Raw genomic sequence first — 57671 nt, 5'->3', positions numbered from 1 at the left:
TGTTTAATGGCGGTCTGCTCGGCGATCTCGACAATACTCTGCGTGATTCCCAGTTCGTGCAAAAAAATTCCCTTTACAGAAACAACAAAAAATGTCTTTTTAAAAAAAGCGAGCGAGACAAAATGTTACATTTTTTCGCTAAATGCTCACTATAGGCAAATTCACTAAAAAAGCAAGTCACCCCCCAGCGGTATACGGTATCCCCTTCGCGATATACGGTAACCGCCCTATCAAGGCGATACGGTACAGCTATGCACAGCGGAAAAATCTATATCTGCGATGCGGAACAAAACTCCCGCCAGCTTCTGGAAAAAAACCTTAAGCTTCAGGGCCACCAGATCGTCAGCTATACCCAGGGGAACAGCCTCTTGCAGGTACTGGAGGAACAGGACGAGGTCGCCCCCGATCTGATTCTTATCGATATGCACCTGCCGGACATTTCCGGACCCGACCTGTTGCGGCGGATCAAGCGCTTGCGGCCGCAGCAACCGGTGGTCACCATGAATGCCTTCGGCACGGTTCGCGGTGCCGTCGAAGCGATGAAGCAGGGGGCCTACGATTATCTGCTCAAACCATTTACGCCGAGCGAACTGAACACCCTGATCGACAAACTGATTGAGCATAACCGGCTGGTCTCGGAAAACCGCTCCTTAAAAGCGGAGATCCGCCGCCGCTTCGATCCCGAGCAGGTGGTTTTTAAGAGCCCCTCCTTCGGCCAAGTCTTCAAACTGGCGCAAAAGGTCGCTCCTTCGGAAGCCAACATCCTGATCATGGGCGAAAGCGGCACCGGCAAAGAGATTATCGCTTCAACCATCCACTACAGCAGCAGGCGCAGTGAGCAGCGTTTTCTCACCATCAACTGTGCCGCCTTGACCGACACCCTGTTGGAAAGCCAGCTGTTCGGCTACGTCAAAGGCGCCTTCACCGGTGCCGTCGGCAGTCAGCGCGGCTTGATCGAGGAGGCCGAGCAGGGCACTCTATTTCTGGACGAAATTGGCGATATCAGCCCGGGGCTGCAAGCCAAACTGCTGCGCGTGCTGCAGGAGAGAGAGTTTATTCCGGTCGGATCGACCAAAGTACGCCACGCCAATGTTCGCTTTATTGCCGCCACCAACAAGGACCTAGAGGAAGAAGTCAAAGCCGGACGCTTCCGTGAAGATCTCTACTACCGCCTCAATGTGGTCATTCTTCAGGTTCCACCGTTGCGTGAACGCCCCGAAGACATCGAGCCCCTGGCCAGGCTGTTCGTCGAGAAATTCGCCGGACGCGACAAACTGCTACTGACCTCCGACGCCATAAACCTGCTGCAGAGCTACAGCTGGCCGGGCAACGTCCGTGAGCTGGAAAACATTATCGAGATGGCCGTCATCCTCGCCGATGAAGGCGAGATAGATATCGCCCAGCTACCTGCTAAACTGACTGCCGACCAAGTCACGCCGATGGCCATGCCCGAGGCGGGGATGCCGCTGGAAGAAGTAGAAAAGCTCTATATTGAGCAGATCTACCACGAAACCGGCTATCACAAATTACGCACCTCGCAGATACTTAATATTGCCCGCCGCACCCTCGACCGCAAACTGCAGCAGTACAATATCAACAAGGACAATCTCCTCGACGAGACAAAATGACGCACCCTGTTTACTTTTGTCCGTATACACTTTGACCAACCAGACCCTTCCTGCCGTATACCTCTAATTGTTTCGCTGCTTTAGCACTCCCTAGACACTTTTGGGCACAGTACTTGCGTATCCGCTCCCCCTGGTGTGTTCTGTGGTCCCAAGAGACCCTTCACGCACTTCGCAGTGCCACCTGCTATTCGGTTGCTCGGTCTATGCATTACCCGGCGCCCGATAATTTCTAAAAGGGTCCCACCAGGGCCGCAAAAAAGGAGAGAAGTGAACCATGGCAAAAATCGTCATTGATCCAATCTCGCGCGTCGAAGGCCACATGAAGGTCGAAGCCGTCGTTGAGAACGGAGTCGTCAAAGAAGCAAAAAGTTCCGGCATGATGTACCGGGGCCTGGAGAACATCCTCATCGGTCGCGACCCACGCGACGCAGCCCGTATCGTGCAGCGCATCTGCGGCGTCTGTCCGACCTCTCACGGGCTGGCTGCCGCATTCGCCCTCGATGAAGCCTACGGCGTCAACGGTGCCATCACCGACAATGGCCGAATTCTGCGCAACCTGATTCAGGGTGCCAACTTCGTTCAATCACACATCCTGCATTTCTACCAGTTGGCCGCGCTCGATTATGTCGACGTGGCTGCCTGTGCCGATTATACCGGCGGTGATCCCGACCTGACCAAGGTCAAAAAGTTCATCGGTCGTGGCCATCTTGGTCCTTTTGTGCCGCGCTACGAAGGCGACTACCGCCTGACTAAAGAAGAAAACATCGCGGCGACCGGTCACTACGTCAAGGCCCTCAACATGCGCCGCCTGGCCCATGAAGCGGTTTCGGTGTTCGGCGGAAAAATGCCGCACAACATGTCGATCGTTGCCGGTGGTGTTACTGCTGCGCCGACTATCGATAAGATCGCCGGTTTCATCTGGCGCATGGAGCAGTTGATCGACTTCATCGACGCCTACTATCTGCCGGACGTCATGATGGTGGCAAATCGCTACAGCGACTACTTCGGTATCGGTGCCGGCTGCAAGCAGTTCATGTCCTTCGGCTGTTTCGATCTCGACAGCGATCCCGATCTGACCAAGCGCCAGCGCTGGCTGCCACAGGGAATCGTCACCTCCGACCTGAAACTGCGCCGCCTCGATCCGAACAAGATCACCGAAGAAGTGCAAAGCAGCTACTTTGCCGACCACGGCGCCCAGCACCCCTACGACGGAAACACCATCCCCGAGCGCGACAAAGCCGGCGCTTACAGCTGGATCAAGTCGCCACGTTACGACGGTGAAGTCCTCGAAGTCGGCCCGCTGGCACGGATGCTGGCCAGCTATGTCTCCGGCGATAAAGCCGTGCAAGGCTTGGTCAACGGTGTGCTCGGCAAGTTCAATGCCGGTCCGGAAGCGCTGTTCTCGGTGCTCGGCCGTCACGCCGCCCGCGCTATCGAAACCAAACTGGTCGCCGAAAAGCTCAAAGAGTGGGCGCTGCAACTGCAGCCGGGCCAGCCGACCTTCACCGACTTCAACCTCGACGTCAACAGCCGCGGCATGGGCTTGCACGAAGCTCCGCGCGGTGCCCTGGGGCACTGGATCGTCGTCGAAGGCGGCAAGACCAAGAACTACCAGGCCGTGGTCCCGACCACCTGGAACGCTGGTCCGATGGACGCCAAGGGTCAGCCCGGTCCAATCGAGCAGTCACTGATCGGCACCAAGGTCAAAGATGCCAACAACCCCTTTGAACTGGTCCGCATCGTCCGCTCTTACGATCCCTGCCTGTCCTGCGCGGTGCACGTCGTCACCCCCAAAGGTGAAGACCTCGGCCGCTTCGTCGTCGGAGCGCAGTAATGGAAGCCGCAGCCCAGTATCGCGAACCCTACGCTCCGCTGCTGGTGATGGCGGTCGGCAACATCCTGCGTATGGATGACGGCTTCGCCGATGCCGTTCTCGGTCGTTTGGCGAAACTCGATCTGCCGGAGGATGTCGAGCTGTTCGACGCCGGGACCAGCGCCATCGACCTGATGGAAGTATTTAATGGGCGCGAAAAGATGATCGTTCTCGATGCGGTTCGCGGTGGCCAGGAAGCAGGCACCCTCTACCGTTTCAGCCCGCAAGAGGTTGAAGATGGGGCGCTGCCGATGAACTCACTGCATCAGGTCGGCCTGCTGGAAACCCTCAAGCTGGGGGAACTGGTCGACTGCAAGCCGAAAGAGACCGTCGTCATCGGCTGCCAGCCGCTGGAAACCGGTCTCGGCATCGGCCTCAGCGAGCCGGTCAAGGCGCAGATCGAGCGGGCCAGCGAATTGGTGCTGCAGGAAATCAACAGTTATTTAAATTCAAATATTTAGGAGATATACAATGGCTCTTTCACGACGTTCTTTTCTGAAAACGTCCGCAGCAGGGACCGCCGCGCTCGGCGTCAGCCTACTTGACAACCCGACCCTGCGCAGCGCTTTCGCTGCTGCCGTCCAGGAAACCCCGGTGGTCTGGCTGGCGTCCGGCTGCTGTAGCGGTTGCTCGGTGTCACTGCTGAACAGTTTGGCACCACGGATTCAGGATGTGCTGCTCGATCAGGTATTGCCTGGCCATCACATCTCGCTCAACTTCCACCCGACCATCATGGCCGCCAGTGGCGACCTGGCGATGCAGGCAATGTACGACACCGAAGAGAAGCCGTTCATTCTGGTCGTTGAAGGTTCGGTGATGCTGGCCGACGACGGCATCATGTGCGAAATCGGTGAGAAAAACGGTCACGGCATCCACGGCAAAGAGCACATCAAGCGGATGGGCAGCAAAGCCAAGGCGGTTCTCGCCGTCGGCTCTTGTGCCTCTTACGGTGGCGTCAACAAGGCCAACATGAACCCGAGCGGCTCGGTCGGCGTCAAAGAATTCTTCGCCCAAGAAGGCATCACCACCCCGACCATCAACCTCCCGGGCTGCGCCATCCACCCCGACTGGTTCGTCGGCACCCTGGCAGCGCTGCTGCTGCACGGCCCGGAAGCGATCAAGCTCGATAAAATCGGCCGCCCGGAAATGCACTATAAAAAACTGATTCACGACAACTGTCCGCTGCGCGGCCTGTTTGACAAGGGCGAGTTCGCCGAGAAGTTCGGCGATGCCGGCTGTCTCTACAAGCTCGGCTGTAAAGGACCGATGGCCCACGCCAACTGCCCGGAAAAGAAATTCAACTCCGGCACCAACTGGTGCATCGAAAACGGCCATCCCTGTAACGGCTGTACCGAACCGGAATACCCCTTTGAGGGCAGCATGTGGGACACCGTGCCGCTGAGCACAGCCACGCCGCCAGCGACCTATCCTCCCATCATGACCGACAACAAGAAGTCGATCGATGTCACGCCCGGCTACGCCGCACTGGCTGGTCTGGCCGCCGGCGCTGTTGGCGCCAAAGTGATGGGAAAGAAGAGCGATTCTGATAGTGAATAATGTTCGTAGGCTAAGCAAAAAACGCCAAATGCAAGGCGCGCGATTTTTGAGCAATGAGGCGTACCCAGGTACGTCGAAGCAGCTCAGAAATTGTAGTAACGCCGCAGTTGGTGAGTTTTTGCGACGCCCCGGAATAGGGAGTAGACAATGGAACTCGATCGCAGAAAATTTTTAAAGATCGGCGCAGTCGCCGGGGGGACCGCTGCCTGCAGCGTTGCTTCTCCGGCCATGGCGCGCGACCAGCGGGAGCCGGATCCGAACTGGTACGGCATGCTCAACGACAGCACCCGCTGTATCGGCTGTAAAGCCTGTCAGGTGGCCTGCAAAACAGAAAACAAGCTGCCAACCGAAAGTACCCTGGGCGATGAAAAAGCCTTCGGCACGCCGCTCTACGATTCGCCGCGCGAACTGTCGGAGCACACCTACACCCTGATCAAAATGCATCAGGATGAAGCCAGCAAAGAGAGCACTTTCGTCAAGCAGCAGTGCATGCACTGTGTTGATCCAGCCTGTCAATCGGCCTGTATCGTTGGTGCGCTGAAAAAACAGCCGAACGGCTCGGTGGAATACGATGCCGGTCTGTGCATGGGCTGCCGCTATTGCATGGTTGCCTGCCCATACAGCATTCCGCAGTTTGAATGGTTCAAAGCGATTCCGTCGATCAAAAAATGCACCCTGTGCAGCGAAACTCGTTTGCAGAAAGGCCAGCCGACCGCCTGTTCAAGCGCCTGTCCGGCCGATGCTATCACCTTCGGTAAGCGCGAAGAGCTGCTGAAAATCGCTCGCAAGCGGCTTGAAGATGAGCCAGAGCGTTACCTCAATCATATCTACGGAGAAAAGGAAGTCGGCGGCACCAACGTCTTCTACCTGACCAAGCCGAAGGTAGCTTTTGCCAGCCTCGGTTTGGGTGATTTTGAATACAAGGCGGTTTCCGGGCTGACCGAAAGCATCCAGCACCGGATCTTCCAGTATTTTATTCCGCCAATCGCCGTTTACAGTATCCTCGGCGGCATCATGGCTTACAATCAGCGGCGTAAAAAAGAAGCCGGCAAATTAGGAGGTGACGATGAGTATTAAAGCGGCGCCGCTGCATCACAAATTTATCACCCCCAACTTCTGGTTTCTGATCTTCTTGATGGTCAGCGGGGCGGGATTCGCTTATTTCCGTTTTTTCGAAGGCTTTGGCTCGGTCACCAACATGAGCAAGGCCTACCCCTTCGGCCTGTGGATCGCTTTTGACGTCGCTTGCGGGGTTGCCCTGGCGGCCGGTGGTTTTACTACCGCGGCAATCGTCGAGATTTTCGGTCGCGAGAAGTATCATGCACTGGTGCGACCAGCAATCCTGACCGCCTTCATCGGTTACTTTCTGGTCGGCCTGGCGGTCTTTTTTGACCTCGGCAAGTACTACAACATCTGGCACGCGCTGGTTTATTGGAACGGCACCTCAGTGCTGTTCGAGGTGGCCTGGTGCGTCATGCTCTACCTGACCGTGCTCGGCATCGAAAACCTGCCGAACATCATCGAGCAGTTCAAGGGCAATGTTAGGCTGCCCGGTGCCCTGTCGTCACTGAACAAGCCGACCGACTGGGCCCTTGGCAAAGCCGACTGGTTCTGCCGCAAAACCATGGCCTTTTTCGTCATCGCCGGTGTGGTGCTCTCCTTTGGTCACCAATCATCGCTCGGCACCATGATGTTGATCGCCCCCTACAAGCTGCACACCCTCTGGTACACGCCGCTGTCACCGCTGCTGTTTTTGACTTCGGCAGTTTCCGTCGGTATCCCGATGGTCATCTTTGAGGGCACATTGGCAACCAAGTTCTTCGGCCGCAAACCGGAGACCGAACTTCTGGGCAGCTTTTCAAAATACATCCCACTGCTGCTCGGTACCTACCTGCTGCTGCGGATTGGTGATCTCGCTTACCGTGGCGTATTGGCCCAGGCCTTCGACGGCAGCGTCGCCGGCAATTCCTTCCTGCTCGAATTCGCGCTGTTCGCCATCCCGTACTTCATGTTTAAACAGCAGTCGGTGCGCAAGAGTGGCAGCAAGTTGTTCCTCTGCTCGTTGTCGGTGATCTGCGCTGTGGTGCTGAATCGTTTCAACGTCTTTTTGATCGGTGTTGATATGGGAGAAAACTGGAACTACTTTCCGTCGGTTGGCGAGTTCGCCGTGACCTTCGCCTTTTTGGCCCTCGGCGTGATGATGTACAAGATCGGTGTTAACTATCTGCCGATTATGGAAAAAGAGCACTAGCACGAAACGACATCTGTGCAGCGTAATAAAAAGCGGGCCCCCGTTGATCGGGAGCCCGCTTTTTTACCTTAACGGTATAAACCATCAAGCTTAAAAGGAGATCGGGAATCGCGGTTTAAAGCTTCGATTAGTGATCTCAACATCTATAATGGTCGTCAAATCGACATTCAGACAAGAGCAGCTTTCTACTTCCAGGCAGAAAAATGAAATTTTTCCCGCCATCTCGCGAGAGCTGTAGGGCTCAAACTCCACAGACTGCGCCGGCACATCATCTTGTTTCGCTTTCAGTTTTAATTTGACAATTTTACGCTGGCGACCGGCCTGTGAAATCAATTCTTTAAAAGACATGAAACTTCCCCCAAGCGGTTAATCTGCTATTATTTATTAAAACTAGTCGCACTCATTTACCACAGCTAACATTGTCACGCAACATACAGAAGTATAAATAATGAAATATTAACAACATTCTGATTTTCTTTTTTATGCCGAGCAAAAACAGCAACCGGTCAAATGTATACAAAATGGTTAAACTTGACCAAAAGCTGCATTCCAGACTAAAGTTTCTTTGTTTACAAGTCAGCTTTCACAAGTCCTCTGCCTGCACGTGATCGGCTATAACCACTGATGTTGCCAAAACCTTCACCACTATCAGAGTCCGATGAATTTTCGAACCGACCCCAGTGGCGGGCGATAGAGACAACCGAAATTTTGCGCTTTGTCCGCTCTTTGCTGCTGGCCTACGATGTGGTCGGCGTACAGAAAAAACGCGGCCGACTGGTGCTGGACAACCTGCAGGACGCCGCCGACCTGATGCTGGAATTCCCTCCCGGCGTGCATTCGCCAAAGAAATTTTTGTTTCCCAATTGGGATCAGCTGTTCCGTTTCAAGATGGATGAAAACATTCTGCTGCAACCGGAGAGCGCCGCGCCACCGCGGATCATTTTCGGCATGCATCCTTGCGACCTGCACGCGGTCAAAATTCTTGATGACTGCCTGTTCGAAGGTGAAACCGACAGCTCCTATCGCGCCAAACGGGAAACCACACTACTGATCGGCGTTGACTGCACCCCGGATGAATATTGTTTCTGCACCAGTCTCGGCACCGACCGGATTGCCGATGGTTTCGACCTGTTCCTGCATCGCCGCGACGGTCATTACCTAATCCAGATCGGCAGCGAACGGGGCCAGAAACTGCTGCAGACCCACGCGCCCGAAACCTTTGACGGGGCCGAAGAATCGCCGTTGCCACTACAGCTCAAGCAGTGCAGCAACCAGATCCAGTTTCCGGTCGAGTCGCTGCCTAGCCTGCTGGAAGAAGCCTACGAAAACAGCATCTGGCAGGAACTCGGCGACGACTGTCTCGGTTGCGGCTCCTGCACCCTGCTCTGCCCCAGTTGCTACTGCTTTAACGTCCAGGACAAACTGGAAATCAATCTACAAGAAGGCCAGCGGGTGCGTACTTGGGATTCCTGTCAATTCGACCAGTTCGCCCAGGTTGCCGACGGCAAAAATTTCCGCTCCAGCCAGGCCGACCGGCAACGTCACCGTTTTTACCGTAAATACAAATACCTGTGGGAAAAGCACCAGCGTACTGCCTGTGTCGGCTGTGGCCGCTGTCGCCGCGAGTGCCTATCGACTATTGACCCGGTCGAGGTGCTCAACCGGCTGTTTGCCGCTTCACCGCCACCAGTCAGCAGTAATCCGGGCAGCGAATATCAACCACAGATGGCACTTATCAGCGAAATTCAACAACTCTCCGAGCAAGATCGCTTATTCCGCCTGCGCTTGCCGCAGGAGATCAATTTCACCCCCGGCAGTTTTGTCCAACTTTCGGTTTTCGGCCTCGGCGAAGCCCCCTTTTCCATCGCTTCCGCCCCGGATAATGGGCGCGAGATCGAACTGGTGGTACGCAAGGCCGGAGCCTTGACGCAAGCCCTGCACCGCACCCGTCAAGGCGACAGCATCGGCGTTCGCGGTCCTTTCGGCAGCGGCTATCCGCTGGAGAAAATGCACGGCAAAGACCTGTTGCTGGTCGCCGGTGGCCGCGGACTGCTGGCACTGCGTTCGCTGCTGCTGGCAACGCTGACACAACGGCACAAATTCGGTCGTATCTTTCTGCTCTGCGGTGCCCGCGATATCGAATCGCTGATGTTTCCAGACGACCTGCTTGCCTGGCATCAATCGACTCAGCTAGACTGCCGGATTGCCGTTCAGGACCAGCAAAACCCCTGGGGAATACCAGCGGTGGACGTCAGCTACCTGTTCAAAGACCTGGACATCGATCCGCAACGCACCATTGCCGCCGTTTCCGGGCCACCGGAAATGTACCGTCAGGTTAACCCGCTGCTGTTCCGTATGGGACTGGATGACGACAGCATTTACCTAAACCTGGAACGGCACATGAAGTGCGGTCTGGGCAAATGCGGAAAATGCCGGATCAACAATATCTGCGTCTGCGAATGCGGACCGATCTTCCCCTACAGCAGCATCAAACACTTGGCCGAAGCGATCGAACGATGAAAGCACGTATCGGATTTTTTGATTTTGCCGGCTGCGAAGGCTGCCAGTTGACGGTCATGAACCTCGAAGAAGAACTGCTGCAGGTACTGCAACTGGTCGAATTCGTCGAATTCCGTGAACTGATGAGTGAAACGTCTGCGCAACTGGATATTGCTTTCGTCGAAGGAAGCATCTGCCGTCCCGGCGACCGGGAACGCTTGCGGCAAATCCGCCAGCGCAGCGAGATTCTGGTGGCGCTCGGCTCCTGTGCCGACAATGGCGGCGTCAACGCCTTGGGCAGCGATCGGACCCCGGAAGTGCTCCGTCAGCAGGTTTATGGCGCCGACTTACCGCACCTCTACACCGAAACACCACAACCATTGTCAGCGGTGGTTGCGGTCGACTACCGGATTCCCGGCTGTCCCATCGACGGTCAGGAATTTCTCTCGATTCTGCAGGCGCTGCTGCTCAAACAACATCCCGAATTGCCCAGCTTTGCTGTTTGCGTCGAGTGCAAACTGGCGGAGTATCCCTGCAGTTTTGATTACGGACAAATCTGCCTCGGACCGATTACCCGGGCCGGTTGCCGGGCGATCTGTATCGATGGCGGTGGTTACTGTCGTGGCTGTCGCGGTCTGATCGACAACCCACGCACCTCCCCCTATCATCGGATCCTGGAACAGCATGGTTTGAGTGTCGATGAGATTCTCGACCAATACCGCATGTTCAACGTCGGCGAGAAACAACCATGAAAATCGAACTCGATTATCTGACCCGTATCGAAGGGCATGCCCATCTGGTGGTCGATCAGAGCAAAGGGGAAATTACCGCCTGCCATCTGGAGGTGGTCGAAACACCACGTTTTTTTGAGGCGATGCTGCAGGGGCGCCATTACAGCGATGTCGCCACCATCGTCGCGCGGGTCTGTGGTGTCTGCTCAATCTCGCACAGCCTGGTCTCGCTGATGGCTACGGAAGCCGCCTTGAAAATCGAGGTTCCACCCCAGGCGCAATTGCTGCGGCGGCTGCTCAGTTATGGCGAGATCATCCAGAGTCATCTGTTGCAGCTGTATTTTATGGCCCTGCCTGACTATCTGGGTGTTCCCAGCCTCTTCCATCTGCTGGAAGAGCGCCAGGAACTAGTCTCCCGCGCGCTGCGACTGAAGCGCACTGCCAATCGTATTTGTCAGGTGGTCGGTGGCCGACCGATCCACCCAGTGACCACCTGTCTGGGCGGATTTTCGGCGCGACCGGAAGCGAGTGAGCTGAAAAAGCTTCGGCAGGAACTGGTAGCGGCGCTCCCGGATCTAGAAGCGACCGTTGAATTGTTTAGCGATTTCATTTACCCACAATTCAGCCGCCAGCGCGAAGCACTCTGCCTGCAGGCGGACAATCAATACCCGTTGCACGGTCAGCAAGTATGCAGCAGCAGTGGTGACACCTCAGCGGTCAGTGATTACCGCGAGCAGATCGAAGAGTACCTGTCACCGAACTCAACCGCCAAACTGGCGCGGACCGAACGAGGCAGTTACATGGTTGGTGCCCAGGCACGGTTGCGTAACGGCAGCAAACAATTGTCACCGATGGGCAGCAAGGTTTGCAGTGCGCTGCAATTAAATCCAGCCGGTCTCAATCCTTTCGAAAATATTAAAGCGCGACTGGTGGAGGTGGTCCACTATACAGAGGAAGCCTTGCATGCCATTGATGACCTGTTGCTCTCCGGTATGCACAAGATTCTCAGTAAAGAGACACCGACAGCAGGGGGACAAGCGACTGCGGCCATTGAAGCGCCACGCGGCCTGCTGTTTCACAGCTATCAGTACAACCATCAGGGTTTGCTTGAAACGGCCGACTGTGTGATCCCAACGGCGCAAAACCTGGCGGCGATAGAAGAAGACCTACAACTGTTGCTGCCAGACCTGCTTGATCAACCGGAAGAGCAGCTGCGCAAACGGTTGGAAATGCTGATCCGTGCTTACGACCCCTGCCTGAGTTGCTCAACCCACCTGCTAAAAATTGACTTGGTTTAGCACCATGCCCAGCGTGTTAACCCGGATTATCGGCGTCGGCAACCCATTGATGGGGGATGACGGCATCGGCATCAGAGCCATCGAGCTGTTACAGAATGAAGCCCTGCCTCAATCGGTGGAATTGATTGACGGCGGTTGCGGCGGGCTTAACCTGCTGCCACTGTTTACCGACTGCAGGCAACTGATCATTATCGATGCCGCTGATTTCGGTGCCGATGCGGGCCGCATCAGAGTCCTCAAAAACTGCGATCTACACCGCATACCGATTCTTCCACCCCGGCAAAGTGGTCATCAATTCGGTCTGGCGGAAATTCTCCGGCTCGCTCAAAAATTAACATCAATGCCCCCCCTTAACCTCTACCTGATGCAAATCAAAAGCTGTCAGCCGAACAGCGGATTATCTTCGCAAGTAACGGCAGTATTGCCCGATCTGATCCAGAAGGTTACCAGTTCGACGATCAATAATCACACCTTAAATAGTCCACTTTTTACGACAAACTACCGTATTTAATTTGTGCGAGATTTCAGTAACTTAAAAGCAAAAATGTTTACTACTATTTAAGTCCTCTATTAAGATATTACTATTGTAATAAATCAATGTTTCTGCTAGCCTTAACATTCACTAAGAAATTGCATTTGTTTCGTCGTCTGAGGGGGGTACAAAAGGAGTATTGGCATGGCACAACCGGCGCAGAGCACGTTTAAACTAAAAATCTTCCACAAGATGGGACTGATCGCCCTGCTCGGACTCATCGGCATGTTAGCTCTTGGCGGTATTGGCTATTTATCTACCAGCAAAATCGACTCCACTGCAGTGCAAGCGCTGGACAGAAATGATGACATTCGAAACAACCTGGTGTCGAGCTACGATCAAGCACTAAACAGTGAAAGTATCGCCCGCGAGCTGGGCAACCTGAACCGTCGCTTGATTGAACTGATGGACATGGTTATCAGCGGCCCGAACAGGGGCGTCTCTGAACAGCAAATCTTGGCCGAGGCACAACATCTGGTCCAGGAAGCGGAACTGATCTACAAGGTTCCAGGCAGCGAGCGGATAATCGAAGGAACAAAAAACAGTATCGGCAAAGTCACCGTCAACAATTTTGTCGATGTTGCAACCCTGCTGGAATTTGAACTTCCTGACCTCTACAGCCTTAAGGGCAACAGAAGTAAATTCAGGGCTCGCCAGGGTGACATCGCCTTGTCAATGGCCAAGATGTACTATTTCATCTCCAAGAATTTGCAGGAGTTGGCAGGCAACAGCCTGGCGGAAGTAAAAGTCGCTAAACAAACTCTGGATCAAGCGTTGCAAAGTGCCGATGCCGAAATGGCAAAAACCCGGCAAAACCTGCATGCCTCTTCAAATCAGGCAGCTATCAGCCTGATAATCGTCTTTGTTCTCACCCTGACCGTTGTCGGCATCGTCTTTGGCCTGTTCGCGCGCAGCATCACCAAGCCGCTACAAGCCACCGTCGAAATGACCCGCTCCCTACGCGAAGGACGGGTTTCTGCCCGGTTAAACCTGGGCCAACGAGGCGACGAGTTCGGCTCCATGGCCAGAGGGCTGAATGATTTTGCTGATACTCTTGAGCATGAAGTTGTCGATGCCATGCAAAAGCTGGCTGCGGGCGATTTCAATATCAATATCCATCCGAAGGATCAACAAGACCTGGTCCGCACCGCGTTGAAGCAGACGGCCGACAAACTCAGCGAAGTCATGGCGGAAATTCTCAACGGCAGTTACCAGATTTCCAGCGGCAGCCAACAGGTTTCCGACAGTGCCCAGACCCTTTCTGATGGCGCCAGCTCCTCCGCTGCGTCACTGGAAGAAATCAGCGCATCAATGAATGAGATGTCCGGGCAGATCCAGCTGAGTGCGGACAATGCCGACCAGGCAAATCAATTGTCCACCGAAGCGAAAGTAACGGCCGAGTCCGGCAACCAGAAAATGCAGCAGATGGTTACAGCGATGATTGAAATCAGGGATTCCGGCCAGGGGATCAGTAAAATCATCAAAGCCATCGACGAGATTGCCTTCCAAACCAACCTGCTGGCTTTAAATGCCGCCGTCGAGGCCGCTCGCGCCGGACAACACGGCAAAGGTTTTGCCGTCGTCGCCGAAGAGGTCCGTAACTTGGCGGCGCGCAGCGCCAAAGCGGCCAGTGAGACCACTGACCTGATTCAGGAATCTGTTACCAAAACCGAAAATGGCGTACAAATCGCCGACGAAACAGCCAACGCCCTGGCAGAAATCGTCAACGGTATTACCAAGGTTTCTGATCTGGTCGAAGAGATCGCTACCGCCAGCAAGGAACAGGCTCACGGTATTGCACAGGCCAACCTTGGGCTGACCCAGATCGATCAAGTCATCCAGACCAACACCGCGACTTCGGAAGAAAGCGCGGCGACCAGCGAGGAGCTGTCGGCCCAGGCTCAGCGGCTCCAGCAACTGCTCTCCCATTTTCAACTGCAGCAAAAAGATCTGGCGCCCACCGAGCAGGGAAACTACAACAACAACCCCCACGCCAAGACGATCGGCTGGAATAATAGCTAAGATTCATGGGCCCCACCCCTTGCTTGGGAGTGGGGCCCATGAACAGCTTCTCCGCCAGCCGTAATCACATGCAATTTTCCGTATACGATTGGAACATTGATTGTTTTTTTCCGCTGTCCAGTGTATCTTTACCTGTCCTAACAAAACACACTAAACAGATAACTCATTTCTAAATTGAAGCTATAAAGGAGAACGCGCATGTTCGGATTAGGAACTCAGGAACTGTTGATCATCTTGGTACTGGTAATGATCGTCTTCGGTGCAGGTAAATTGCCTCAGGTTGGAAGTTCTCTTGGCAAGGGACTGCGCAACTTCAAAAAAGGGGTCAGCGAAGTCAGCGAAGATGATGATGAAATTGAAGAAGCAAAAGTGGAAGAAATCACCGAGAAAAAAGACGGGGACAAAGACGCCTGATCGGCCGCGCGATAAACTGCTAAAAAGGGGCGTTCCCAACCGGAACGCCCCTTTTTTATTAACCGCCAATCCCCTGCATGCGCCTTTGCCCAGGGCTGTGATCCTCGCCGATACCATGGCGCTCTGGCTTAGCGGCAACCGACTTCTGCAGCAGCTCACCCAAGACATCATCATCAATTCCCGAGCGTAAAATCGAACGCAGATCAATTTCGTGCGAAGAGAGCAGACAGGGCCGCAGTTGCCCATCCGCCGTCAACCGCAAGCGATTACACTCACCGCAGAAATGCTCAGAAACCGCGGGAATAATACCCACCGTGCCGATAGCCCCAGCCAGCCGATAGATCCGCGCCGGGCCGACCACCCCGGATCGCTCTTCCTTGCTGAGTGTTGCCAACTGCTGCAGATCGGCCTGAATCCGCGCCGCCGGATAAAGCTGCTCCGGGGTATATTCAAGACCGTCACTGACCGGCATAAATTCGATAAAACGCACTTGCCAGGGATGGGAAAATGTCAGCCGTCCAAAATCGACAACCTCATCCTCGTTAACCCCGAGGATCGGCACCATATTGATTTTAATTGGCCCCAACCCGGCGGCCTCAGCCGCTTTCAATCCCTCAAGCACCCGCGGCAGAGCATCGCGCCGTGCGATCTGGGCGAAACGCTCTGGCTTGAGGCTGTCCAAACTGACATTGACCCGCGATAAACCGACCTGCTTGAGCTGCTTAGCGCAATCAGCCAGCAGCAAGCCATTAGTGGTCAACGTCACCTCAGGAGCCTGCGGCAGCTTGACCAGAGATTCGATAAAAGCGACAATCCCTTTGCGCACCAACGGTTCACCACCGGTGAGCCTTATTTTTCGCACGCCCATAGCAACGGCAATGCGGGCCACCCGATAGAGTTCCTCGTAACTGAGTACCGAGCCGTGACCGACCGAGGGGACACCCTCTTCCGGCATGCAGTAACGGCAGCGTAAATTGCAACGGTCAGTGACCGAAATACGTAAATAATCGATGGTCCGACAATAGGAATCTTGCACAGCTATCTTCACCTCAAAAAAGAACAGCTGCCCGAAATAGCAGCTGTCCCAGTATAACCTGATCGGCAGGAAGCAAACAACTCTGTTTACTTCTCAGCGCCTTCCGGCAGCAGGGCTTCAAAGTTGCGTTTTTCAACGCAACAGCGATAGGCCTCTTCAATGCTGATTTTTTCCGCGTCAAGCAGCTCCTTCAAGTGGCTATCCATCAACTGCATGCCATCTTTGCGCGCAGTCTGGATAATCGATGGAATCTGAAAGGTTTTGCCTTCGCGGATCAAATTTCCAACCGCCGCATTGCCGAGCATAATCTCCAGCGCCGCGATCCGTCCCTTGCCGTCGGCGGTCTTCAACAGCTGTTGACAGACCACCCCTTTAAGGCTGTCGCCGAGCATTGAACGGACTTGCTCCTGGGCATCCGTCGGAAAGACATCGATAATCCGATCGATGGTTTTCGGCGCTGAATTAGTGTGCAAAGTGCCGAACACCAAATGCCCGGTTTCGGCGGCGCTCATTGCCATTTCAATGGTTTCCAGATCACGCATCTCACCGACCAGGATAATATCCGGATCTTCCCGCAACGCCGCCCGCAGGGCACTGGCAAAGGACTGGCTGTGGGTGCCGATCTGCCGCTGGTTCATCAGCGACATCTTGTTCTGATGAATAAATTCCAGCGGGTCTTCCAGGGTGAGGATATGCTCTTTGCGGGTACTGTTGATCAGATCGATCATTGCTGCCAAGGTGGTCGACTTGCCACTACCGGTCGGGCCGGTCACCAGCACCAGACCTTTTTTGAAGCGGGTCATCTTGCGCACCCCTTCCGGCAACTTTAACTGGTCGGCGGTCAAAATCTCACTGGGGATAATGCGGAAGACGGCCGCGATACCGCGATAGGTATCGAGCATATTGCCACGAAAACGGGCCAATCCAGGGATTTCATAGGCAAAGTCGAGATCACGAGTTTCCTCAAACTTCTGCCGCTGTTCATCATCAAGGATTTCGTAGAGTAGCGCCTGGGATTGCTCATTGGTCAGGTCAGGCGACTTAATCCGCACCATATCGCCATGCAGGCGCAAAAGTGGCGGTGCTCCGGTAGAAATATGCAGGTCACTGGCACCCTGCTGCTGCATCATCTTGAAAAGTGCATCAATTTTTGCCATCAATTGACTCCTGGCGGACAAGTTTATTAACGATTTTTTATTTTGCCAGTCCCATCAGCCCCTGTCAAGCAAACAGAGCGAAGAAGACTTGCTCAGAGAATCGGTGCTATGCTATCTTTCGCGGCTCGTAAAAAATAACCGTTTTTGGAGGAGTTAGATGAGTAAAGCACTGGGACTTATGTCGGGCGGACTGGACAGCACCTTGGCGGCAATGGCGCTGTTGCGCCAGGGCATCGAGGTGACCGGCATCTCTTTTGTTACCCCCTTTTTCGGCGCGACCAAAGCGCAGATCGCCGCCAACAAGATCGGCTACCCGCTGATCATTCAGGAGATCAGTGACGTTCATCTGCAGATGGTCAAGCAGCCGAAATACGGCTACGGCCGCAACATGAACCCCTGCATCGACTGCCATGCGATGATGTTTCGCCTGGCCGGTGAGCTGATGGAAAAAGAAGGCTTTGACTTTCTCTTTTCCGGCGAAGTCCTCGGCCAGCGGCCAATGAGTCAGAATGCCAATGCCCTCTGTTCAGTCGCCAAGCACTCCGGTTACTCCGACCGGGTTTTGCGCCCGCTCTCCGCTAAACTCCTGCCGATCACACCGATGGAAGAAAACGGTCTGGTTAACCGAGAACAACTACTCGACTTCCATGGCCGCTCACGCAAACCACAACAGGCCTTAGCCCGCCAATGGGATTATCCCGACTTTCCGGGCAGCGGCGGTGGCTGCCTGCTGACCGAAGCAGGCTTTTCCAGTCAACTACGCGACTTGCTGCAGCACGACCCAGAAGCGACATCCGCCGATGTTGAACTGCTCAAGGTCGGCCGGCAATTCCGTCTCTCGCCGAGCGCCAAACTGGTTCTGGGGCGCCAGCAAGCCGACAACGAAAGCTTACAGGAGCAGGCCAACGCGCAACACCTGAAACTACGCTGTACAAATTTCAGCGGCCCCCTCGGACTGTTCTGCGGCGAACAAACCGAGCAGGACATGACAACCGCTGCGGCCATTCTCGCCTCCTACGGTAAAGGAAAAAATGAAGCCGAAGTCGACGTCCTGTTTATCAACGATGAGCGCGAGTTTGAACTGCGCGTCAAACCGATGCCCCGCGAAGAATCCCGCGCCTTGCTCATCTCATAAATAATGGAAGACGGGCGACCCAGCGGGTCGCCCCTACAAAAACAAAAAAACGCCCCGCCAGATTTCTCTGACGGGGCGTTTTCATTTTACAACTTACAGCTTAAATGGCTGGACTACATCATGCCGCCCATGCCACCCATGCCGCCCATGCCACCAGGCATGCCGCCGCCCATACCGCCACCATCGTCAGCAGATGGCTTGTCAGCGATCATTGCTTCGGTGGTCAACATCAGACCGGCAACCGAAGCAGCGTTTTGCAGCGCGCTACGGGTAACCTTGGTCGGATCGAGGATACCGGCTTCGAGCATGTCACAGTAAATGTCAGCAGCAGCGTTGAAGCCGAAAGAGCCTTCGCCGTTACGAACCTTGTCAGCCACGATAGCACCTTCGCAACCAGCGTTGATGGCGATCTGACGCAGCGGAGCTTCGAGAGCGCGCAGCACCAGGTCACGACCGAACACCTGCTCGCCGTCCAATTCGAGGGCAGCAACAACCTTAAGGACACGCAAGTAAGCAACGCCGCCTCCAGGAACGATACCTTCTTCAACAGCAGCGCGGGTTGCGTGCAGAGCATCTTCAACGCGGGCTTTCTTTTCCTTCATTTCGGTCTCAGTGGCAGCACCGACTTTAACAACAGCTACGCCACCGACCAGCTTGGCGAGACGCTCCTGCAGTTTTTCACGATCGTAATCGCTGCTGGTCTCTTCGATCTGCGCGCGAATCACCTTGACGCGACCTTCGATAGCAACTTCGTCACCAGCACCATCAATGATGGTGGTGTTGTCTTTGTCAACCACGATACGCTTGGCGGTACCGAGCATGTCGAGGGTGGCGTTCTCCAGCTTGAAGCCGACTTCTTCGGAGATCAGCTGACCACCGGTCAGAGTAGCGATATCTTCGAGCATCGCCTTACGACGATCGCCAAAGCCTGGAGCCTTAACAGCACAGACATTGATGGTGCCGCGCAGCTTGTTGACCACCAGAGTCGCCAGCGCTTCGCCATCGAGGTCTTCGGAGATGATCATCAGTGGACGACCAGCCTTGGCAACCGGCTCAAGGACGGGGAGAAGATCCTTCATGGTGCTGATTTTCTTGTCGTAAATCAGGATCAGAGCGTCTTCCAGAACCGCTTCCATGCGCTCGGCATCGGACACGAAGTAAGGAGAAAGGTAACCGCGATCGAACTGCATCCCTTCGACGGTCTCGAGGCTGGTATCCATCGACTTGGCTTCTTCGACGGTGATAACGCCTTCTTTACCGACTTTTTCCATTGCTTCAGCGATGATGTTACCGATGGTCTCGTCGCTATTGGCCGAGATGGTGCCGACCTGAGCGATTTCCTTGTGATCAGCAACCGGCTTGGAGAGTTTGGCCAGCGCTTCAACAGCGACAACAACCGCCTTGTCGATACCGCGCTTGATTTCCATCGGGTTGTGACCGGCAGTAACCAGCTTGACGCCGTCCTTATAGATAGCTTGAGCAAGCACGGTCGCAGTGGTGGTGCCGTCACCGGCAACGTCAGAAGTCTTGGAAGCAACTTCTTTAACCAGCTGAGCGCCCATGTTTTCGAACTTGTCTTCCAGCTCGATCTCTTTGGCGACGGTAACGCCGTCCTTGGTGATCAGTGGAGCGCCGAACGACTTGTCGATAACAACGTTACGGCCTTTAGGACCGAGGGTAACCTTAACAGCGTCGGCCAGGGCGTTAACGCCGGCAAGAATGCTGCCACGTGCTTCTGTGCCAAATTTGATCTCTTTAGCCATGATACTTATATCCTCCGTAAAATATTTATTTAGACAGTACGATAATCTAAAAGCTGTTTCGATTTTGTGTTCCAGCAAGGCGCGAGCAGCGCAGACGCGCAGCATAGCTTAATGCTATGTGAGCATTTGAGCAGCACAGCAACGCCGCTGGAGCGCAAAAGCGAAATCAGCCTACGACACCCAGGATGTCGTCTTCGCGCATGATCAGGTACTCAACGCCGTCAACCTTGATCTCGCTACCGGCATACTTGCCGAACAGCACCAGGTCGCCCTCTTTAACGTCGAGAGGCAGCACTTTACCTTCAGGGGTCACTTTGCCTTTACCGGCAGCAACAACTTTACCTTCTTGAGGCTTTTCCTTAGAGACGGTATCAGGGATGATGATGCCACCTGCGGTGGTGGTTTCTTCTTCGACACGCTCAACGATGATGCGGTCCTGCAATGGTCTGATGTTCATTGTGGATCTCCTTTCACTTCAATTAAATACGTGGGCCCAAAGGCCGGTGCGGTTTTTATACCAAAAGACAAATAAGAGACTAAGTCGCTACGATAACGGTGACTCGCTCTTATTAAGTGGTTACGTCTCTCATCCGACTGTTAGCACTCGACACTGAGGAGTGCTAACAGCGAACAATAATAGTCTGACAATGATTATTGTCAAGTGATTTTTTTCGTCGAGAAAGGGCTATCTATCGCCGTTAGCGGTCGGAAACAGCAGCGAGAAATTGATCGGCAAGAGAGGTTGCGATTTTTTCGGCCAACTTGCGCCGTTCAGCTCCAAGCGATGAGTAATCATTTTGAAAAAAAGATTCCGTCGGAAAAGTCAATTGCAGGGCCGGCTCAGAACGTCCGAATTGATAGAGGCGGATGCGACTACGAGCCTTGATATCGGTCATGGTGCTGCCGATTTCCTCAATATAGGCAAAGATTTCTCCGGTCAGATAGTCCCTCTCAGCCAGCCAGTCGGCATCGATCTGCGTCAGTCCCTGCTTTAAAATGATAAATTCGACCCCCTGCTGTGCTCCCTGATTGCTAAGCCGATCAACAAAAAAGTCGAACAACTCTGCAGAAACCTCTTCGGGGACCATGATCGTTTCAAAAGGAACAATATAGAGTTGCCCAGACTGCAGTTCAACAGAGGACACGGAACGCTCCACCTGCTGCGCAGACCCAAAACAGGAGCAAAGAAAAAAACAGAGACAGAAGATAAATAAACGCGACATTTCGAACCTCGGAATCAATAAGAGAATGACAACTCAGCCACGGCAGCCATTGTCGGTAGATAGCATCATCCCCTTAAGGGAGCCTAAAGGAGTCATTGTCCGCAAATAATGACCTGAAAAACCGTAGTAGCAAGGATTAACAACCATAAAACGGACAGTTAATGCAATTTTAACGACAATGAAATCCGTTCATTATGGCTAAATCTTTTTACCGGCAATAAATATTAGTATTGACATTTTCTACCACGTTCGCTATACGGACAGGAGATAAAACCCTTTTCTATTTCTGCATGGCAAATAAATACTATGATTGAATTTGATATTGGCAAAAAAATAAAGGCTTTGCGCAAGGAAAGAAAACTGACCTTGCAAGATGTTGCCACCGAAACCGGTTTCTCCCCTGCGCTCATCTCGCAGATTGAGAATAACAATGTCTCTCCACCAATCGCAACCCTTTCTAAGATCGCGCGATTTTTCGATGTGAAAATGAGCTTCTTCTTCGAGGAGGGCGAAGGGGCCACCCGTTACGAAATTGTCCGCAAAGACGACCGGCGCATCGTCAGTCGTGTCATTTCCAAAGACGGGACCGGGCATGGCTATACCTACGAGACCCTCTCCTATCGCAAAAAAAATAAAAAAATGGAGCCCTTCCTGCTCACCGTCAACGAACGGGCGCAAGAAGAAACCCTCTATAATCATGAAGGGGAAGAGTTTCTGCTGATTCTCAGTGGCAGCGCCGAACTGATTCTGGACGATGAACGTTTTATGCTGGAAGCTGGTGACGCCGCCTACTTTGACTCGACCGTTAAGCACCGCCTACTATCAAAAGACGGCGCAACAGTCCAAGTTCTTGCAGTGGTCACCCGCTAACCCCGAGAACTCCCCGACAACGACCCCGATATAACTTAAATCGCCTTGAACTAGAGCGAAAACGCAGCTTCAGCGACTGAAAGCAACTATCAAGCACAACAAAAACAGTAACGAAGGGACCAGCTTATGAGCAGCTTTGAAAAGAAGACCATCGCCGACTGGGAGACCCAGGCGAAGAAGGAGAAAAAGACCGACGACCTCTCCAACTTCAAATGGGACACCGCCGAAGGGATTACCGTCAAGCCACTCTACACCGCAGCCGACACTGCCGACCTGGAAACGGCCGACACCCTGCCCGGTCTGGCCCCCTTTGTCCGTGGCCCAATGGCAACCATGTACGCTGGCCGCCCCTGGACGGTACGCCAGTACGCCGGATTTTCTACTGCCGAAGAATCGAATGCCTTCTACAAGCGCAACCTGGCTGCTGGCCAACAAGGGCTTTCGGTCGCCTTCGATCTGGCCACCCACCGTGGCTACGATTCGGACCATCCCCGGGTGGAAGGTGACGTCGGTAAGGCCGGAGTCGCCATCGACTCGGTTGAGGACATGAAAATCCTCTTTGGCGACATCCCCCTCGACAAGGTCTCCGTGTCGATGACCATGAACGGTGCGGTCCTGCCGATCCTCGCCAACTACATCGTTGCCGCCGAAGAACAGGGCGTCAGCGAAGATAAGTTGGCCGGAACCATCCAGAACGACATCCTCAAAGAGTTCATGGTTCGCAACACCTATATCTACCCGCCAGCCCCCTCGATGCGCATTATCGGTGATATCATCGAGTACACTAGCCAGAAGATGCCGAAATTCAACTCCATTTCGATTTCCGGCTACCACATCCAGGAAGCTGGCGCCAACAACGCCCTGGAGCTGGCCTTCACCCTGGCTGACGGCCTGGAATATGTGCGCGCCGCCATCGATAAAGGCCTGGACGTCGATTCCTTCGCGCCGCGCCTGTCGTTTTTCTTCGCCATCGGCATGAACTTCTTCATGGAAGCCTCCAAGCTGCGCGCCGCCCGTTTCCTCTGGGCCAAGCTGATGAAGCAGTTCAATCCGCAGAATCCGAAATCCTCAATGCTGCGCACCCACTGCCAGACTTCCGGTTGGTCGCTGACCGAGCAGGACCCATACAACAACGTCATTCGCACCACCATGGAAGCGATGGCAGCCGTACTCGGCGGCACTCAGTCGCTGCACACCAACGCCCTGGACGAAGCGATCGCCCTGCCGACCGATCACAGTGCGCGGATTGCCCGTAACACTCAGTTGGTCATTCAGGAAGAATCGGGCATCTGCAACGTTGTCGATCCTCTCGGCGGCTCCTACTATGTTGAGTCTTTAACCAACTCGCTGATCGAAGAAGCCAGCAAAATCATTGACGAGATCAACGACCTCGGCGGCATGACCAAAGCGATCGAATCGGGCATGCCGAAATTGCGCATCGAAGAATCGGCCGCCAAGAAGCAGGCCGCCATCGATTCCGGCCGCGACGTTATTGTCGGTGTCAATAAGTATCAACTGGCCGAAGAAGATCCCATTGAGGTTCTCGACGTCGATAACGCAGCAGTGCGCCTGTCGCAAATTGCCCGTCTTGAAAAAATGCGTAGCGAGCGTGACACTGCCGCCTGCCAGCAGGCCCTTGACGCCATCACCGCAGCCTGCGAAAGTGGTCAGGAAAACCTGCTCGACCTCAGCGTCAAGGCCGCCCGCTTGCGCGCCTCGGTCGGTGAAATTTCCGATGCCATGGAAAAAGTCTACGGCCGTCACAAAGCCGAAATCAGATTGGTCTCGGGTGCTTACGGATCGATTGTGGAAGCAGATAAAAACTTCACTGAGTTGCAAGAACGCGTCGAGACCTTCGCCGCAAAAGAGGGGCGCCGGCCACGAATTCTGGTCGCCAAGATGGGCCAGGACGGTCACGATCGCGGCGCCAAAGTGGTCGCCACCGCCTACGCCGATGTCGGTTTCGACGTTGACGTCGGACCTCTCTTCCAAACCCCGGAAGAGGCCGCCAAGATGGCGGTCGAAAACGATGTCCATGTGGTTGGTGTCTCCAGTCTTGCGGCTGGCCACAAGACCCTGGTGCCACAGCTGGTCGCTGAACTGAAAAAACTCGGTGCTGATGACATCGTCGTCGTTTGCGGCGGCGTCATTCCACGTCAGGACTATGATGCCCTGTTTGCCGCAGGTGCCGCCAGAATCTTCGGACCCGGCACGCCGATCACCGTCTCAGCCAACCAGACGCTGGATGCGATCGAAGGGAAGTAAAAACACTTAAATCATCTCGCACAGAGCCACAGAGGCACGGAGTAAAAGCAATAAATTCATTGTTTTCTTCGTGTCTTTGTGGCTTGAGTGAGCGAAAGCGAACGGGTGCGAGCTCAAGGTCAAGAATTTGCCAAATATCGATATACTTTCCAGCGGCGTCCGCTCCGGTAATATCCGCTCTCTCGCCAAAGCGATCACCCTGATCGAAAGCCGCAACCTCGATCACGCAAAAGATGCGGCTGAGCTGCTCGACAGCTTGCTGCCCGATTCCGGCAACTCGATCCGCGTCGGCATCTCCGGAGTCCCCGGGGTCGGCAAAAGCACCTTTATCGAAGCGCTCGGCATGCACCTGATTGAGGCAGGGCACAAAGTCGCCATCCTCGCCGTCGACCCAACCTCGCAACTCTCCGGCGGCTCGATTCTCGGCGACAAAACCCGCATGGAAGAGCTCTCCCGCGAAAAACATGCCTTCATCCGCCCCTCACCCTCCAGCGGAACACTTGGCGGCGTGGCGCGCAAAACCCGCGAGACCATGCTGCTCTGCGAGGCCGCCGGCTACGATGTCATCATTGTTGAAACGGTCGGCGTCGGCCAATCGGAAGTGACCGTCGCCTCGATGGTTGATTTCTTTTTGCTGCTGCAACTGCCGAATGCCGGTGACGAACTACAGGGGATCAAAAAAGGTGTGATGGAGATCGCCGACGCCATCCTGGTCAATAAAGCCGAAGGCGACAACCGCCCCAAAGCCGAACTGGCCCGCCAGCAGTACGCCAATTCCCTGCACCTGCTAAAGCCGAAAAGCGCCAACTGGCAAGTTCCGGCGCTGCTCTGCAGTGCCCTGCACAATCAGGGAATTACGGAAATCTGGCAGACCATTGTCGAATTTGCCGACACAATGAAGCAGCACGATGAGTTTGAAACCAAGCGCCGCCTGCAGGCCAACGACTGGATGTGGTCACTGGTGATGGAAGAACTCAAGGATCTGTTCATGCGCAACAAGAACGTTGCCGCCCTTCTCGAGCAAGTCCAAACCGGGGTCAACCAGGGGATCACCACCCCGGGAGTGGCAGCCCGTCGACTGATAGACACGTTCAGACGCAGCCACTAAATCAACCGCAGTATAAACAGTTACAAAACAGCTGGCAGGAGATCAGAAATATGACCGAAAAAATCAACCACATCGGCATCGCGGTAAAGAATCTGGAAGCGGCCATTCCGCTCTATCGCGACCAACTCGGCATGGAGTTCGAGGGCAGCGAAGAAGTCTCCGAGCAAAAAGTGCGGGTCGCCTTTTTAAAGATCGGCGACAGTCGCATCGAATTACTGGAACCGACATCGCCCGATTCTCCGGTTGCCAAATTTCTGGAAAAGAACGGCGAGGGGATTCATCACATGGCCTATGAAGTTAAGGACATAGAAGCTGCCCTTGCCGAACTGAAGCAAAAAGGGGTACGCTTAATAGATGAGACGCCCCGCAACGGCGCTCACGGCAGCCGGATTGCTTTTTTGCATCCGAAGTCAACAGGTGGCATACTCACTGAAATTTGCCAATCAGCGCACTGATTCAGAACGCTGTTATGCTCGGCAAGGGCGCTGCCAGTGGCTACTTAAGCAGATTGTACTTTTTTCCATTGACTTTAGTCTGCAGAAAATTATACTCGGTTCTAATTTGAAGCACAGACGCGGAAGTTAAGGCGCTGCCAAATTGGCAACCGGGTCCACAATGGAGATGGGCCGATGACCAAAACACTGCTAGCAATTCTTTTGCTCTTCGCCGCGACAGCGCTACTGCCACTACCAGCACAGGCCCTGCTGCAAAAGGGCAAGCCGCTCCCCGAAATAACCGGCGAGACCATCGACGGAGAGCAGTTTGCCCTCAGCAGCCTCAAGGGCACGCCGTTCATCCTTAAGCTTGGGACAACCTGGTGTGGCACCTGCGGCATGCAGTCAAAAGCGATCAACGAACTACAGGACTTTCTAAACGAGAACCAGATCCAGTTTGTCGAGGTTTTCATTCAAGAGAGCGCAAAAAAGGTCCGCAAATATTTTGACAAAAAAGGTTTTCAACTGCCCGACACCATCATCCTGGATAATGGCGAGATCACCAAGCAACTTAACGTATATGGTATTCCCAGGATCATACTGATTGACAAAAACCACCAAGTTTACCGCGACGGTGAAACCATCTCGAAGCGCAACCTGAAGAAAAAACTGGAACAAATGCTGACAGTTGATTAGGATGTTACCGCGCTGCGCTCTGTGGTAAAGAACCAACAGTCCCCTGTTGCAGTAAAGCTACAAAACACTAATACGCGTACAAAGAAAATGAGACCAGCCCAATAAACAAGCACCATTTTTATCGCCAGAACAGCCAGTTACAAAAAATAAAAACCTGTTAAATATTTTGGCATTGTTGCTGCATATTTTGAAATTGTATTTTCAGTCCCGTGGCGAATTAGCCGCACTGACTGAAATGATGATTGTGACCATCTACGGAGGCTCCTGCATGAAGAAGTTCGTCGCCCTTTCTCTCGCCACCCTACTAATTATCAGTCTGACTGCTTGTGCCGGCGCCGGCAAAGCGGACGTGCGGGTTAAATGCCCCGCCTGTGGCTACGAATTTGAGCCGTCCTAAATAATCAACAGCAACTTAATCACTGCCGAATGGTTCGGCAATTCCACAATCCCTTTTAGGAGGAAACACCCAATGAGCAGATTCACGAAAATCATGGTCGCCCTGCTGGCGATCACCCTGATTGCTGCCCCGGCTTTCGCCGAGGACCGCCTCTCACTTTCCGGTTCCTTTGACATGTACGGCCTGTACACCAACAACGTTGATCTTGACGATGCTGCCCAAGATTCTGAGTCCTTGTTCGACCAGCGTTTCCGTATCGGCGGCACCATCGCCGTTGCTGAAGGCGTCGCTATCAAATTCCGTGCCGACATTGCCGAAGGCAACTTCGGTGATGGCGCCGATGCTGGCAACAACGCATGGAACTTTGACGATGCCTACGTCCAGTTTGACACCGACATGGCCACCATCAAAGGCGGCATGCACTACCTGTCCCTGGGTAAAGGAATTGCTTTCGAAGATCGCGCTTCCGGCTTCTCCCTCACCACTAAAGGCGCCGCGCCGGTCATGATCGGCTATCACAAAGAAACTGAAGACGCAGAAGGCACCTACAACGACAGCACCGACGACATCGAAGTCTACCTGCTGCAAGCTTCCCACAAGACCGACCTGTACAGTGGCAAGGTATTCGCTGCTTACGAGAACAATGAGTCCGTTATTGACATGAACCAGTACGTGGTTGGTTTTTCCGCTGACTTCGATCTCGGCGCCGCCTTCCTGACCGGTGAATTCAACTACTTCGGTGGTGATGCCGGTGCCGGCGTCGACGCTAAGGGTCTGCAACTGTTCCTCGACGCTTCTGCTCCAGTATCCGAATCCTTCACCGTTGGCGCTATGTTCCTGTACGCCAAAGGCTACGCAGATGCTGACGAAGATCAGCTGACCCACATCAGCGACCGCAATGCTGGCTGGGCACCGCAAGAATTCGGCGCAAACAGCACCGACTTCGGCTTCATCGCCAACATCTTTGATTACGCTGGCGATGTTGCTGCCAACGCAGGCGTTACTGGCGCTACCACAGATGGCGCTAATGCCGGTATCATTGCTGGTGCCCTCTACGCATCAGCCAAGGTCTCTGACGACCTGACCCTGACCGGTAACGTCATGTACGCTACCCCAGAAGAAGACGAGAACCTGGGTGGCACTGATTTCGACACCACTTTCGTTACCCTGGGTTCACAGTACGCCCTGTTCGCCAACACCACCCTCAACTCCTCCCTCCACTACATGGACGTTGCTGACGGTGATGATCCGACTATCGGCGCCATCACCTACCTGTCGGTCAAGTTCTAATACTCGACTCACAGCTAGATCTAAAAAGCCCGCTGCGCATGCAGCGGGCTTTTTTATTTTCAGCGCCTGTTCGGCCTTTTCATTTTTGTTGAAAATCGCTAAGATACCGTTCGGAAATTGTTCTGACATACCCACCAACAGGATAGGGCTGATTATGAGATCGTTCGCCACACTTATTCTTTTACTGCTTCTGCTGCTCCCAGTTATCGCCGCCGCGGAAATCCCCAAGGGAATGGTAACTGACTTTGCTCCCCTGAACGGCTATATCATTATGCCGATCGGCGATGAATTTTTGGTCGACCTGGATGCCTCTGCCAGCCTGCAAGAAGGCGACATCCTCACCCTGGTCATGCCGGGCGAAAAAGTTATTCATCCGGTCACCAAGGAGGTCCTCGGCAGCCTTGACACCCCTAGAGGCTTTCTCCAGGTCATCCGCATTAAATCGGGCTATTCCTACGCCAAACTGCTTTATTCCGACAGCCCACCGGAAAAAGGCGACCAGATCAAACGCTTTGAACAGGTTCCGGCATTCTTCAGTGCGACCCCGAGCAACAATAAACTATTTACTGATCTTAAAACCGGTTTACCGCAACTTGACTGGCTGGACGAGGCCAACGCTGCCCAAGCGCTGGTTAGTTTCAATTTGAACAACAACATCTTAACGGTTAAGAATTCGAACGGGACAATACTGAGAAGCTACCAACTCTCCAATGACGAGTGGATCGCGACACAGCCGACGCTGACGAGGCCAACTGTTTTCAGGGTTGATGAAGATCCAAGCAAAAGCAGGAGTCCGCTGAATAAAACCGTCAACAGCCTTATCAACTCCGTTGGCCTGGGATCATCGAAAGCCATGGTCGGTGGGCCAGGAATTGTCCGTAACCAGCAAACCGCGCAGAACCAGGGAGTCTGGATGTCCCCGAACCTGCAAGGCAGCCCGGTCGGAATCAGCGTTGCCGATCTGGATAATGACGGGCAGCAGGAGACGGCCATCGCCATGAAAAACCTAGTGTTGATCAACCAGATCAGCCAGGGCGAATTGAACGAAGAAGCGATTATCGAACTGCCCGTCGGGACGAAACTGCTCAGTATCGACAGTTTTGATCTGGACGGTAACGGAACCCCTGAAATCTACCTGACGGCAACCAGAGATCACAAACTGACATCTATGGTGATTGAATACCTGGATGCGAGCTACCAGATCAGCATCAAAAACGTTCCCTGGTTCCTGCGGGTCGCAGAACTTCCCGGCAAAGGCCAGCGACTGATCGGTCAGAGAACCGGCGACCACGACCGTCCCTTTTACGGCTCTCCTTTTCAAGTACAGAAGAACGGCAACACCCTGCAAGAAGGGGAAAGTATCTCTCTGCCGCTGCATGTCACCCCCTTCAGTTTTCTTCCACTGCCCGGGGATACCGGGGAGCAACTTATCGCCTATGTTACCAAAGGTGACTACCTAAAGGTTGTCAGCTCAACCGGGGACGAATTTTGGGAATCCGGGGACTATTACGGCGGATCTGAAACCAGCTTTTACAATACTCCCCCGAATGACGAGACAGATATAATCAGCCCGATCTACATTCAAAAAAGGATTATAAGCGGCCCTTCCGGAGAAATCCTAGTTGCCCAAAACGATGGGCTGCGGTCCCTGGAGCGCTTCCGCATGTTTAAAGACAGCCGCATCATCGCTTTGACCTGGAATGGCTTTGCCCTGCAAGAAAGCTGGCGTACTTCCGGTCAAAATGGCTACTTAGCTGATTTCTCCCTGGCCGACGCTGATAACGATGGGAGCGACGAACTGGTCATGGCCGTAAAGTTCAAGCACAAAAGTTTATTACAGGATCCCCGATCGGCCATAGTGATCTATGAACTGCATTAAAGCTAAAACGTGTTACTGAGAAGTTCGCACCTAAGCACCTTGACTCAATCGTGCCAAGCAAAAAGCCGTATCAACAATGCACTCAGCCTGCCGACAAAGTCCTCGCCTCCGGGCGTGGACTTTGTCGTTTTTCTGGGTTAATTTCATGTGAGATGTTCGCAGGTAAAGGGAACACGACAACAGGTAAAGACCGTCACTAGGCCTGCTTGATAAGAGTATCGACAAAAGGTCGTCACCGTAAAACCAAAGAAGGAAAAGCCCTCTACAAACGGCGCAAAGAAACCATCGACCGCAGCGTTGCTGAGGAGAAACAGCTCCAAGGACATCGCGCTATGTCCAGATGCGCGGATTGCTCTGTGCACAATGAGCTGTGTTTGCTGTCGGCCAACTGTCAAAAAACAAACTATTGCGTCGCTGTTGGACAATTCAGAGGGGAAGAACAAATAAAAGGCTCTGCACGAGCATTTTGGATGCTGTTCAGACGCAATATTGAGTTTATGGGACTTAGCTACCGATACATTTGGGCATGACGTTCTGAATCCTCTAGGCTGCCCGCAAAAAGAACAAAACAAAGCCCCACACTCGAAAATGTGGGACTTGTGGTAAACTGTACGCATCGACGATGCGTACTTTTTTCTTCCTAAAGTATGAGTTAGATCAAGTCTTATGCTGAGTATCGAACTCATAGCCACAGGAAGGACACTTAATCTTGATACTCTCGCCGCCCATGGTGCTTCCGGCACAGGCCATTAAGCTGAGAGCAAACGCCGAAATAATGGCCCAATAAACTAGTTTTTTCATATCTTCCTCCGTTACGGTTTTGTACCCTCGCTGGGCTGCAACAACTACTATCGGAAGTCTCTCTTCACTTCAGATTAGCATAGACCGATATCTTTACAAACCGACTGGCATTATTTTTAATTAATTCTACAGCTATAAGCTTTCACAACTTTGTGCAGAGAAATATTCAAAAGTATGCTATGACATTTCGCCATGAGTCTCATCAGCCTAAATAATCTATCCCTCGCCTTCGGCGGCCCAAAACTGCTTAACGCTGCCAACCTGCAAATTGAACAGGGCGACCGCGTTTGTCTGCTCGGCCGTAACGGTGCCGGAAAATCCTCGCTACTGCGGATCATCAATGGCGATCTGCCCACCGATGAGGGAGAAATTCTCCGCAGCCAAGGGACCAAAACCGCCTTAGTGCCACAAGAGTTTCCCAATGATTGGTCAGGTCCGATCCGTGACTATCTGCAACAGAGCAACCCGGACCCGGTCACCCTTGAACAGGTCATCAGCCAATTGGAGCTGGATGCCGAGGCGAAAATAGAGTCCCTTTCCGGCGGCATAAAGCGCCGCGTGCTGCTGGCCGCAGCCCTGAGCCACGATCCCGATCTGCTGCTGCTCGACGAGCCGACCAACCACCTGGATATCGCCGCCATCCAATGGCTGGAAGATTTTCTGCTGCGCTTGCGCAAAACGCTGATCTTTATCAGTCACGACCGCACATTCATCGCCAAACTGGCAACCCGCGTGGTTGAGGTCGATCGCGGTCGGCTACAAGACTATCGCTGTAGCTATACGCAGTTTCTGCAGCGCCGCGAAGACGTCCTAAACGCTGAAGACAAGGCCTGGGCGCGCTTTGATCAAAAACTGGCGGAAGAAGAAATCTGGATTCGTAAAGGGATCAAAGCGCGGCGCACGCGCAATATGGGCCGGGTTCGTGATCTGCAAAAGCTGCGCGAAGACCGCAGCCAACGCCGCGACCGAACCGGTCAGGTCAAACTGCAACTGGAAACCGGCCAGCGAAGCGGCCAGATGGTGGTCGAAGCCGAACAGGTCTGCTTTGCCTATGCGGATAAAACCATCATCAGCAACCTCGACCTGCGCCTTATGCGCGGTGACCGCATCGGCCTGATCGGACCCAATGGCAGCGGAAAAACCACGCTACTCAAGCTGCTGACCGAAGAATTGCAGCCAACCGACGGGAAACTGCGCCTTGGCACCAATCTACAGATCGCTTACTTCGACCAGCTGCGTGATCAACTGGATGAAGACCGCACCGTCAAACAGAATATCGCCGACGATCACGATCAGGTCCTGATCAATGGCCAATCGCGCCACATCTACGGCTACCTGCAGGATTTCCTTTTCACCCCCGACCGCGCCCGCACCCCGGTCAAGGTTCTGTCCGGCGGCGAAAAAAACCGCCTGTTATTGGCCAAACTATTTACCCGCCCGGCCAACCTGCTGATTCTTGATGAGCCGACCAACGACCTGGACATGGAAACCCTCGATCTGTTGGAGGAACTGTTGCTCGACTATCCCGGCACCGTACTGCTGGTCAGTCACGACCGGAGCTTCCTCAACAACGTCGTCACCAGTTCTTTGATTTTTGACGGCAGCGGGGCCATCCAGGAGATCATTGGCGGCTACGACGATTGGCAGTTCCAACAGAAAGAAAAGATAACCACAGCCCAAAAGGAAAAGTCCAAACCAGCAGCCAAAAAAGAACGGGCACGGCGGTTAAACTTTAAGGAAAAACAGCTGCTGGTTGAGCTACCGAAGAAGATCGAAGAGCTGGAAACCGAACAGGCCGCGCTACACGAAACCATGGCCGATCCGAGTCTCTATCAGCAAGGGGATGGGGCAAAGATAACCGTGATGCAGGAGCGGTTGCAGGCGATCGAAACAGAGCTGCTACAGGCCTACCAACGCTGGGAAGAATTGGAACAGATCGCGGAATAACCTATTTTGTAGGAGCGACCCGCTGGGTCGCCCGCGTCCTGTCCCACAAATAATAAGGGCGAGCCATCGGCTCGCCCCTACGATATCATCTGTTACGGTCGTGTTTTTCTAATCCGGCAACGCCTCAACCAACAAATCCAGAATATGCAGCGCCCGCTGCTTGCCATCGGCATGATTGATACTGTCCTGCAACTGCATGATACAGCCGGGACAATCGGTCGCCACCAACTCAGCACCAGACTCGTCAATAAATCCGGCCTTTTTCGCACCGATCTTTTTACTGGTATCGTAATGATAAACTGAATAAGTCCCGCCCAGTCCACAACAGGTGCCGGCTGCTTCCATCTCAACAAACTCAACCTGCGGCAAGGCTTTAAGAATTTGCCGTGGCTGCTGAGTGATCCCGCGGGTGCGCAAGTGACAGGGGTCGTGATAGGTCACCCGCTGTCGCTTTTCGGCCTTCGGCAAGGCCTCAAGCTTGGCGGTTAAACCCTGCTCGACCAAAAAAACAAAGATGTCCTTGACCTTGCTCTGCAAATCGGCAAACTCCGCACCCATCTCCGGATAGATCTTGCCCAGTCCGGCGTTGCAAGACGCGCAGGCGGTGACGATCCAATCGTAGTTGTGGCGACCAAAAGAGGCGAGGTTCTTCTCCGCCAGACCTTCGACCGTCTCGGCAGCCCCGGCAGAAACCGCCGGCAATCCGCAACAAGCCTGATCCTTGGGAATAATGACACTGACACCGAGAAACTTCAGCGCTTTGAGCATCGCGTCACCGGTTTCGGGGTACATGTAGTTGATGCCGCAACCGGTAAAAAACAACACGGTCGGCTGACCTTTTTCCCCTTGAATAAATTCCGGGTGCCGCTCGCGAAACGGTTTGCCGGTTAATGGCGGCAGGGTCCGATCGGAACTGATGAAGGGCGCCGGGAAACGTAAGCGCAGGCCACTGTTCTCGGGAAGCTTTTTAAACAAGACACTGGACAGCGCTCCCCCCCCTTTGGCCAGAAGATTCATCAGCCCCTGGTTTTTCAGCACCGTTGCCACCCCTTTAGCAAAGGTCGACAAGCCTTTTTTCTTGGCGATTTCGCGCCGGGTCGCAGCAACAATCTCCTCGGTCGGCACCTTATTGGGGCATTGGGCGTAGCAACTACCGCAAAGCAGGCACTGGGACATATCGAGCAGGAAACGTTCCTCCATCTCGACATCACCCTTGAGCAACGCATCGGCGAGAGCTATTTTGCCACGCGCTACGCGCCCCTCATGCTTTTCGGCACCAAAGGCCGGGCAGTGGGCACGACAAGCGCCACACTTGACGCACTGGTCGATTTCTTCGCGGAAATCTTCGAGTTTTTTTAATTTTGCCATTGTTTATACCTGTGACGAGTAACAAGTGACGGGTGACGAGCTATTTTCCTTACTCGTCACTAGTCACCCGTCTCTCGTTACTTATCAGAAGGGAAAATCTTCCCCGGATTAAGGATATTGTTCGGATCGAGCGCCCGCTTGATGGTTTTCATGTAATCGATCGCCACATTGCTCAATTCCAGAGGAATATAGGCTGACTTCATGATACCTACACCGTGCTCGCCGCTCATCGTCCCACCCAACTCAAGCGCGCCCTTGAAGACCTCTTCGATGGCCAGGTCAGCCTTTTCCTGCTCGCCCGGCACCTTGCTGTCGATCATTATGTTGACGTGAATATTGCCGTCACCAGCGTGGCCAAAATTGACGATCGGAACATCATGCTTATCGGCAATGGCGTCGATCTTGCGGATCATTTCCGGCACCTTGGAACGTGGCACACAGATGTCTTCGTTGAACTTGTCAGGATTGACGTTACGCAGCGAGGCCGAAACCGAGCGGCGGATCTGCCACAGCGCTTCGCTTTCTTCCGCGGTTGCGGCAATACGGTTTTCAACCACGCCGAGGGGTTGAATAATGTCGACGATCTTGGCCACCTGCTTATCCAGAAATTCACGATCGCCATCAACCTCGATAATCAACACCGCCTGAGCGGCATCCGGTACCTGCAGGTCGGTCGACTGGCGGACACAAGCGATGGTTCGGCCGTCCATAAATTCCAGCGTGGTCGGGATGATCTTGTTGCCGATAATCGCCGAGACCGCCTTGGCCGCACCGTCGATGGAATCGAACAGCACCAGCATGGTCTTTTTCGCTTCCGGCAACGGCAACAGCTTGATGATGATCTTGGTGATCACCGCCAGAGTGCCCTCGCTGCCGCACATCAATTTGGTCAGGTCGTAACCGACCACGCCCTTCATCGTTGGGCCACCGGTCTTGATGATATCGCCGGTCGGTGTCACCACCTCGAGCCCTAAAATGTAATCCTTGGTGACGCCATACTTGACGCAGCGCGGACCACCGGCACACTCGGCGACATTGCCCCCGAGGGTGGAAAATTTCAGTGAGGCGGGATCGGGTGGATAGAACAGGCCGACTTTTTCCACCGCCTTCTGGAAATGCTCGGTCACCACTCCCGGTTCGACGGTCGCGACCAGGTTTTCCTCGTCGATCTCGAGGATCTTGTCGAGACGGGTGGTCACCAGAACAATGCCACCGGCGGTCGGCAAGCTGCCGCCGGTAAAGCCACTGCCGGCCCCACGCGGATAAACCGGAATTCTGGTCTCGTTAGCCAAGCGCATAATCCGACTGATTTCATCCGCGCTAGCGGGATGAACAACAACGTCGGGCATATATTGCCGCTGGGTGGCATCATAGGAATAACAGATCAGGTCAGCTTGGTCGGTAGAAACATACTTCTTGCCGACAATCTGCTGCAACTTGGCGATAAACTCTGTGTTCAGCATCGGTCTCAACCTTGGGCAAAAATAAGCAATGAGAAGGCACGGAGATGACCACAAAGGGAGATTCTCCGTGCCTGGGAATTCAAATTTGATTTTCGGAAAAGCTATTATTCAATAAATGACTGAAAAAGTCTACTTTGGCCGACCAAACCAGCCGCTTTTTTCGACATAAGGTTCGACCCGATTGCGGCCCTTCTTCTTGGCGCTGTAGAGCGCCTTATCGGCCCGCTCGATCAATTCAGACTTTTTCATCTGCGGCTTACCGTCCGTTTCAAAACCAGCGACGCCAAAACTACAGGTCACCCGATAATCATCATCAGCAAAAGTAAAATGGTGCTGCTCAATCGCCGCCCTGACCTTCTCCGCCACGATGAGTGCTTCTTCCAGGTCGGTTTCCGGCAACACAAAGACAAATTCCTCGCCGCCGTAGCGGGCGATCAGATCATATTCGCGAATCAATTCACTGCAGAGCGTGGCGACCTCGCGCAACACATAATCGCCGGCCTGATGTCCGTGAAAATCGTTGAATTTTTTAAAGGCATCGATATCAGCCAGAATCAAGCTTAAATCGGTCTCGCGACGCACCGAACGGCTAATTTCTTTATTGAGAGCTTCCTGAAAATAACGGTGATTGTAGATTTCCGTCAAGCCGTCAAGGTTGGCAATCCCCTCAAGGTAACTGTTTTTTTCCTCCAAATCAGAGGTCAGGGTTTCGAGCTTCAACTTGGCCTGGACCAACTCCCGGTTCATCTGCTCATAACTCATATTGAGCAGACTCAGCTCAATGTTTGCCTCCTGCAACAGCACCGGAATCGAAACCGTACCACCAATATTCAGACCGAAATACTCGGCGGCCCGGGCCACCTCGGTGTTGGCCTGTTCGAGGATTTCATCAATGGCCTGTGCTTTCAAGCCGAACATCTTCTGCGCCCGCTCGCGAAAAGGCACGTGGTAATCGATCGGCTTTCCCGAATACATAATATTAGAGAGCAGGCCGGCCAGATGTACGACGCGAATCTCGGTCAACATGTCACCATTCTGCGGCTGGTAGTTATCCGGGTTATGGTGGTAGAGGATCGGCACCGTCAGAGACTCGGGGAATTTCCATATCCGGGCCGCTTCGCAGCCGATATAGACATGGCTGGCCCCCAGCCGCTCCTCTTCCAGTTGCAGCAGTTTCAGCTCACTGCCGTTTGCCTCATGTAACAGCTGATCGTAGACCTCGCCAAAAGCACAGGCCAGAATCAGCTTGCCGAGATTCTGCAACAGGCTGACGGTGAACGCCTCTTCCGGGTCGCCATCGGAGACTTTCGCCATAATCAACTTAGAGGCAACCGCCGCCGCCAACGACTCTTCCCAGAAACGCTCGTAATCAAAACCCTTGCCATGCCTGGGGCGTTCCATATTCAAAAAAGAAAAAGACAGCACCAGGCTGCGCACCGCATTGGTGCCGAGAATCGCCACCGCCTGCTGAATGGTGCCGACCTCGTTGGGAAAATTGTAAAAGGAGGAATTAACCAGCTTGAGTACTTTGGTCGACAGGGAGACGTCCTGCGCAATCAACTTGGTAATATCGGTGATAGTGGTTTCTTCCTTGCCGGTAATATTGATCAGCTTGGAAGCGACGGTCGAAAGGGTCGGCAATGAGCCGGAATCGATCACCTGCTGGAGGACTTCTTCTTTGGTCGGCATAGCTATCCTAATCCTTCGCTGCAACTGTCGGCAAAACCATTCCCCCGTCTGGGATTACCACAACCCTCGGCTCGGCAGGCAGATCTGCCAGGGCCAACTCGATGGCAGACTGTAAATCCGCCGCTTTCGCCATCCCCATCCGTTTGGTCTGTTCAGCACTAAATTCACTGATCAGCAGCACCCGGAAACGGCGCGCCTTACTCAAGGTCGCATGGGCCGTTTGACCATTGATCTGGTAATTCGCCCGCAACGCCGTCTCAAACTCGGCGAGATCCTGATAACCGAACCAGTCGAAAAAGGTCGGGTGGCCGAACCCGTCGCGGCAAGCCGCAAGCAGAATGATCGTGCCCCCCTCGCGGACGGCACGACAGCCATAATCGAGCGCTTTTTGCGACTGAATAAAGTTTATATCTTTCGGCTCTCCCCCGCAGGAGATAATAGCTAAATCAGCCGCTGCTGTCAGCGTAACTTGAAACAAATCCCGAACCAGTTCACAACCGGCCAGGTGGGCCTGTTCCAAATCACCGCAATAGACCGCGAGCAGCTCTTTCTGCGGCGAGAGCACGGTGTTAAGTAAAAAATCGGGCGCGGCCAACCGAGCCGCCTGCAGCAGCGCTTGATGGACCGGGTTACCGTCCAAAGATCCCGTGGTCGCCATCGGCTGCTTGCCACCGATCTCGGGTGGATTAAACACCGTAAAGTGACTCTGCATACAGGTATCGCGGCCGGCGATCCCTGGCACCAAACCTTTGCGACCACCACCGAAACCGGCGAAATAGTGAAACCCGACCGTACCAGTGACGATCAGCCGATCGGCCTCCACCGCCCGGCGATTGAGCAGCACCGGCAAACCATTATCGGTCTGCCCCAGCGCAACCAGCTGCTCGGGATCATCGCAATCATGATCAAAAACGGCGATTCGACCATAAAGCGAACCGAGAATTTTCCGATGTTCATCGGCGCTCTGCTGACGATGAATCCCCAGAGCGATAAGAATACTGATCTGCTCGTCAGCCACACCGATCCGGTTCAACTCTGCAACCAGAATGGGCAGGTAAATTTCGCTGCCGGTGTAGCGGGTAATATCGGAGGTCACAATCACCACCGAATCCTGCGGCTGAACAAGCTGCTCAAGTGGTCGGCTGCCGATCGGCTGTTGCAATGCCTGGCGCACCAGCAACTTTGGGTCAGCAGCGGTCGACTGCTGCGCCAGCAGCCATTGCGGCACAAACGGCAACTCGCCGCGCTGTTGCTGCGAACCGTACTTTAGCTCAATCATGGTCATTTCAACCCCCTAGGCATCCGATTATACTAATTTTTATTTCGTCTTTGTGCAAGGTCAGGATGCAATTCTTGCGGTACAAAGGGAGATAATCTTGCAGCCGCAAGCGACCTTATGATAAGAAAGACAGTCAATCTTTACTCTTCCTCGATAGGAGGGATTTGCTATGAATTTGGAAATTCTGCCAGTCACCGCCCCGAAGCCACCCGTCACCGATGAAAACAGTCTGGTGTTCGGCAAACAGTTTACCGACCGGATGTTTGTCATGGAGTACGACACCGGTAAGGGCTGGCACTCGGCACGTATTCAACCCTACGGCCCATTCAGCATGGACCCGGCGGCGATGGTTCTGCACTATTCGCAGGAGATCTTCGAAGGACTCAAGGCCTTCCGTCGCAGTGACGGCTCGATTGCCATGTTTCGTCCAGCCGACAACGTCGCCCGTTTTAACCGCAGTGCGCAAAGAATGTGCATGCCGGAAGTCGATGAACAATTTTTCCTCAACTCGATGCTAGAACTGATCCGCCTCGAGTCCGATTGGGTCCCGCGCAGTGAAGGCACCAGCCTCTACATTCGGCCGACAATGATCGCGACCGAAGCGATGCTTGGTGTGCGGCCCGCCGACAAGTACCTTTGCTACGTGATTCTCAGCCCGGTCGGCGCCTACTACAAAGGCGGCCTCGCCCCGGTTAAAATCTGGATTTCCGATCACTACGTCCGCGCCGCCGATGGCGGCACCGGCGAAGCCAAGACCGGCGGCAACTACGCCGCGTCACTCTATGCCGCAAAAGAAGCCGCGCTTAAAGGCTACGATCAGGTTCTCTGGCTCGACGCCAAAGAGAAACGCTACGTCGAGGAAGTCGGCAGCATGAATATGCTGTTTCTCTACGACGGCAAGATTGTCACTTCGCCCCTGCGCGGCACGGTTTTAGATGGCATCACCCGCCGTTCGGCCCTGAGCCTGTTGCGAGGGATGGGCTACGAAATCGAAGAGCGCGCCATGAGTGTCGACGAGGTGATGGAAGGGGCGCAAAATGGCCGCCTCACCGAAGCCTTCGGCACCGGCACTGCTGTCGTTATTTCTTCGGTCGGCTCGTTCTGCTACCAGGACCAGTGCGTCCAACTGGGCAATGGCGAGCCGGGCGAATTAACCATGAAACTGTTTAATACCCTGACTGGAATCCAGTACGGGCGCCTGCCCGATCCCGACAACTGGATAACGACCCTGTAGAATAGATCGATATCAAAGGGATACCTGCTTCAGTCGGGTATCCCTTTGATATATCGTGTACTCAGTTAATCCATAAACATACTCACTTTAGCTATTTCACTAAACCCCATCTTTCGTCCAACAAAAACGCTCCCCGCTTAAATCCGCCTCCGCACAGAAAAAAACCGCGTATACGACTACTTAACTCAGCCCTGCAAAAGTGGCATGGAAAATGCTTAATGTAAATTAGCTAGTCTCAGCACCTCCGGGTATCACCAACCCATCCGGTCCCGAACCAGCCAAAGACAATCTTGAACAAGACATCACTTCTGCCAACAAGGAGTCGATACTATGTGTCGTATTGGAGCAATAAAAAGTCTCAACTACATTCATCCGAGCATGGCCCTGCAACTGATGCAGTCGCAGCAAAAAGGGCATGATAACTCGGGTTTCGCCATGGTCATGCAAAATCTTGGCGGCATCTTCGAGCCATATAAGCATCTGCCGACCCTGTCGATGGCCTGTACCGATGCGGGCATCAAGATCGCCGAGGACATCCTCCACGAGATCGGTTTTCAACGGGTCATGCAATGGGCGCCAGAGGTCAGCGATGAGCCGGGCCTCGACATCAACGCCATGCCGAACTACGTTTTTGAAACCTTCGACTACCCGCGCGCCTACCGCAAGGCGGAGAAAAAAGAGAAGGAAGAGCTGCTGCTCGACACCCGCTTGCGGCTGCGTGCCGCCCTGGAACCTTGCGAAGAGGGCTTCGCCTACTCCTTCTGGCCGGATGTCATTACTCTAAAAGAGATCGGCGACCCGCGTGATATCGGCACCTATTTCAACCTCTGGGAGCCCAATGACCGCTTTACCGCCAAGGTGATCACCGCCCAGTGCCGACAGAATACCAACTACGATATCGTCCGTTATGCCGCCCACCCCTTCCACCTGCAAGGCTACACGGCGCTGGCCAACGGCGAGAACACCTTCTACCTGAAGAACAAGGAATTCCAGCAGGGGCTGCACCGCGGCTACATCGGCTTCGAATCCGATTCGCAGTGTTTTCTTTACACCCTGCACTATGTCCACCGTGAACTCGGCTGGCCGCTGAATTACTTCAAACATGTGACTACCCCGCTGCCGTTTGCCGAAATTGAGCAACGCGACGATCAAAAACAACTGCTGGGAATCCGCCAGTCGTTGGCCCACCTGGAGATCAACGGTCCGAACACCATCATCGGCATGCTGCCGGACAACACCCTGTTTTCCTGCTGCGATGCGAAAAAGCTCCGCCCGGTGGTGATCGGCCGCGATGAGAACACCGTCGCCATCTCCTCAGAGGTCTGTGGCATCAATGAAATCCTCCCCGACCGCGATTGGGAAACCGATATCTACCCCAATGAACGCGAAGTTGTCGTCATCAACGACGAGTTGGAGGTCCAACGATGGAAACAATGAAACTGAACGATATCACCGCCAACGACCTCCCGTGGAAGATCAACTACGACGCCAACCGCTGCACCATGTGCGGTTCCTGCGTTGCCACCTGCACCTTCCGGGCGATCCTGCCGAAAGTCGAGCGGCGGCGGATGGTCTTTTCCGAAGGCAATTTCCCCGAACCAAAAGCACGTTTTTCCGCAGTGCCAGTGATTCGTCAGGCCAAGTCGATTCGCGATTACTGTCGCGGCTGCGGCATGTGTGAAAAGGTCTGCCCGAACGACGCCATCAAGCCGGAGCGCAACCTCGACACCCGTCACCCGATCCTGACCCGCTGTTTGGGCGGCGACTCGATCAAACGGGGCGGCCGCAAGAACCTCGAAGGCACCACCCGCACCCTGGACAAGATCCGCGTCGGCCGCATCTCACAGATGACCGACCCGAGCCTTGACGCCCAGCGCCACACCTTCGACCTGCTGGCTCCCTTCGGCCGGATACTGCCGCCGGAAAAGTTGCCCTTTACCCCGGATGTTGACCAGCAGTTGATCACCAACGCACTCACCCCACCGGTCAACTGGATCTACCCGGTGATTATCGGCGACATGTCGATCGGTGCGCTCTCCTGGCGGATGTGGGAAGGGGTTGCCATGGCGGCCGCCTACCTCAACGAGGAATGCGGCATGCCGGTGCGGATGTGTTCCGGTGAGGGCGGCGTTCCAGGACGACTCCTGAAAAGTAAGTACCTCAAATACATGATCCTGCAGATCGCTTCCGGCCACTTCGGCTGGAACCGGATCGCCAAGGCGATGCCACACATGGTCGAAGACCCAGCCGGCATCCTGATCAAAATCGGCCAGGGCGCCAAGCCGGGCGATGGCGGACTGCTGATGGCCAACAAGGTCGCTGCGCATATTCAGGAAATTCGCGGCGTCCCGAAGGCCGACCTGCTCAGCCCGCCGAACCACCAGGGCCTGTATTCCATCGAAGAGAGCGTGCAGAAGATGTTCCTCTCTTTTAACGCGGCGTTTAAATTTCGCGTGCCGGTCGCCATCAAGGTGGCCGCCTCAGCAACTTCGGTCAGCGTCTTCAACAACCTGGTGCGCGATCCGTACAATATCGTCGGCGGTTTCTTCCTCGACGGTATCGACGGCGGCACCGGTGCCGCCCACGAAGTCAGCCTCGACCACACCGGTCACCCGATCGTCAGCAAGCTGCGCGATTGTTACCTGGCAGCGGTCACCCAAGGCCGTCAAGGACAGATCCCCTTGTGGGCCGCTGGCGGATTAGGCAAAACCGGCGATCTGGCGGCAGATGCCTTTAAAATGATGTGCCTCGGCGCCAACGGCGTCTTCACCGGCAAGCTGATTCTGCAGATGGCTGGCTGTATCGGCAACGACATGGGCCGCTGCAATGCCTGCAACACGGGTCTCTGTCCGGCAGGAATTACCACCCAGGAGCCACAACTAGTCCGCCGCCTCGATCCGGAAAAAGTGGCGCAGAATATCGTCAACTACTACCTGGCAATGGATCAGGAGTTCAAGAAGCTGATGGCCCCCATCGGCAACTCCTCCCTCCCCGTAGGCCGCTCCGATGCGCTGGTCTCCACCGATCGCGCCGTCGCCGAACGCCTGCAGATCCAGCACGTTTGTTAAGGAGGATTGAAAATTATGGCAGCACAAATCTCTGGATTTGATAAAAATAAAAAACGGATTTCCACCCAACAGCTCCTGCAGGATATCTATGCCGGGCTCGACAAGGGCGAAACCGAATTTGAAGTTCTCTCCAGCGGTCACCACAATATCGGTGGCCCCTTATGGACCGAGGACGGCACACCGCTTAAATTCACGGTAAAAAACCCCGGGCAACGGGTCGGCTCCTTCGGTCTCGAAGGGACTACCATCATCGTTAACGGCCCGACTCCGGCCGATGCTGGATGGTTGAACGCCGGCGCCGAACTGATCATCAAGGGAGACAGTGGCGACACCACCGCGCACTGCGCCGCCGCCGGTAAAATCTTCGTCTCTGGCCGCGTCGGCACCCGCTCCGGTTCACTGATGAAACACGATCCGGCTTATGATGCCCCGGAATTATGGGTGCTAAAAAACACCGGATCCTTCTCCTTCGAATTCATGGGCGGCGGCATTGCTGTGGTCTGCGGTATCGATTGCGCTGACTACGAATCGGTGCTCGGCGATCGCAGTTGCGCCGGCATGGTCGGTGGCACCGTCTACGTGCACGGTCCGGTTACGGGCTTGCCGGACGACGTCTGGCTGCTCGAACTTGACGAAGCGGATCGCGAATTCCTCGGCCAGGGACTGCCCGAGTTTCTGGAAAAGGTCGAGCGGACACAACACCTGGAACTACTGAGCAATTTCAGCCAATGGAAAAAGATTGTTGCGCAGACCTACGAAGAACGTCGCCAGCGGCATTCCATGCGCATCAGCATGCGCGAATTCCGCCTCGGCAAATGGGTTGAAGGCGGCATCTTCGGCGATGTTCTAACCGACGACTACAATCACGTCTCCGGTCTGGTCAATGCCGGTGAAGACCGGCTGAAAATCCCACACTGGCAGAACAAAGCCTTCTGCGCCCCCTGCGAGGCGGCCTGTCCGTCATCCATTCCAACCCAGGACCGGATCAACCTGCTGCGCGCCGGAAGATACAAAGAGGCCGTCGAGCTGGTCCTGCAGTACTCGCCCTTCCCCGGCAGCGTCTGTGGCGAAGTCTGCCCGAACCCCTGTATGGACGCTTGTACCCGGCAATTTATCGACCTGCCGGTTTCGATGCAGGCCCTCGGCAAACTGTCACTAGAAGCTGAATCACCAACGCCCAAGGCCGACAGCGGTAAAAAGGTTGCGGTGATCGGTGGCGGCCCTGGCGGACTCTCGGCCGCCTGGCACCTGCGCCTGCTCGGTCACGGCGCTACCATCATCGAAGGCGACAAGGAAGTCGGCGGCAAATTGCGCCAGGTCATTCCAACCGACCGCCTGCCGGCTGAAAGCCTTAATCAGGAAATCCAGCGGGTCAAAGAGATGGGTGTTGCCATTCAGACCGATACCCAGGTCGATAAAGCGTTGTTTGCCAAGCTACAGCAGGATTTCGATGCGGTGGTTATCGCTTCGGGTGCTCATAACCCGGTGGTGATTCCCTTCCCCGGCAACGAACGACTGGTCAAAGGTCTGGAATTTCTCAAGGATGTCAACAATGGCCTGAAACCGGAAATCGGCGAAAAGGTGGTTGTTATCGGTGCCGGTAACGCCGGCATGGATGCCTGCCTCGGCGCCTATGCCGTGGGGGCCAAGCAGGTTACGGCCATCGATATTCAGCGCCCGGCGGCCTTCAAAAAAGAGATCGAGCACTTCGAGAAACTCGGCGGCAGAATCGAATGGCCGGTATTCACCGAGAAGGTTGATGCCAAGGGCCTGCACACCAAAGATGGTCGGCTGATTGAAGCCGACACCATTATCATCTCCATCGGCGAACGTCCCGATCTCTCCTACATTCCGCGCGAATGGCTGAGCGAACGCGGCATGGCCGAGGTTGATGACTGCGGCCAACTGACCAAGGCGCCAGGCATCTTCGCTATCGGTGACACCATCGCACCGGGTCTGTTGACCCACGCCATCGGCCACGGTCGCGAAGCAGCTGAATATATTGATGACTTTCTCGCCGGCACGGAACTAAAGGCGAAGAAGAAGCTGCCGCAGATTTCTCAGGAGTGCCTGAGTAAAGAGCTGTTTAGGCCGCACAATCGTAGCCGCTTCAACTTTACCGACGCCACCAAGGAAACCAGCCGCTGTATCTCCTGCGGCACCTGTCGTGACTGCGGTATGTGTCTGGAAGCCTGCCCAGAAGGAGCGATCCGCCGCGAAGAATGTACTGACGGCAGCTTTGAGTACCTCTCTGACGAGCATATCTGTATCGGTTGCGGCATCTGTGCCGGAATGTGCCCCTGCGGTATCTGGGGGATGGAGCAGGTCGTCTAAAATTTTCCTACCTACCAGTTAAAAGCAGCAACGGCGAAGCGCTTAGCTTCGCCGTTGCTGTTCAATCCACAAACCCAACAACTCATGATTATTTCTGTGCCCACGAAACTCCCTAACTATCCGTTTTCACAAACACTATCCTTCTACTCAACTAAATCATCTATCGGATGAATAAATAACGTTTTTTTACGTTAACTTGGGGGGGATTAAATCACGAAAATCACACCACACTACTTCGGTACGATATTAATATTAGACGTCCAAAAATGCCCTAGATAGCCATCGATAGATGTGGTAACTTTAATTATCTTACACCAAGAGTATAACCGAACTATCAACTGAGAATAAGTGAGGCGCACATGTTTGACAATCTGAAAATCGGCGTGAAAATGTTGCTGCTATCTGGTTCGATACTGTTGTTGCTGTTGACCATCCTGCTTTGGGGAGTCATCGGGCTGAGTAATACAGCAAGTAACGCCCTGGAAGTTTCCGGCGGCAACAAATTACGTAGCGAGCTGCAACATCTCGAGATCGCCCACCTGAAATGGGCCCACCAGGTCCGTGATTTTCTTGGCGATCCGGAGATAAGGCAACTGACCGTCAAACTGGATCATATGACCTGCGCCCTGGGAAAATGGTATTACGGCGAAGGCCGGCAACAGGCCGAGGCCATGCTGCCGAAGATTAGAAGCGCCCTGCAGGCTCTGGAAGAGCCGCACCGCCTGCTGCATGCCTCCGGCCGGAAGATCCAAAACGCCTATGCCCCAGGCAACCCCGCCGCAGCCAGGGCCATCTATCTCGATCAGACCAGGCCCAACCTGGACAAAATCGCCACGACCATGGCGAGTATCATAGCGACCTCCAATAAGGACATCATGGACGATAGTGCCATGATCGCCGCCGCCCACAGTACCCGCACCGGAATCTCCATTGTCGGCGCCATTGCGCTGCTGATCGGGATTGCCCTTTCTTTGTTGCTGACCCGCTCCCTGACTGGGCCGATGCGTAAAACGGTACAGATGCTCGACGAACTTGAGCGAGGACATCTCGACAGCCGCCTGCGCATGAACAGGAACGACGAGGTTGGGCAGATGGCAGCGGCCATGGATCGTTTTGCCGACAGCCTGCAACAGGAAGTCGTCGAACCATTGCAACAACTGGCCGGTGGCGACCTGACCTTCAAGGTCGTCCCGCGTGACCAGAACGATAAAGTCCGTAGCGCCATCAAACAGGTCGGCGAAGATCTGAATTCTATTATCGGGCAAATTCAGGGTTCGGGGGCGCAAATAAACTCCGCCAGCGGACAGATCGCCGATTCCAGCCAGACCCTGTCACAGGGCGCGACGGAAACCGCGGCTTCACTGGAAGAGATCACCAGCTCGATGAACGAAATGGCGGCCCAAACCACGCAGAGCGCCGAAAACGCCAATCTGGCCAGCCAGTTGGCCCAGGAGGCCAGCAAAGCGGCGGAAAACGGCGGGAGCCAGATGAGTTCGATGGTTGCGGCGATGGGCGAAATCAACGCGGCGGGACAGAACATCAGTAAGATCATTAAAACCATCGATGAAATCGCCTTTCAGACCAACCTCCTCGCTCTCAATGCGGCAGTGGAAGCGGCCCGCGCCGGCCAGCATGGCAAGGGCTTTGCCGTGGTTGCCGAAGAGGTCCGCAACTTGGCAGCACGCAGTGCCAAAGCCGCTAGTGAAACGGCTGATCTGATCGAAGGGTCGGTGGAAAAAACCCGCAACGGAACCCAGATCGCCGAACACACATCTGCGGCACTGGAAGAAATCGTCGGCTCAATCAGCAAGGTCACAGCTCTGGTGTCTGAAATCGCTACGGCCAGCAACGAACAGGCGCAAGGAATTTCCCAGGTCAACCAAGGGCTGGGACAAATCGACCAAGCCGTCCAGCAGAACACCGCGACCGCCGAGGAATCTGCCGCCGCCGCCGAAGAGTTGTCCGGCCAGTCCGAACAGATGCGCCACATGCTCGACCGCTTTAAGCTGGCTGCTGGGCAGACACAATTTTCTGCGCCACCTCAATTTGCGCCCACCGCCGCAGCGCCCGTAAGGCGACCCGCAGCAACAGCAAGCATCGGTTGGGGAGAGTCCCCCACTCAAAGTCCAAAAGCCAGTATCAAGCTGGATGATGACGATTTCGGCAGGTTCTAACTTTCATTTTTATAACTGCTAATATTCAAGGGCGACCCGATCGGGTCGCCCTTTTTTAGTCAATGAATCCCGGCGTCATCATGGATTTTATTCTCGATTAAATCACTGAAAAAAATATTACCATTGCAGTAATAAAACCATTAGCGTAGCCTGTTCGTTGGAGGGATTTAATTTTGTTACAGGGAGCCACTATTTATGAATTCCCAGATCAATTTCGGCCTCAGTGCCAAGCTGACAGGGGCTATCGCCGTTATCACCCTGGTCACCATCATTCTGGTGATCTCATCGGTCACGGTGTTGAACAAGCAGAAAGATGATTCGACGGTCGTTAACATCGCTGGCCGCCAACGAATGTTGACCCAGAAGATGTCAAAAGAGGCACTGACCATCAAGGGAGGGTTGGCAACAGCAGCAACCCAGGCGAGCCTGAAAAAAACCCACGATCTGTTCGACAGCTCCCTCAAAGCACTGATCAATGGCGACCGGGGATTGCATCTACCGCCCACCAAGGATGCCAGGATTCTCAGCCAAATGCGCCAGGTCGAGAACCTTTGGAAACAATTTTCCCCGCACATAAAAACCTTTATCAGCTCCAGAAACGGCGCTGCGATCCAAAACAGTGCCGCCGACTACATCCTGAACAACAACGCCACGCTGCTAAAAGAAATGAACAAAGCCGTCGGCATGTACGAACAAAGCTCACGTGACAAGGTTGGCAATCTCAAAGCCCTTCTCTATGCCGGCGGACTGTTGGCGCTGATTGTCACCGTCCTCTGTTGGTTGATGATCAACCGTAAAATTGTCAAACCGGTCAGCGAGATTGTCGAAATGGTTCAGGGAATGGAGCAGGGCAACCTGGATAAACGACTTAATATGAACCGTGGCGACGAAATCGGCCAATTGGCCACAGCGATGGACCTGTTTGCCGAGAACCTAAAAAGCGAAGTCTTGACCGCTTTTGACCGCCTGGCCAATGGCGACTTTACCTTTAAGGCGAGCGGATTGATCGCCAAGCCGCTCGCTCAAGCCAATCAAGGTCTGACCCAGGCCATGCAGACGGTGCAAAATTCCAGTGTCACCGTCGCCGCTGACGCTATGCAAGTGGCTGGGACCAGTTCCTCTTTGGCCGATGGTGCGACCCAGCAAGCCAGCGCCCTGGAAGAAATCTCCGCCTCGATGACCCAGATGAGTGAACAAACCAGGAACAATGCGACCAATGCCGCCGAAGCCAACACCTTGGTCGGCAGTTCGAAACTGGCAGCGGAAAAAGGCAATGCGCAGATGCAAAACATGGTTGAAGCTATGGCCGAGATCAGCGAGGCCAGCCAGAGCATCAGCAAGATCATCAAGGTGATCGACGAGATTGCCTTCCAAACCAATTTGTTAGCACTCAACGCCGCAGTTGAAGCGGCCCGAGCCGGTCATCATGGCAAAGGTTTTGCTGTTGTTGCTGAGGAGGTACGAAATCTAGCGGCTCGCAGTGCCAAAGCAGCCAGCGAAACTACGGACTTGATTGAAGGTTCGGTAAAAAAGACCCACAACGGCGCCAAGATCGCCGACCAGACGGCAGCAGCCTTGAGCGAAATCGTTGTTGGAGTCAGCAAAGTATCCGAGTTGGTCGCCGAGATCGCTGTCGCCAGCCACGAGCAGTCACAAGGAATTGCCCAGGTGGATGAAGGTTTGACCCAGCTCGATCATGTCAATCAGCAGGCCACCTCCAATGCCGAACAGTGTGCCGCAATTGCCGAACAACTCTCGTCGCAAACCGAGAATATGCAGCAGATGCTGGCCCGCTTCAAGGTTGACGGCGGTCAGCCGCAGTTTAACGCCCCGCCCCAACGGACAACAAACGTCAAGCCACCTGCAGCAAGCCTTGGTTGGAGGTAAGCTGCGGCGCTAAACAACCGCCGATGACGCAAAGTTTGACAAAAAAAGGGGCGCTGCAAATTGCAGCGCCCTTAACTATTCCTGACCCGCTGCAGCGTTTCCAGCAGCCGTAATTGTTCGTCCATCCGCCCGCCGCCGGGATAGCCGCCCCACTCCAGCAATTTTGCAACCAATTCTTCCGCCGAACTTCCATCTTCGCAAGCAAAACAAGACAATAATTGTCGAGTGCGTAAACCATCGAACCAACCATGAAAAGCTGTCAGCCGTCGCTGCCGATCGGCATGATTGGCCTGCAACTTCTGCCATACCGCAGCAAATTTCAGCTCGAGCAGAAAGCCCCGCAATAATGGCGAGATATGACCGGCACGTTGCAACAAATCATCCGCAGGAAAATCCACGCAATCATCGACCAAGCGCAACCAGTCTCGTAAAACAGAAAAGGCTGCCACAGAAGAAAACTGAAATAACATCCGCCCCTCTTCGACCTGCCCCTGCACCGCTTTCCCGGTGCCGAAGGGAACCCGGTCTGAGGAGCGGGGTGACGGCTGAACGACCGTTCCGCTGAGCAGCTCAACACCACAGGTTTTGGCCAGCTGCTGCAAAAAGTAGAAATCCTCTGCCGCATGTCGGCGGTTCATCCCACCAGCGCCAATATAAGCTTTGGCGCGGCAGGCAAAGGCACTGCCGATGGTGTGATAAGCGTAAGGCGAAGCGGCCTGCTGCAGGCCGAACAGGTAACTGCGCAGGTACAGTTCATAGCGTCGAATCGCCGCTTCCTGCTCAGGAGTATCTCCCGCTTGATGACGGAAGGGAACGGTAGCTCCTCCTTTGTCACTGTCGCGAAAATGACACTGAATCGCAGACAGATAGTTGGCGTCAACCAGGGTATCAGCGTCGAGGGAAATCAGCAGCGGCTCGCCCGGCCAGTCGAGATGCGCCAACGCCAGATCAAAACCGATTTTACGCGCCAGTCCGACCCCCTCCTTGCTCGGCATTTCGAAACCACTTGAGCTGGCATCGATCCAGGCGAGGTTGAGCTGCGGATAGGGCTGTGACCGCAACCAAACCAGAGTCTCTTGATTGTCCTGCAACTGGTCAGCAGCAACAGCGCAACGGTTATTGATGACGATGAGGATCAGGGTATGGTTGAGACATTCTGCTGGGTTACGGGCTAAAGACGCGAGGGTTTGTGGAAGGCTCTGCCGTTCATCCAAGGCGGGGATGATAATCGCTGCCCGGAAATCGTTGCGCTGAATCCCTTCAATTTGCCAGGGACCACTAACAGCACGGGTGCTGAGGTATTTTTTTAGCTGTTTGTTCAAAACTTTAAAACCTTAAAACCGGCGGGTTCCGGCCCGCCAGCCGGGTTCATTTTCTTTGTATCGACAAAGAAAACGGAACCAAAAGAAAACGACCCCAATGCCTCCGCCCGCTGCGCGGGAACCTGCGTTCCGCAACAAATTCGGGGCCGCTCACATGCGCTACGCTTAACCTCGCGGCAAACCACCCGAATTAATTGCTCCACTCCGGCGGAAGCAAAGGGGGAAAGAAAGTCCAGATTCCCCCTCCCGTGTGACGCAGCCGGAACGGAAGGGATTCAAAGCGATTAAGCGAGGAATGTTTGAGCCGCAGGCGAGTTTTGCGAGCGCGCCTTGAAGCCCTGCAGTGCAGGGAACCCGCAGGGCAAGGAGTTCGGGCGCCTTTCTTTGCTTCGTTTCTTTGGGCGCACAAAGAAATGACGGCGTCGGGCGGGGCCGCAACCCCGCGATCTTGACCCTAGATTTGCCAATTATCCACGACTTCACACAGCTCCCCAAACGGATCGCCCTGTCCATCCAACCAATGAATGTCCACCCCGTTCTTTTCCATCCGCCGAAAAAAAGTTTCCTGCCGTTTAGCAAACTGCCCGATGGCACTGCGCAACTTCTGCAGCATATCGTTACGGCTCAGTTTACCCTGTAGATGCTGAGCAATCAGCCGATACTCCAGGCCGTAGAATTCCAACCTTTCCCAAGCCACTCCAGCATCGTGCAACTGCTGCACTTCTTCAATCATTCCTTCATCGAAACGCTGCAGCAACCGGCAGGCGATCCGTTGACGGAGAATTTCGCGCGGCCACTTAAGGCCGAAGACCAGCGGGTTGATTTTCGGCAAAAGCGGCAGCTGAGCGTTGGCAGCCTGTTCACCACTGGCAATCTCGATGGCGCGAAGCAAACGTGATCGATCGCCCAAATCGGTGCGGTTGTGCTGCTCCGGCTTGAGCTGCAGCAATTTCTCGCCCAACTGTTCATCACTTAAAAGTGCAAGTTCTGCCCGCAACGGCAGATTCTCCGGTACCTCAACCAATCGGTAGCCGCGCAAAACAGCATCCAGATACATGCCGGTGCCGCCGCAGATAATCGGCAGTTTATTCCGTTGCCAGATATCCTCCAGCGCGGCAAAACAATCGCGTTGGAACTGGAAGACGTTATATTCGCTGCCCGGCTCAGCGATGTCGATCAGGTGATATGGAACCTCGCCGTACTCGGCCAAATCCTTGCCAGTGCCCAGATCCATGCCGCGATAAACCTGCCGCGAATCAGCAGAAATGATTTCTGCATCGTATTCCCCGGCCGCCTTGACCGCTAAACCAGTCTTGCCCCCGGCAGTCGCGCCAAGGATAACGATAGTCTTATTATTCACTCTGGTCATTGATATCCCTTCTGACAAAACTTCGACAGGATAAAACAATTGTTGAGCGCTGCCTATGGCAAAACCCTGTTACCGAGCGTTTTGATCTGCTATAGTCCGCTGACGAAACCAGCCAGACAGGAAACCAATGACCTTAGATCAAGAGCCACAACCGACCGTACTCCCCCGCGATCAGCATAATATCTCGCGTAAGCAGATCGACGAGGACACCATTAAGGTTCTTTATCGGCTGCACCGCAATGGTTATCTGGCTTATCTGGTCGGCGGCAGTGTGCGTGACCTGCTGCTCGGTCGCCAGCCGAAGGATTTTGATATTGGCACTGATGCCACCCCGAGTCAGATTCGGAAGCTGTTCCGTAACTGTTTCCTGGTCGGCAAACGTTTCCGCCTGGCGCATATCCGCTTTGCCGGCAATAAACTGATTGAGGTCGCCACCTTCCGTCGTCATCCACGCGAAGATGAACTTCCTGAAGACCCGGACGAGCACTTCCACTTTGTGCAGAATGTCTTCGGCAGCCCACGTGACGATGCCTTCCGCCGTGACTTCAACATCAACGCGCTGTTTTACAATATTGCCGATTTCTCCATTATCGACCATGTCGGCGGGCTGAAGGATCTAGAAGAAAAAGTGATCCGGGTGATCGGTGATCCGTTGATCCGTTTTGAAGAAGATCCGGTGCGGATGCTGCGCGCCCTGGAGTTTGCCGCCCGCCTCGACTTCACGCTAGATCAATCGATCCTCGATGGCATTGCGCAGAAAAAAGAACTGATCGCGACCGCTGCTCCGGCACGCATCCGTGAAGAAATCATGGAACTGTACCGCCACAAAGTCGCCGGCCCAGTATTGAAACACTGCCGCGAACTGGGCATGCTGCCGCATCTGCTGGCCGGTTATCCGGGTACCGATGAAAGTATCGAACTGATCGGCAAGATCGATCAGCGTACCGCCAACGGGGTGCCGATCGAAGAAGGTTTTGCCATCGCCGCCCTTTACCTGCGGCTCTTCATGGACAACTGTCCGCCCTCGCCAGATGTACCAATAACTGAAGCACTGCACAAAGCCAATGAGATCATCATTCCCCACTGCCACTATTTCAGCATTGCCCAGGGAATCCGCCATCAGGCCAGAGAACTGCTGGTCGGCTGTTTCCGTCTGGCACGCGGTCGCGGCATTCGCGGTGAGCGGCGCTTCCTGCAACACCCATTGACGCCCAAATCCCTCGAACTGTTCAGCCTCTGGTCCGAAGTACGCCCCGACCTGCTGCCGCTGGTCAAAGAATGGCAAAATACCATCCAATCCCCCCCGACACAAAAAGAGCCGACCCGCCGCCGGCCACGCAGACGCAGGAAAAAACCGACCTCAGCAATCTAGGGAAGCGGACAAAGTCAGTGCCTCGGCGCAATCCCTGTCGCAAGGGGCTACTGAATCAGCAGCTCGATTAATAAACCAAATTGCAAAGTTTTACCCCAAATATTCGCTTAGCACCTAACGAGTGAAAAGCGCAAAGCATCTCTTGACGGCATTCATTTGCTCCTCGAAAGATGTTTTGGGTTACGCATATCGAACAGTCAACTGCACTAAACCCGCAAGAATCACCGTGCTTTGAACTACTCAAGCCCAGCTTCGATCCCACAAGAAATACCCATATTAACCTTCAAAGTCGGTTATTTAGAGGTGAATAAAATTCAGGATTGATTTGACATCAACCTCCAATGCTTTAAACTTTTTAATCAACAGTTTTTCTTTTTCACAGCAAAAAGAAAGGTTCGCACAAAAGAAAAAAGATATGGTTCAGGACCCTTTTTCCTTTGAATATTATTATTTGCTCTGTATAATTAATTTTCTTTGAGATGGTGGACATAAACCATCCGAACAACTATCGAACTTAATACAATACTCGCAGCCATAAAAACAAATCGAGGATATGCAATGAGCATGGACATCGACAACGACCAAATTGAGATTATTCAGGAATTCGTCACTGAGAGCCAGGACATGATCGAGCAGTTGGAACCGCAGATCATTGAACTGGGGCAGAACAGTGACCCTGAAGTCATGAACGCCATTTTTCGGCTCTTCCATTCGATGAAAGGAAGTGCCGGATTCCTGGAGTTCGATCACATTACCCGCGTGGCCCATGCAGCAGAGAATTTGCTCGACCTGGTCCGCAACGGCGACATCGAACTGGTGGGCGACCATGTCACCTTGCTCTGTGATGCCTGCGACTTCGCCAAGGACGCTCTGCTACTGGTCGACAGTGACTATTCCGACAAACCAATGGGGCCGGCCGCGGATGTCATGGCGGAAAAGCTCCATCAAGCAATTGAGCTGGCCAAAAGAAGCGGCGCCAACGAAGAACCGACGGAAGATGTTGCCACTGAAGCCCCCCCCGAGGAAACCGCACGGGCCGAAAAAAGTGCAGTTGCCCCAGTGGAGGCAGCCGTTGCAACGCCCCCCGAACTGGGTGATGGCGGCCTGCCAGCGCTGGAAATCACCGACGAAATGCGCTTGAGTTTTGTTCAGGAAGGCAACGAACTGCTGCAGAATGCTGAGCAGGGCTTGCTTGCCTGGGGTGAAAATCCCACCGATACCGAATCGATCGGTGACATTTTCCGTCAAGTCCACAGTTTTAAGGGCAATTGCGGCTTTTTCGGCTTTGCCCAGATGGAAAAGCTCAGCCATCAGATGGAGAACATCCTCGATCGCGTTAAATCAGGCTCCAAGCTGGCAGTGGAGAATCCGGCCGATCAACTGCTGGCTTCTCTGGACGTGTTGCAGCAAGCGGTTAATGACATCTCGGATGGCAAAGAAGGGATCATCGAAGGCCTTGAGCAAAAAGTTGAACAGCTGCAGTTGCTGGTCCCGCCCCTGCTGGGGGAATTCCTGCTCGAAGAGGGCGTTACCGAAACAGCTGTCACCCAAGCGGTGGAAACGCAGAAGAAACCGGTCGGTGAAATTCTCGTCGAACAGGGCAATGCCTCACCCGTCCAGGTTGACAATGCACTAAAGAAACAGCAGGAAAACCTAAAAAAAGCCAAAGCAGAGGCCAAACCACCAGCCCGTACCAAAACTCCGGCCAAACGTCAGGATATTCGCGTCGACCTGGGCAAGCTCGACAGCTTGATCAACCTGATCGGCGAGTTGGTTATCGGCGAAAACATGCTGATTCACAATCCCGACCTCATTGGTTTGGACCTGGAGAACTTCACCAAGGCCGGTCAGCACATGTCGAAGCTGGTTCGTGAACTGCAAGAAATGGCGATGACCATCCGTATGATCCCGGTCTCGGGGCTGTTCCGCCGCATGATCCGCCTGGTGCATGACATCTCGGTTAAGGCTGGCAAGAAGGTCGAACTGGAGTTGATCGGCGAAGAGACCGAAATCGACAAAACGGTTATCGAAACCATTACCGACCCACTGGTGCACCTGTTGCGCAACTCCCTTGATCACGGCCTGGAACCCCCGGACGAACGACTAGCCGCCGGCAAAACCGAAAAAGGCACCGTCCGCCTTACCGCAAGTCACGAAGAGGGTGAAGTCTGGGTCACCGTTGAGGATGATGGGCGCGGCCTGAACCGCGACAGAATTCTCGAAAAAGCGATCAGCAAAGGCCTGGTCGACCCCGATGGCCCAGTGCCCAGCGATAAAGTGATCTATAATATGATCTTTGCGCCCGGCTTTTCAACCGCCGCCCAGGTGACCGACATTTCCGGGCGCGGCGTCGGCATGGACGTGGTCAAGCGGAACCTGGAAAAGATCAAAGGCAAGATCGATGTTAAAAGTACGCCCGGACAAGGAAGCCGGATTACACTGCGGATTCCTCTGACTCTGGCGATTATCGACGGCATGCTGGTACGGGTCGGCACCACCACCTGTATCGTTCCGACACTATCCATCCTTGAGGCCTTCCGCCCGACCATGGATCAAATGACCATCACCCCCGAAGGTGATGAACTGGCCAGGGTACGGGAAAACTTCTTCCCGATTATCCGCCTGCACGAAATCCTCGAAAAGGAACCGGCCTCACGAGAGTTGCCGGACGGAATTTTGATTGTCCTCGAATATCAGGGCAGCCGTTTCTGCCTGTTTGTTGACGAAATTGTCGGGCAGCAACAGACCGTTATCAAGGGCCTGTCTGAGTTCATTGGCAACGTCGCCGGAGTCTCTGGTTGCACCATTTTAGGCGATGGTGGTGTCAGTCTGATTCTTGATGTCGGTGGCCTGGTCGAATCAGCAGAAGGTAAATCCTAAATAGATTTATTTTAGATAAACACCGCTTGAAGGAGATATGTGATGGCTGAAGAAACAACGATCGACAACGAAGACACACAAAAAGACAAATACCTGACATTCCACCTGGCTGGGGAAGATTACGGCATCGAAATTCTCTATGTTATTGAGATTATCGGTATCCAGAATATTACCGAAGTCCCCGACATGCCAGCATTCATCCGCGGCGTTATCAATCTGCGTGGCAAGGTTATTCCGGTAATGGATATCCGCGCCCGGTTTGATCTCCCTGACCGTGAATATGACGATCGCACCTGTATTATTGTCGTTAACATCGACAACATCGAGGTTGGCCTGGTGGTCGATGAAGTCAGTGAAGTCGCCGACATTCCGGCCGCCAACGTCGAGCCACCACCGCGAACCGGCAAGAGTGCCGGCGGTCAATATATTAAGGGCATGGGCAAGATCGATAAAGCAGTCAAGATTCTGCTCGACGTCCACAAACTGCTCTTCAACGAAGAGATGCAGGCACTTATCGCCGAGCAGGAAGAAGCATAGATTATTAGAAAAGTTCTTAACAAGCCGCGGCACCGTACCAATATTATGAGAGATGACATAAAATGAATTTTAAAAGGTTTTTCAGACTGACCCTGACCAGCAAATTAATTTTGATGGCACTTGCCATTACGCTCATTTTTTGTCTCGGCCTCGCCGGGCTCTATCAAGAGGTTCGCAGCAGCAGCTTTAAAGAACGAGAACTGAAGGTACAACACCAGACAGAAACAGCCTGGTCAGTGCTGGAAAACTACGTCGCCATGGAACAAAGCGGTCAACTAAGCCGCAGCGACGCACAGCAGCAGGCAATGGCAGCGATCAAAAAGATCCGTTATGGCAAGAGTGGCTATTTCTGGATCAACGACATGCAGCCGAAAATGATCATGCACCCGATCAAACCAGCTCTGGACGGCAAGGATCTCTCCGGCAGCGCCGATCCTACCGGAAAAAGACTGTTTGTTGAGTTTGTCAATGTCAGCCGCAAACAGGGTGGTGGCTTTGTCAACTATCTTTGGCCAAAGCCGGGTTTCTCCGATCCGGTGGAAAAGATCTCTTACGTAAAGCGCCTGGCGGCATGGGACTGGATCGTCGGTACCGGCCTCTATGTTGATGACGTCGAGGCGACTCTCGGCTCGATCCGCACCACCAACCTGATCACCATCCTGATCGTTATCATCATCACCGGGATTCTGGTCTGGTTGGTTACCCGCAGCATCACCGGCCCGCTGACGAAGATCCGTGAAGCGATTTACGCACTGGCAAAAGGCGAAACCAATATCGAAGTCGACTGTGGCAAGCCAGTCGATTGCTCCAAAGCGAAGAACTGCAGCGAACCCAATTGCCCCAGTTACGGACGCGAAGACATCTGCTGGGTGACCGCCGGTTCCTTCTC

46 protein-coding genes (2 of these 46 only partly in view) are annotated in these 57671 nt (G+C 54.1%); 32 read left to right on the top strand and 14 right to left on the bottom strand.

Going from position 1 to position 57671, the window contains the following annotated elements; all coding sequences use genetic code 11:
• A protein-coding gene (gene hypA / locus ACZ5PT_RS07065; protein ID WP_464266108.1) for a hydrogenase maturation nickel metallochaperone HypA crosses the window boundary here: on the bottom strand, window positions 1-62 show its 5' portion. It extends 280 nt beyond the left edge of the window; 62 of the gene's 342 nt are visible here — the first part of the coding sequence; its start codon is at window positions 60-62; its stop codon lies beyond the left edge, outside the window.
• Between the two features lie 189 nt (window positions 63-251).
• Here hypA and ACZ5PT_RS07060 point away from each other — a divergent pair, with 189 nt between their 5' ends.
• The 6 genes from ACZ5PT_RS07060 (at window position 252) to nrfD (ending at window position 7309) form a co-directional block, all read left to right on the top strand.
• Window positions 252-1628: a sigma-54-dependent transcriptional regulator gene (locus ACZ5PT_RS07060; RefSeq protein ID WP_464266107.1), complete on the top strand. Its 1377-nt coding sequence runs from the start codon at window positions 252-254 to the stop codon at window positions 1626-1628.
• Window positions 1629-1902: 274 nt separating this feature from the next.
• Window positions 1903-3462: a nickel-dependent hydrogenase large subunit gene (locus ACZ5PT_RS07055; RefSeq protein ID WP_464266106.1), complete on the top strand. Its 1560-nt coding sequence runs from the start codon at window positions 1903-1905 to the stop codon at window positions 3460-3462.
• Window positions 3462-3962 (top strand): hydrogenase maturation protease, encoded by a 501-nt coding sequence (locus tag ACZ5PT_RS07050; RefSeq protein WP_464266105.1) that lies wholly within the window; start codon window positions 3462-3464, stop codon window positions 3960-3962. Before ACZ5PT_RS07055 ends, ACZ5PT_RS07050 begins: the two co-directional genes overlap by 1 nt.
• 10 nt (window positions 3963-3972) lie before the next feature.
• Complete coding sequence (locus tag ACZ5PT_RS07045; protein WP_464266104.1) at window positions 3973-5058, top strand: hydrogenase small subunit; 1086 nt, start codon at window positions 3973-3975, stop codon at window positions 5056-5058.
• A gap of 147 nt (window positions 5059-5205) precedes the next feature.
• Window positions 5206-6135 carry a hydrogenase 2 operon protein HybA gene (gene hybA, locus ACZ5PT_RS07040; protein ID WP_464266103.1) on the top strand — a complete coding sequence of 310 codons (930 nt, stop codon included), beginning with the start codon at window positions 5206-5208 and terminating at the stop codon, window positions 6133-6135.
• The gene (nrfD, locus tag ACZ5PT_RS07035) at window positions 6125-7309 is read left to right on the top strand and encodes an NrfD/PsrC family molybdoenzyme membrane anchor subunit (protein WP_464266102.1); all 1185 of its coding nucleotides are present in this window, start codon (window positions 6125-6127) and stop codon (window positions 7307-7309) included. Before hybA ends, nrfD begins: the two co-directional genes overlap by 11 nt.
• A 90-nt stretch (window positions 7310-7399) precedes the next feature.
• Here nrfD and ACZ5PT_RS07030 read toward each other — a convergent pair whose 3' ends face one another.
• Window positions 7400-7657 carry a hypothetical protein gene (locus ACZ5PT_RS07030; RefSeq protein WP_464266101.1) on the bottom strand — a complete coding sequence of 86 codons (258 nt, stop codon included), beginning with the start codon at window positions 7655-7657 and terminating at the stop codon, window positions 7400-7402.
• Between the two features lie 276 nt (window positions 7658-7933).
• On the opposite strand from ACZ5PT_RS07030, the gene ACZ5PT_RS07025 reads away from it, so the two are divergent.
• The 6 genes from ACZ5PT_RS07025 (at window position 7934) to ACZ5PT_RS07000 (ending at window position 14805) form a co-directional block, all read left to right on the top strand.
• Window positions 7934-9829 (top strand): 4Fe-4S dicluster domain-containing protein, encoded by a 1896-nt coding sequence (locus ACZ5PT_RS07025; protein WP_464266100.1) that lies wholly within the window; start codon window positions 7934-7936, stop codon window positions 9827-9829.
• Window positions 9826-10560 (top strand): NADH-quinone oxidoreductase subunit B family protein, encoded by a 735-nt coding sequence (locus ACZ5PT_RS07020; RefSeq protein ID WP_464266099.1) that lies wholly within the window; start codon window positions 9826-9828, stop codon window positions 10558-10560. The genes ACZ5PT_RS07025 and ACZ5PT_RS07020 overlap by 4 nt, the downstream gene beginning before the upstream one ends.
• On the top strand, window positions 10557-11837 hold the full coding sequence (locus ACZ5PT_RS07015; protein WP_464266098.1) for a Ni/Fe hydrogenase subunit alpha: 1281 nt from the start codon (window positions 10557-10559) through the stop codon (window positions 11835-11837). The genes ACZ5PT_RS07020 and ACZ5PT_RS07015 overlap by 4 nt, the downstream gene beginning before the upstream one ends.
• A 4-nt stretch (window positions 11838-11841) precedes the next feature.
• Window positions 11842-12348: a hydrogenase maturation protease gene (locus ACZ5PT_RS07010; RefSeq protein ID WP_464266097.1), complete on the top strand. Its 507-nt coding sequence runs from the start codon at window positions 11842-11844 to the stop codon at window positions 12346-12348.
• A gap of 165 nt (window positions 12349-12513) precedes the next feature.
• Entirely contained in the window at window positions 12514-14391 is a 1878-nt protein-coding gene (locus ACZ5PT_RS07005) for a methyl-accepting chemotaxis protein (protein WP_464266096.1), read from the top strand.
• Between the two features lie 198 nt (window positions 14392-14589).
• A complete protein-coding gene (locus tag ACZ5PT_RS07000; RefSeq protein ID WP_464266095.1) occupies window positions 14590-14805 on the top strand; it encodes a twin-arginine translocase TatA/TatE family subunit in 216 nt (71 codons plus the stop codon).
• 58 nt (window positions 14806-14863) lie between these two features.
• Here ACZ5PT_RS07000 and moaA read toward each other — a convergent pair whose 3' ends face one another.
• Window positions 14864-15841, bottom strand: coding sequence for a GTP 3',8-cyclase MoaA (gene moaA, locus ACZ5PT_RS06995; RefSeq protein ID WP_464266094.1), 978 nt, complete (start codon window positions 15839-15841; stop codon window positions 14864-14866).
• 86 nt (window positions 15842-15927) lie between these two features.
• Window positions 15928-16998 (bottom strand): type IV pilus twitching motility protein PilT, encoded by a 1071-nt coding sequence (locus ACZ5PT_RS06990; RefSeq protein WP_464266093.1) that lies wholly within the window; start codon window positions 16996-16998, stop codon window positions 15928-15930.
• 157 nt (window positions 16999-17155) lie between these two features.
• Between ACZ5PT_RS06990 and ACZ5PT_RS06985 the strand changes: the two genes are divergently transcribed.
• Window positions 17156-18133: a thiamine biosynthesis protein gene (locus tag ACZ5PT_RS06985; protein ID WP_464266092.1), complete on the top strand. Its 978-nt coding sequence runs from the start codon at window positions 17156-17158 to the stop codon at window positions 18131-18133.
• A gap of 113 nt (window positions 18134-18246) precedes the next feature.
• Here the strand turns inward: ACZ5PT_RS06985 and groL are convergent, their stop codons facing one another.
• From groL to ACZ5PT_RS06970, 3 genes are all read right to left on the bottom strand, one after another.
• The gene (gene groL / locus ACZ5PT_RS06980) at window positions 18247-19896 is read right to left on the bottom strand and encodes a chaperonin GroEL (RefSeq protein WP_464266091.1); all 1650 of its coding nucleotides are present in this window, start codon (window positions 19894-19896) and stop codon (window positions 18247-18249) included.
• 166 nt (window positions 19897-20062) lie between these two features.
• A complete protein-coding gene (gene groES / locus ACZ5PT_RS06975) occupies window positions 20063-20353 on the bottom strand; it encodes a co-chaperone GroES (RefSeq protein WP_464266090.1) in 291 nt (96 codons plus the stop codon).
• Between the two features lie 241 nt (window positions 20354-20594).
• Entirely contained in the window at window positions 20595-21041 is a 447-nt protein-coding gene (locus ACZ5PT_RS06970) for a hypothetical protein (protein ID WP_464266089.1), read from the bottom strand.
• A 384-nt stretch (window positions 21042-21425) separates the two neighbouring features.
• Between ACZ5PT_RS06970 and ACZ5PT_RS06965 the strand changes: the two genes are divergently transcribed.
• The 8 genes from ACZ5PT_RS06965 to ACZ5PT_RS06930 all read left to right on the top strand — a co-directional run bounded on the left by ACZ5PT_RS06965 (window position 21426) and on the right by ACZ5PT_RS06930 (window position 30058).
• Window positions 21426-21989: a helix-turn-helix domain-containing protein gene (locus tag ACZ5PT_RS06965; RefSeq protein ID WP_464266088.1), complete on the top strand. Its 564-nt coding sequence runs from the start codon at window positions 21426-21428 to the stop codon at window positions 21987-21989.
• A 126-nt stretch (window positions 21990-22115) separates the two neighbouring features.
• Window positions 22116-24254, top strand: a complete 2139-nt coding sequence (gene scpA, locus ACZ5PT_RS06960; RefSeq protein ID WP_464266087.1) for a methylmalonyl-CoA mutase — start codon at window positions 22116-22118, stop codon at window positions 24252-24254.
• Between the two features lie 127 nt (window positions 24255-24381).
• On the top strand, window positions 24382-25362 hold the full coding sequence (gene meaB, locus ACZ5PT_RS06955; RefSeq protein WP_464266086.1) for a methylmalonyl Co-A mutase-associated GTPase MeaB: 981 nt from the start codon (window positions 24382-24384) through the stop codon (window positions 25360-25362).
• 50 nt (window positions 25363-25412) lie between these two features.
• Window positions 25413-25817 carry a methylmalonyl-CoA epimerase gene (gene mce / locus ACZ5PT_RS06950; protein ID WP_464266085.1) on the top strand — a complete coding sequence of 135 codons (405 nt, stop codon included), beginning with the start codon at window positions 25413-25415 and terminating at the stop codon, window positions 25815-25817.
• Between the two features lie 174 nt (window positions 25818-25991).
• On the top strand, window positions 25992-26492 hold the full coding sequence (locus ACZ5PT_RS06945; protein WP_464266084.1) for a TlpA family protein disulfide reductase: 501 nt from the start codon (window positions 25992-25994) through the stop codon (window positions 26490-26492).
• Window positions 26493-26760: 268 nt separating this feature from the next.
• On the top strand, window positions 26761-26889 hold the full coding sequence (locus ACZ5PT_RS06940; RefSeq protein ID WP_464266083.1) for a hypothetical protein: 129 nt from the start codon (window positions 26761-26763) through the stop codon (window positions 26887-26889).
• A gap of 72 nt (window positions 26890-26961) precedes the next feature.
• Window positions 26962-28179 carry a porin gene (locus ACZ5PT_RS06935; RefSeq protein ID WP_464266082.1) on the top strand — a complete coding sequence of 406 codons (1218 nt, stop codon included), beginning with the start codon at window positions 26962-26964 and terminating at the stop codon, window positions 28177-28179.
• A gap of 154 nt (window positions 28180-28333) precedes the next feature.
• Window positions 28334-30058 (top strand): FG-GAP repeat domain-containing protein, encoded by a 1725-nt coding sequence (locus tag ACZ5PT_RS06930; RefSeq protein WP_464266081.1) that lies wholly within the window; start codon window positions 28334-28336, stop codon window positions 30056-30058.
• A 657-nt stretch (window positions 30059-30715) separates the two neighbouring features.
• Here the strand turns inward: ACZ5PT_RS06930 and ACZ5PT_RS06925 are convergent.
• Window positions 30716-30859 (bottom strand): hypothetical protein, encoded by a 144-nt coding sequence (locus tag ACZ5PT_RS06925; protein ID WP_464266080.1) that lies wholly within the window; start codon window positions 30857-30859, stop codon window positions 30716-30718.
• Between the two features lie 192 nt (window positions 30860-31051).
• Here ACZ5PT_RS06925 and ACZ5PT_RS06920 point away from each other — a divergent pair, with 192 nt between their 5' ends.
• Window positions 31052-32806 carry an ATP-binding cassette domain-containing protein gene (locus ACZ5PT_RS06920; protein ID WP_464266079.1) on the top strand — a complete coding sequence of 585 codons (1755 nt, stop codon included), beginning with the start codon at window positions 31052-31054 and terminating at the stop codon, window positions 32804-32806.
• 108 nt (window positions 32807-32914) lie between these two features.
• Here ACZ5PT_RS06920 and ACZ5PT_RS06915 read toward each other — a convergent pair whose 3' ends face one another.
• The 4 genes from ACZ5PT_RS06915 to ACZ5PT_RS06900 form a co-directional block, all read right to left on the bottom strand.
• Window positions 32915-34174, bottom strand: coding sequence for a (Fe-S)-binding protein (locus ACZ5PT_RS06915; RefSeq protein ID WP_464266078.1), 1260 nt, complete (start codon window positions 34172-34174; stop codon window positions 32915-32917).
• A gap of 77 nt (window positions 34175-34251) precedes the next feature.
• Entirely contained in the window at window positions 34252-35637 is a 1386-nt protein-coding gene (locus ACZ5PT_RS06910; protein ID WP_464266077.1) for an FAD-binding oxidoreductase, read from the bottom strand.
• A 129-nt stretch (window positions 35638-35766) separates the two neighbouring features.
• On the bottom strand, window positions 35767-37326 hold the full coding sequence (locus tag ACZ5PT_RS06905) for a sensor domain-containing diguanylate cyclase (RefSeq protein WP_464266076.1): 1560 nt from the start codon (window positions 37324-37326) through the stop codon (window positions 35767-35769).
• A 7-nt stretch (window positions 37327-37333) separates the two neighbouring features.
• Window positions 37334-38611, bottom strand: a complete 1278-nt coding sequence (locus ACZ5PT_RS06900; protein WP_464266075.1) for a nickel-dependent lactate racemase family protein — start codon at window positions 38609-38611, stop codon at window positions 37334-37336.
• A 163-nt stretch (window positions 38612-38774) separates the two neighbouring features.
• Between ACZ5PT_RS06900 and ACZ5PT_RS06895 the strand changes: the two genes are divergently transcribed.
• From ACZ5PT_RS06895 to ACZ5PT_RS06870, 6 genes are all read left to right on the top strand, one after another.
• Entirely contained in the window at window positions 38775-39839 is a 1065-nt protein-coding gene (locus tag ACZ5PT_RS06895; protein ID WP_464266074.1) for a branched-chain amino acid aminotransferase, read from the top strand.
• Window positions 39840-40169: 330 nt separating this feature from the next.
• Entirely contained in the window at window positions 40170-41276 is a 1107-nt protein-coding gene (locus ACZ5PT_RS06890; protein ID WP_464266073.1) for a class II glutamine amidotransferase, read from the top strand.
• Window positions 41264-42907 (top strand): glutamate synthase-related protein, encoded by a 1644-nt coding sequence (locus tag ACZ5PT_RS06885; protein ID WP_464266072.1) that lies wholly within the window; start codon window positions 41264-41266, stop codon window positions 42905-42907. The genes ACZ5PT_RS06890 and ACZ5PT_RS06885 overlap by 13 nt, the downstream gene beginning before the upstream one ends.
• A 15-nt stretch (window positions 42908-42922) precedes the next feature.
• Window positions 42923-45241, top strand: a complete 2319-nt coding sequence (locus ACZ5PT_RS06880) for an FAD-dependent oxidoreductase (protein WP_464266071.1) — start codon at window positions 42923-42925, stop codon at window positions 45239-45241.
• 359 nt (window positions 45242-45600) lie between these two features.
• Window positions 45601-47415, top strand: coding sequence for a methyl-accepting chemotaxis protein (locus ACZ5PT_RS06875; protein ID WP_464266070.1), 1815 nt, complete (start codon window positions 45601-45603; stop codon window positions 47413-47415).
• Window positions 47416-47610: 195 nt separating this feature from the next.
• Complete coding sequence (locus ACZ5PT_RS06870) at window positions 47611-49302, top strand: methyl-accepting chemotaxis protein (protein WP_464266069.1); 1692 nt, start codon at window positions 47611-47613, stop codon at window positions 49300-49302.
• 71 nt (window positions 49303-49373) lie between these two features.
• Here ACZ5PT_RS06870 and ACZ5PT_RS06865 read toward each other — a convergent pair whose 3' ends face one another.
• Together ACZ5PT_RS06865 and miaA are read right to left on the bottom strand one after the other, a co-directional pair.
• Window positions 49374-50624: a glycosyltransferase family 2 protein gene (locus ACZ5PT_RS06865; protein WP_464266068.1), complete on the bottom strand. Its 1251-nt coding sequence runs from the start codon at window positions 50622-50624 to the stop codon at window positions 49374-49376.
• A gap of 454 nt (window positions 50625-51078) precedes the next feature.
• Complete coding sequence (gene miaA / locus ACZ5PT_RS06860) at window positions 51079-51993, bottom strand: tRNA (adenosine(37)-N6)-dimethylallyltransferase MiaA (protein ID WP_464266067.1); 915 nt, start codon at window positions 51991-51993, stop codon at window positions 51079-51081.
• A 127-nt stretch (window positions 51994-52120) separates the two neighbouring features.
• Between miaA and ACZ5PT_RS06855 the strand changes: the two genes are divergently transcribed.
• The 4 genes from ACZ5PT_RS06855 to ACZ5PT_RS06840 form a co-directional block, all read left to right on the top strand.
• On the top strand, window positions 52121-53365 hold the full coding sequence (locus ACZ5PT_RS06855) for a CCA tRNA nucleotidyltransferase (protein ID WP_464266066.1): 1245 nt from the start codon (window positions 52121-52123) through the stop codon (window positions 53363-53365).
• 558 nt (window positions 53366-53923) lie between these two features.
• Window positions 53924-56245 (top strand): chemotaxis protein CheA, encoded by a 2322-nt coding sequence (locus ACZ5PT_RS06850; protein ID WP_464266065.1) that lies wholly within the window; start codon window positions 53924-53926, stop codon window positions 56243-56245.
• Window positions 56246-56287: 42 nt separating this feature from the next.
• On the top strand, window positions 56288-56782 hold the full coding sequence (locus ACZ5PT_RS06845) for a chemotaxis protein CheW (RefSeq protein WP_464266064.1): 495 nt from the start codon (window positions 56288-56290) through the stop codon (window positions 56780-56782).
• A gap of 62 nt (window positions 56783-56844) precedes the next feature.
• Window positions 56845-57671, top strand: the start of a protein-coding gene (locus ACZ5PT_RS06840) for a methyl-accepting chemotaxis protein (RefSeq protein WP_464266063.1). 1234 nt of this gene lie beyond the right edge of the window; 827 of the gene's 2061 nt are visible here — the first part of the coding sequence; it begins with the start codon at window positions 56845-56847; its stop codon lies off the right edge, out of view.

The organism is Desulfuromusa ferrireducens, from assembly GCF_055389805.1.
The sequence above is the reverse complement of the archived record's forward strand: the minus strand, read 5'-3'. Positions and strand labels throughout refer to the sequence as shown.

Excerpts from the sequence above, each read along its gene's own strand:
- ACZ5PT_RS07060 (WP_464266107.1), top strand. The coding sequence starts at position 252 with ATGCACAGCGGAAAAATCTATATCTGCGATGCGGAACAAAACTCCCGC.
- ACZ5PT_RS07055 (WP_464266106.1), top strand. The coding sequence starts at position 1,903 with ATGGCAAAAATCGTCATTGATCCAATCTCGCGCGTCGAAGGCCACATG.
- ACZ5PT_RS07050 (WP_464266105.1), top strand. The coding sequence starts at position 3,462 with ATGGAAGCCGCAGCCCAGTATCGCGAACCCTACGCTCCGCTGCTGGTG.
- ACZ5PT_RS07045 (WP_464266104.1), top strand. The coding sequence starts at position 3,973 with ATGGCTCTTTCACGACGTTCTTTTCTGAAAACGTCCGCAGCAGGGACC.
- hybA (WP_464266103.1), top strand. The coding sequence starts at position 5,206 with ATGGAACTCGATCGCAGAAAATTTTTAAAGATCGGCGCAGTCGCCGGG.
- nrfD (WP_464266102.1), top strand. The coding sequence starts at position 6,125 with ATGAGTATTAAAGCGGCGCCGCTGCATCACAAATTTATCACCCCCAAC.
- ACZ5PT_RS07030 (WP_464266101.1), bottom strand. The coding sequence starts at position 7,657 with ATGTCTTTTAAAGAATTGATTTCACAGGCCGGTCGCCAGCGTAAAATT.
- ACZ5PT_RS07025 (WP_464266100.1), top strand. The coding sequence starts at position 7,934 with ATGTTGCCAAAACCTTCACCACTATCAGAGTCCGATGAATTTTCGAAC.
- ACZ5PT_RS07020 (WP_464266099.1), top strand. The coding sequence starts at position 9,826 with ATGAAAGCACGTATCGGATTTTTTGATTTTGCCGGCTGCGAAGGCTGC.
- ACZ5PT_RS07015 (WP_464266098.1), top strand. The coding sequence starts at position 10,557 with ATGAAAATCGAACTCGATTATCTGACCCGTATCGAAGGGCATGCCCAT.
- ACZ5PT_RS07010 (WP_464266097.1), top strand. The coding sequence starts at position 11,842 with ATGCCCAGCGTGTTAACCCGGATTATCGGCGTCGGCAACCCATTGATG.
- ACZ5PT_RS07005 (WP_464266096.1), top strand. The coding sequence starts at position 12,514 with ATGGCACAACCGGCGCAGAGCACGTTTAAACTAAAAATCTTCCACAAG.
- ACZ5PT_RS07000 (WP_464266095.1), top strand. The coding sequence starts at position 14,590 with ATGTTCGGATTAGGAACTCAGGAACTGTTGATCATCTTGGTACTGGTA.
- ACZ5PT_RS06990 (WP_464266093.1), bottom strand. The coding sequence starts at position 16,998 with ATGGCAAAAATTGATGCACTTTTCAAGATGATGCAGCAGCAGGGTGCC.
- ACZ5PT_RS06985 (WP_464266092.1), top strand. The coding sequence starts at position 17,156 with ATGAGTAAAGCACTGGGACTTATGTCGGGCGGACTGGACAGCACCTTG.
- groL (WP_464266091.1), bottom strand. The coding sequence starts at position 19,896 with ATGGCTAAAGAGATCAAATTTGGCACAGAAGCACGTGGCAGCATTCTT.
- groES (WP_464266090.1), bottom strand. The coding sequence starts at position 20,353 with ATGAACATCAGACCATTGCAGGACCGCATCATCGTTGAGCGTGTCGAA.
- ACZ5PT_RS06965 (WP_464266088.1), top strand. The coding sequence starts at position 21,426 with ATGATTGAATTTGATATTGGCAAAAAAATAAAGGCTTTGCGCAAGGAA.
- scpA (WP_464266087.1), top strand. The coding sequence starts at position 22,116 with ATGAGCAGCTTTGAAAAGAAGACCATCGCCGACTGGGAGACCCAGGCG.
- mce (WP_464266085.1), top strand. The coding sequence starts at position 25,413 with ATGACCGAAAAAATCAACCACATCGGCATCGCGGTAAAGAATCTGGAA.
- ACZ5PT_RS06945 (WP_464266084.1), top strand. The coding sequence starts at position 25,992 with ATGACCAAAACACTGCTAGCAATTCTTTTGCTCTTCGCCGCGACAGCG.
- ACZ5PT_RS06940 (WP_464266083.1), top strand. The coding sequence starts at position 26,761 with ATGAAGAAGTTCGTCGCCCTTTCTCTCGCCACCCTACTAATTATCAGT.
- ACZ5PT_RS06935 (WP_464266082.1), top strand. The coding sequence starts at position 26,962 with ATGAGCAGATTCACGAAAATCATGGTCGCCCTGCTGGCGATCACCCTG.
- ACZ5PT_RS06930 (WP_464266081.1), top strand. The coding sequence starts at position 28,334 with ATGAGATCGTTCGCCACACTTATTCTTTTACTGCTTCTGCTGCTCCCA.
- ACZ5PT_RS06925 (WP_464266080.1), bottom strand. The coding sequence starts at position 30,859 with ATGAAAAAACTAGTTTATTGGGCCATTATTTCGGCGTTTGCTCTCAGC.
- ACZ5PT_RS06920 (WP_464266079.1), top strand. The coding sequence starts at position 31,052 with ATGAGTCTCATCAGCCTAAATAATCTATCCCTCGCCTTCGGCGGCCCA.
- ACZ5PT_RS06915 (WP_464266078.1), bottom strand. The coding sequence starts at position 34,174 with ATGGCAAAATTAAAAAAACTCGAAGATTTCCGCGAAGAAATCGACCAG.
- ACZ5PT_RS06910 (WP_464266077.1), bottom strand. The coding sequence starts at position 35,637 with ATGCTGAACACAGAGTTTATCGCCAAGTTGCAGCAGATTGTCGGCAAG.
- ACZ5PT_RS06905 (WP_464266076.1), bottom strand. The coding sequence starts at position 37,326 with ATGCCGACCAAAGAAGAAGTCCTCCAGCAGGTGATCGATTCCGGCTCA.
- ACZ5PT_RS06900 (WP_464266075.1), bottom strand. The coding sequence starts at position 38,611 with ATGACCATGATTGAGCTAAAGTACGGTTCGCAGCAACAGCGCGGCGAG.
- ACZ5PT_RS06895 (WP_464266074.1), top strand. The coding sequence starts at position 38,775 with ATGAATTTGGAAATTCTGCCAGTCACCGCCCCGAAGCCACCCGTCACC.
- ACZ5PT_RS06890 (WP_464266073.1), top strand. The coding sequence starts at position 40,170 with ATGTGTCGTATTGGAGCAATAAAAAGTCTCAACTACATTCATCCGAGC.
- ACZ5PT_RS06885 (WP_464266072.1), top strand. The coding sequence starts at position 41,264 with ATGGAAACAATGAAACTGAACGATATCACCGCCAACGACCTCCCGTGG.
- ACZ5PT_RS06880 (WP_464266071.1), top strand. The coding sequence starts at position 42,923 with ATGGCAGCACAAATCTCTGGATTTGATAAAAATAAAAAACGGATTTCC.
- ACZ5PT_RS06875 (WP_464266070.1), top strand. The coding sequence starts at position 45,601 with ATGTTTGACAATCTGAAAATCGGCGTGAAAATGTTGCTGCTATCTGGT.
- ACZ5PT_RS06870 (WP_464266069.1), top strand. The coding sequence starts at position 47,611 with ATGAATTCCCAGATCAATTTCGGCCTCAGTGCCAAGCTGACAGGGGCT.
- miaA (WP_464266067.1), bottom strand. The coding sequence starts at position 51,993 with ATGACCAGAGTGAATAATAAGACTATCGTTATCCTTGGCGCGACTGCC.
- ACZ5PT_RS06855 (WP_464266066.1), top strand. The coding sequence starts at position 52,121 with ATGACCTTAGATCAAGAGCCACAACCGACCGTACTCCCCCGCGATCAG.
- ACZ5PT_RS06850 (WP_464266065.1), top strand. The coding sequence starts at position 53,924 with ATGAGCATGGACATCGACAACGACCAAATTGAGATTATTCAGGAATTC.
- ACZ5PT_RS06845 (WP_464266064.1), top strand. The coding sequence starts at position 56,288 with ATGGCTGAAGAAACAACGATCGACAACGAAGACACACAAAAAGACAAA.